The sequence below is a fragment of the Pigmentiphaga litoralis genome, assembly GCF_013408655.1.
Classification (GTDB): domain Bacteria; phylum Pseudomonadota; class Gammaproteobacteria; order Burkholderiales; family Burkholderiaceae_B; genus Pigmentiphaga; species Pigmentiphaga litoralis_A.
In genome coordinates this window covers 3928368-3986038 of sequence record NZ_JACCBP010000001.1, presented here as the reverse complement: position 1 = coordinate 3986038, position 57671 = coordinate 3928368, and the positions used below count along the sequence as shown (strand labels likewise).

Genomic DNA, 57671 nt, shown 5'->3' with positions numbered 1-57671 from the left:
GAACTTCTCGGTCAGGTAGCGCGTGTCGCCCTGGCGGGCATGCGCCAGCATCTTCTGGGCGACCACGCGCAGGTCGTCGACTTTCGTGCCCGAGCGGCCTTCTTCCTGGTTCAGACCCTTGACGATCTGCTCACGCTCCGAACGATGGATGTGGTCCATCGTGGTCGTCTTGGTCTCGGCATGCACGGTGTAGACACCGTAGGCTTCGGGCACGACGACGTTGCTGCCGGCGCGCAGCAGGCGGCTCCACAGTTCCAGGTCCATGCAGTACTGCTTCTTCTCGTCGATGAAGCCGTACTTTTCCATCAGGTCCCGGCGCCACAGGGCGGCCTGGTTCGGAATCGATGCCTTGACCACGGCCAGCGACTTGCGCGTCATGGGCGTGTAGCGCACTTCGCGGTAGATCTGGTTTTCGTGGTTGGCCACATACAGGTTGCCGCTGACGATCGGTGCGCCGGTGCGCATGGCCGCTTCGGCCAGGGCCATCAGCGCGCCGGGGTAGAACAGGTCGTCGGAATTCTGCCAGCCGACGTAATCGCCCGTGGCGCGGCGAAAGCCCTTGTTCAATGCGTCGGACTGGCCGCGGTCCTTCTCGCTGACCCAGTAGGCCAGGCGGTCTTCATATTTGCGGATGATGTCGACGCTGCCGTCGGTCGAACCGCCGTCGATGACGATCAGTTCCAGGTACGGGTAGTTCTGGTTCAGGATCGACAGCAGCGTGCGTTCCAGGAACTTGGCCTGGTTGTACGACGGCGTGATGATGCTGATCTTGGGCAGCAAAGACGGGAAGGCCGGACGCGCGACGGGCTCGTGCAGACGGCTGACGAAGGCGCGCAGGGTCCGGGTCGTCTCATCGTGTCTGTGGGCAATGTAGGCTTCAAGCATAGCGACTCATCCAGCGGTTGCAGGCCGGGACGCAACAATGCTCCCGTGCAGGTATCGAAGAACCAGCCACACTCCACCGAGCGTGACTGCCGAATAAAGAATGCGGGCCCAGGCCGCGGCGCTTTCGCCGAGCGGACCCACGAGCAGCCAGAGCGCAAGCAGCGACACCAGGCCCGCGCCGCCGTTGAGCAGTGCGACAGCCTTGCTGTTGCCCAGGCCCAGCAGCGAAAAATGCGATGCGACGTTCAGCGACAGCAACCCCGACGCCACCACCAGCAGCTGGAACAGCGGCAGGTGGGCTTCGGCCAGATCCGCGCTCAGCATCAGGCGCAGGATCAGGTGGCTGAACACCATCACGACGGCGGTCATGACCGCCGACAGCATCAGGTTGGTGACCAGCAGCTTGCGGATGGTCTGCGCCGCGGCCCGCATGTCGCCCTTGGCGGCTGTGGTCATGCGGCTCACCATCGGCATCGCTTTCTGGAACAGCGCCACCGTCACGGTGTGGATGATCTGGCCCACTTGCGCGCCAACGGTATAGATCGCCAGGATGGTCGGGCCCAGGAAGGCACCCACCAGCACCCGGTCGACGGAACCGTAGGCCAACGCACTCAGGCTGTTGAACCAGGACCATCCACCGAACCGGAACGCGCTGGACATTTCCTTGCGATCCGACTTCGGCCATACGATCTGCCGGCCACTGGTGCGGGCAAACAGATTCATTTTCAACATCGCGGTCAGCAACAGACCCAGCGCCTGCGCCGTACTGGCCCAGGCCGCGGAATGTGTCAGCGCCGCGGTAGCGCACGCGGCGGCAAGCGTGGCGGTCTTGCCCAACGTCTCGCAGATCGCCGTCGTCTGGAAATCTTCCCGGCCTTTCAAACAACCGGTGAACAGTTGATCCAGCTGCTGGCACAGGTACATGGCCAGCGCGGGAACGGCCAGCGTCGACACCTTGATCCCGCCGAACGTGAGCGAATCGCCCATGGCCAGCGTGATGCCGATGCCGATCACTGCAACCACCGTCACGAAGGCCAGTGCGATCGCAATCAGCGCCGCACTGATGGCGGCGCCACGATAGGCGCCGTCTTCTTCATGACGTTTTTCCGAAACGAGCTTGGTGGCCGTGACGGCCGCGCCGATATTCGCGGCGTTGCCGAAACCGGCCAGCGCCATGACCATGGCGTACTGGCCGAAGCCCACCGAACCGAGCTGCCGGAACAGCAATGGGGTCGAGACGACGGCAAGCAGCGGACCGATGCCGTATTCGAGAAGACCCCATATCGAGGCGTTGTTCCTGAAACGCGCGGTCGCGCGCTGCCACCTGCCGCCCTTGGGCGGCAGTCCGGCTTGCTCTGGTCGCATCGTCAGGCCGCTTCGGTTTCTGGAGAGGTCGACCGCGACAGGAAGTGCTGGTAGGTCATGGCAATGCCTTCCCGCAATTCCACTTCGGGGCGCCATCCCAGGCCGTTCATGCGATGGGAATCCATCAGCTTGCGCGGCGTGCCATCCGGCTTGGACGGGTCATAGATGAGCCGGCCGTTGAAGCCCACGACTTCGGCGACGAGCATGGCGAGATCGCTGATCGCGATGTCGGTGCCCGAACCGATGTTGTAGAGACCGTCGGCGGATTCATGGTTCATCAGCTTGACGCATGCGCGTGCCAGGTCGTCCACATACAGGAACTCGCGGCGCGGCGTGCCCGAACCCCAGATCGGCACGACGCGGTCGTGACGGATCTTGGCCTCGTGCAGGCGGCGGATCAGCGCCGGCAGCACGTGGCTGTTCTGGAGGTCGTAATTGTCATTCTGACCGTACAGGTTGGTCGGCATGGCGCTGAAGAACTTCACGCCATGCTGCTTCGCGTACGACTCGCACATCTTGATGCCGGCGATTTTCGCGACGGCATACGCTTCGTTGGTGGGCTCCAGCGGCCCGGTCAGCAGGGCCTCCTCGCGGATGGGCTGGGGCGCCATCTTCGGATAGACGCACGACGAACCAAGGAACAACAGCCGGTCCACTTCAGCCAGGTAGGCCGAGTGGATCAGGTTGCTCTGGATCATCAGGTTCTGATACAGGAAGTCGGCAGGATAGGTGTTGTTCGCGTGAATGCCGCCGACTTTCGCCGCCGCCACATACACCTCGTCGAACTTCTGTTCGGCGAAGAACGAACGCACCTGTTCCTGGTTGGTCAGGTCCAGCTGTGACCGGCTGCGCGTGACGACGTGCTCATACCCCTGCTTGTGCAGTTCACGCACAATCGCCGACCCGACCATCCCACGATGGCCGGCGACAAAGACGCGCTTGTTTGAAGACGTCATGGCGGCTTATTCCTTGTAGGCGAAGGTTTCGTAGCCGTGTTCTTCGACCAGCGCATCGCGCTTGGCATCGCTCAGGTCCGACGCGACCATTTCCGCAACCAGTTCCTGGAACGTCGTGCGCGGTTCCCAGCCCAGCTTGGCCTTGGCCTTGGACGGGTCGCCCAGCAGCGTTTCCACTTCGGTCGGGCGGAAGTAGCGTGGGTCGACTTTAACGATGACCTGGCCTGGCTGCAGCTTGCTGTGCACGGGGCTCAGTTCGACAACCGCTTCTTCCGTGACGCCCTCACCGCGCCAGCGGAGCATGATGCCCAGTTCGCGAGCGGCGGTGTTGATGAAGTCACGCACGCTGTACTGGATGCCGGTGGCGATGACGAAGTCTTCTGCCTTGTCCTGCTGCAGCATCAGCCATTGCATTTCGACGTAGTCGCGGGCATGGCCCCAGTCACGCAGTGCCGACAGGTTACCCATGTACAGGCAATCTTCCAGGCCCAGGGCGATACGTGCCAGGCCGCGGGTGATCTTGCGGGTCACGAACGTTTCGCCGCGACGGGGCGATTCGTGGTTGAACAGGATGCCGTTGCAGGCATACATGCCGTAGGCTTCGCGATAGTTCACGCAGATCCAGTAGGCGTACATCTTGGCGGCGGCGTACGGGCTGCGCGGGTAGAACGGGGTGGTTTCGCGCTGGGGCGTTTCCTGCACCAGACCGTACAGTTCCGAGGTCGAAGCCTGGTAGAAGCGGGTCTTGTCGGCCAGGCCCAGAATGCGCATGGCTTCGAGCACACGCAGCGTGCCGAGTGCGTCGGTGTTGGCGGTGTATTCAGGTTGTTCGAACGACACGCCCACGTGGCTCTGTGCGGCCAGGTTGTAGATTTCGTCGGGTTGAACGGCCTGGATGACGCGCGTCAGGCTGCTCGAGTCGGTCAGGTCGCCGTGATGCAGCACAAAGTTGCGCGGCTCGGCGTTCGGGTCCTGGTACAGGTGGTCGACGCGGGCCGTATTGAACATCGAGGCACGCCGTTTGATACCGTGGACTTCGTATCCCTTTGCCAAAAGCAGTTCGGCAAGGTAGGCGCCGTCCTGGCCAGTAATTCCGGTAATCAAAGCCTTCTTCGGCATGGTGCGATCCTTCGAGCAAGTCGTGTTGGTGTGGTAGGCGCCACGCTTAGGAAGACAAAGCGCCGTGGTCCCGCGAGTGGGGTGCGGTGAAGACTGAAGATTAGTTTTTCGTGGGGTCCAACCGATATCGGCCAGAGCGATTACAGAAACTCATCCTTCAGACGTAATGCGGCAACGCATCATGCGTTGCTGAAAGCGTCGACAGGCCCGGCCAGCGCGGGTTTGGCGCGTTGGAGAGGCGAGTGGGGGTCGGCGGAGGGGATGGATCCACCGTCATTCATCCGATGGGCGCCTGAAGGCAGGATCAGGTCGCTTGCGTCGGCGCTGGTGATCGCGTCGCGTGTCGCGTAAACGACAGTGCCACGTGTGTCACCCGAATGTGTGTTGGCCGGATCGTCCTGGTCGGCGCCTTGCGTCGGCGGCGTTCCGCCGTCGATCTGCCAGGCCACGTCCAGCGGAACGATCGCCGCAATGCGCGAGCGCGGAAGCATCATCGATTCGATGGTTCCGGTCGGACTTTGCGAAAAATTCATGAGTTCAAGCTTGAACACCAGCTCGGCATCGCTGCCGTGTTCGACGGCCCGGCGCGCGCAGTCCAGGACTTCCGGCGCATGGCGGCTGAGCTCCGCAATCCAGACGGACGCCTTGGCAATCAGCACGCCGCTGTGCCACAGATCGATCTCGTCGTCATTGGGCGCGCGTTCGATCCCGGCGGCGTCGATATACCGCAGCATCGGCAGGAAGGCCGACGGCGGGGTGGTCTCGTCGGTTTCGCGCGGCACCCGGAAACTGGGGCGCCGCGGCGTCGGCTGGCTGCGGGTCATGCCGAACGCAACCATGCGGCCCGCAGTGGCCGCGCGATGCGCCGTGGCAAGCCCGGCAATCAATGCCGGATCGGCATCGATGCCCAGTTCGGCCGGACACAGCAGCATGACCGGATCCGTACCCTTGCGTACCGCCATCAGGGCCGCGCAGGCCACGGCGGCTGCCGTGCCCCGTCCGCAGGGCTCGAGCAGCAGGTGCGCATTGAAGATCCCCATCTCCTCGAGCTGGTCGCTGGCCACGAAGCGGTAGGCTTCGCCGCAGACCAGCGTGGCCCGGTTCAGCGCCCCGATCGCCCGCAAGGTCATCAGCGTCTGCTGGAGCAGGCTGCTGCCGTCTTCACCGGTCGTGAAGGGCTGCGGCAGCTGCTCGCGCGACAGGGGCCAGAGCCGCGAGCCGCTGTCACCGCACAGCACCACGCTATGGAAGTCGGGAGAAGGGGCTTGGGTCACGGGTTCTCCAGGAAATAGGACTTCGTGTATCGATGCACATCGTCGCGGGCGAGGATGGCGTCGCGTTCAAGCCAGGTGTATTGCGAGTGCTGCGACACCGGCAGCTCCAGACCCGTATCCGGCAGGGTCATGGCGTACGCCAGCACGACGTAGTGGGTCGATGCCGTCATATCGCCGGAAAAGTCGGTGTCGTAGAAATGTTCGTAGGTGCCGCGCGGCGTGGCGGGCGGATGATCGTGGGGCAGGCCCAGTTCTTCTTCCACCAGGCGCCTGAGCGCCTCGCCGATCAATTCGTTCTTGCGGATCCGACCGCCCGGCACGAACCAGGAGTTCTGCGCCGGCTGATTGGTGCGCAGTCCCAACAGGTATCGATCGCCGCAGCGAACCACGAGATCGATCGATACCAGTGGTACGGAACCTACAGCAGCTTTGAAACGAGGTGTGTCCAGACGATCGAGCGTCGGCTGGCGGTCGCGGTGGAGCGGCACATTCTCAATAGGCATTCTTGCCCACCCAGCCGGCCACGGCAGTGCGAAGAATGATCTTCAGGTCCATCCAGAACGTCCAGTTCTCGATGTAGAAAAGGTCATATTCGACACGTGCGCTCATTTTGCCGACCGTATCGGTCGCGCCGCGCAGGCCATTGATCTGGGCCCAGCCGGTAATGCCGGGCTTCACACGGTGACGCATCATGTAGCAGTCCACGATGTTCTTGTAGATCTCGTTGTGTTCCATGGCGTGCGGGCGCGGGCCCACGACCGACATCTCGCCTTTGAGCACGTTCAGGAATTGCGGCAGTTCATCCAGGCTGGTCTTGCGCAGGAACGCGCCGACCTTGGTGGTGCGCGGATCCTTGCGGGTGGCCTGCTTGACGACGCCGCCTTCCTTGTGCGGACGCATCGACCTGAACTTGTAGAGATGGAAGGCCTTGCCATCGATGCCCAGGCGCTGCTGACGGAACAGGACCGGACCGGGCGACGACACCTTGACCGCAATCGCGATGGCCAGAAGGACCGGGCTCAATGCAATCAGGACGGCTGCGGCGAACACGCGATCGAAGGCTGCCTTGACCAGGCCACGCACGCCGTCATCCGGAAAGCTGTTCAGATCGACGGTGGGGTGACCAAAGAAGCGGCCGACACGATGCCGCGACAGGTGATCGGGCTGCACGTCGGGAATCCAGCGCAGGTCCACCAGTTCGTTGCGCAGATGCAGAACGACGTCTTGCACGCTGGCGCCCGGCTGCATGGCCTTGGTCAGCCAGATTTCCTTGATACCTTTATTGCGAACCAGCTGGCGCAGGCCATCGAGCGACGCAACACGTTCGACCGATCCCGGCAATTCCTTGGCGGTCTGGTCATAGATACCAACGACTTCATAACGGCGGTCGACGGCCTGCAGCGCGCGGCGATACAGCTCGCTGCCCAGGTCGCCATATCCGAAGATGACGATGCGGGTGGGCGAATTGTCTTTCTGGCGCGCGGCGCGGCGGGTGTAGTGCAAGGCCAGGCGCATGCCGATCATGCCGGTCGCGGCCGACACGAGCCAGGTACCGGCCCACAACGACGACACCGGACGGCTGGCATCGATCATCGTGGCCAGCACGACGCCCAGGCTCAATACCAGCAGCCAGGCCGACGCGCAGCGCAGGATATCGGATGCGCAGCGGCGGCGGCTGGAACCATATAGTGCGAACAACGGAAACAGGGCCAGCACGCCCATGCTGCAAAGACACAACACAAATAGATGCACAACCGGGATTTGTCCCGGCTGGTTGGCAAGCAATGCTGCGCTTAGCCAACCCGTTGCGGCGACCAACATGAAATCAGCCAATCGTCGAAGGCCATGGAAACCGGTGGGCGCCGACGCTGCGTCGACCACCAGTTCGCGATCCTGCGCCATGGGGGTGCTCCTGAAGCGTTATTAGTAGATAGAGGGGAAGAAGGCGAGCGCCGGCAATAGGGGGGCGCGTCGCTCCGCCGTGGGCGGTTAATGGATAGTAGTGACCCGGGGGTTGCCCGTTAACAAGGCAAACGATCTAGTCAGTTGGCTGACCCTATGGATTAGGCCATCCGCCCAACTGTTAGGCCCTTCTGAAAAAGCGTGCAATCGCATCTCGCCAAATTGCAGGACTAAGCCGTCGCTTTCTCCGCCTACGCACCTATATCACCGGGACACCATGAACACTTCGCTCAAATCTGCGGGTCGTATCGCTACGACGATCGCCCTTGTCACGCTGCTGGGGGCGTGTGCATATGCGCCAGGCATGCGCTTCGAACGCGACGCCCAATCGCAACCAGGGGATGCTACTTCCGTTCCCCAGGTCACGCCTATCACCCCTTCGTATGTGCTGGAGCAGAAAGCGATACGTGAACAGGTGGCCGACGACACGGTCCGTACCCTGTTCGGTACGCCGGAACCCTATCGCATCGGACCTGGGGACATTCTGTCGGTCGTGGTCTGGGACCACCCCGAGCTGGTCCTGCCGTCGGCAACGTACGCCATTCTGGGCGGCACGACCGGTATCAGCATCGGTGATTCCGCTGCCGGTATCCCGGGTTACCTGGTTTCTGCAGATGGTTATGTGCAGTTTCCCTATATTGGTATGGTGCGCGTCGCCGGCATGACGGAAGTCGAAGCCCGCGACCTGCTGCTGCGCGGCGCCCGCGACCACATCGAGAATCCGCAGATCACCCTGCGTATCCTCGGCTTCCGCAGCAAGCGGATCTATGTGGAAGGCGAAGTCAAGACGCCAGGCTCGGTCGCCATCAACGACGTGCCCATGACGCTGATGGAAGCCCTGAACCGGACCGGCGGCGTGTTGCCGACGGCCGATCGCAGCCAGATCAATGTGACACGCGGTGGACAGACCATTCGTGTCAGCCTGCCTGATTTGTTGCGCCGCGGTCTCAACCCGTCGTCGATCGCGTTGCAGTCCGGCGACATCGTCCGCGTTGTGCCACGTGAAGAAAGCAAAGTTTTCGTGCTGGGCGAAGTCACCCGGCCCACGACGCTGGTGCTGCGTGACGGCCGTCTGAGCCTGAACGAAGCGCTGGGCGAAGCCGGTGGCCCCAACCAGGCAACGGCAGACAGCAGCCAGATTTTCGTTGTGCGAAGCAATGCACAAGCCCGTCCTGAGGTCTATCACCTCGATGCCCGATCGGCGAGCGCCCTTGCTGTGGCGGAGAATTTCGAACTGAAGCCCAAGGACGTCATTTTCGTCGATGCCGGCGACCTGGTCCGCTGGAACCGCTTCATTACGCTGCTCTTCCCCAGCGCGCAGACCGTCCAGACCATCCGCACGATCAATTGATCGTCGCGGACAGCACAGGCGCATGGGAGTCGTAACTTGACCACATCCTTCATCCAAACACCCACCACTTATCCTACTGATACCGAGAGGTCGCAATGAGCTTGCCTATCCAGCCAGCCGGGGGCGTAGTTCCGCGTGACGCCGAGACCCCGCTCGCTTCGTATATCGACGTTCTGGTCTCCCAGCGTTGGGTCATCCTTTCCGTCATCGTCTTGTGCACGCTCATCGGTGCGGCGTATGCGTTGTTTCGCACACCCGTGTACCAGGCGGACATCGCGGTGCAGGTAGAAGAAGAAAGCCCGACCGCCACCAAGAGCTATCTTGGCGACGTGTCGTCGATCTTCGACATCAAGCCGGCAGCGTCCGGCGAAATGGAAGTGCTGCGTTCGCGTTCGGTGATTTCGACCGCCGTCGACACGTATGCCCTCTATATCCATGCCCGTCCCCGCTATCTGCCGCTCGCCGGTGAATGGCTGGCGCGCCGCAAGAGCCCGCCTGCCATCGCTGGCAAGACCGAGCTCGGCGGCTACGTCTGGGGCAAGCAGGAAATCTCCGTCAGCCGCCTGGACGTTCCTCAGGACCTGATCGGCGAAAACCTGCGTATCGAAGCCGCAGGCGACAACAAGTATGTCCTGACCGATCCGGCCTCCGAGAAGCGCTTCCAGGGCACGGTCGGCTCCGCCGTCCGGTTCGCGACGCCGTCGGGCCCGATCGACATCCAGGTCGACGCACTGACCGGTGACGCAGGTTCGACCTTCGTGGTCCGCCGCAATTCGAAGCTGCAAGCCACCGAAGCCCTGCAGGCCCAGATGGCCATCTTCGAACGCGGCAAGCAGTCGGGTGTGATCGGCGCGACCCTGAAGGGCAGCGACCCGGTGCTGATCGCCAGCGTGCTGAACGAAATTGGCCGCAGCTATGTGAAGCAGAACGCCGACCGCAAGGCCGCACAGGCTCGCAGCTCGCTCGCATTCATCGAAGGCCAGTTGCCTGACCTGAAGCGTCAGCTGGAAGCCGCTGAACAACGCTACAACTCGCTGCGTAACCGCCGCGGTACGGTTGACCTGGGCGAAGAAGCCAAGCTCGTCCTGACCCAGTCGGTCGAAACGCAGACCAAGATCTTCGACCTGAAGGCCAAGCGTCAGGAACTGATCGGCCGCTTTACGCCGACCAGCCCGACCATCGTCGCCATCGACCGCCAGATCGCGTCGCTGTCGTCGGACGTGAACAACCTGGGTGGCCGTATCCGCAACCTGCCCGACCTGGAACAGGACGTGGTCCGTCTGCAGCGTGACGTCAGCGTGAACACCGCGCTGTACACCACTCTGCTGAACAATACGCAGCAACTGAAGCTGGTCAGCGCCGGCAAGGTGGGCAATGTCCGCCTGATCGACGAAGCCGCGATTCCTGAAGAACCGCTGGCACCGAAGAGCTCGACGATCGTTGCGATCGCCCTGCTGGTCGGCGCGATGCTGGGTGTGCTGGTTGCCCTGATGCGCAATGCCATGTTCGGTGGTCTGTCGAACCCGACTGAAGTCGAACGTTTCACCGGTCTGCCCGTGCTGTCGGCCATCCCGTACAGCCCGTTCCAGGACAAGCGCTGGCGCAAGCAGACGGCCAAGGCAGGCAATACCGCTGCTGCGCCGATCACTCCGCCGCAAATGCAGCAGGACGCCGTGATTGCCACGTTGCGTACCTTCCGCACCGCGCTGGGCGTGCAACTGCGTGACCGTCCGAGCAACGTCGTCGCCATCACCGGTCCGGTGGCTGGCGTGGGCAAGTCCTTCCTGTCGGCCAACTTTGCGATGGTGCAGGCTGCCGTTGGCAAGCGCGTGCTGCTGATCGACGCCGACTTCCGCCGTGGCCGTCTGAACCGCTACTTTGGCGTGGACGAAAAGAACGGTCTGGCCGAGTACCTGACGGGCAAGCTGCCGTTTGAACAGATGATCCGCAAGAACCTGCAAGGCGGCGTGGATCTGGTGGTGGCGGGCCGTTCGTCGGAAGACACGTCCGAACTGCTGTCGTTGCCGGCCTTTGGCCAGTTCCTGCAGCGCGTCTCGAAAGACTACGACATGGTCATTATCGATACGCCGCCAGTGCTGTTCTCGGGTGAAGCCTCGATGGCTGCCTCGTACGCTGCGGCAACGCTGATCGTCGTGCGCTCCGGTGTGAATACCGTGGGCGAAGTCGAAGAAACCGCGAAGCGTCTGGCCCAGGCCGGCGCCCGTGTGGAAGGCGTGCTGTTCAACGGCTTCAAGCTGATGCCGGAACGTTACGGCTATCGTCCCAAGTACGGCCAGTATCAATATGCCCGTTCGGCCTATTATCTGGCTGACCACTGATCGATGCGTAAATGGCGCGCCCGGTAAGCCGGGCGCGCCGGCAAGAATAAAAAATCGATCCGAATGGCCCGACCGTTTTCACGGTCCGGCCCACCGAATATCCCGCCGTTCAGCGCGGGGGCTTTCGGTAACCGTTTTCCTTGAATCGTCAAAGAAACCACGGTTTATGTAGAGCGCCCCGAATGAAGGCGATATTATCGGCCGACGTTCCTCCCTTACGAGCAGAGATTCCGGCGTCATGACCAAGGTCGTCCTCATCGAAAGACATCCTATCCTGCTGCGCGGTTTGCACCAGGTATTGGCTGGCATCGATCCCGCGTGGGACGTAGTGGGTGTCGATATTCTTGAACTGACCGATCCGCAGATTTACAGCGGCTCGCAATTGGTCATTCTGTCTTTGCCGAACGACGCGCAGGCTGCGCAGGCATGCCTGAGTATTGTTCAGCGCGTGATCCGGCCGACTCGCATATTGATCCTGTGCGACGTGGTGGACGGCATATACCCCGAGATTCCGCCGCACGACAATATCGTCGGATATATCAGCAAGGCTGCGCCCATTGATTTGCTGGAATCGGCGATCCGGATGGTGCAGGCGGGGGGGCAGTGTTTTCCGGCGCGGCAGGTGCGTGACCTGCTGCCGCCCGGCGCCGAGCTGGCGGAACCGGTGCTGTCGCTCGATGACGGCGAAGTGGATACGGCCGATGCCGATCTGTTGAGCATCACGCCGCGGCAATATGAAGTGCTGGTGTTGCTGGCGCGCGGCTATCCGATCAAGACGGTCAGCCGCATGCTGAATATTTCAGTGGCGACCGCCAAGACGCACGCCTATACGCTGTACCGCCGTCTCAATGTGAAGAACAAGAGCGAAGCGGTCTACGAAGCATTGCGGCGGGGGGCCACGCTGGACTGGATGCCGCCGACGCCGCCGGCCGCACAGCCCAAGACGCCTTTGCGGCGGGCATCGGACCGGGAGGTCGTCATCCCGACACACGACGTGGACGGCCGACAGAACGCTTTGTTCTGACGGCCGTTTTTTTTAGGCAGGCTGGATCGCGGGCGATCAGATCGCCAGCTGGTTATAGGCCTTGTCGCCCGGGGTCAGCGACCAATCCTTCATCCACTGGTACGTGAAGTCGAAGCGGCTTTCGTCAAATTCCCGGCTGACAGCGTAATGCACGAAGTGGTTGTGCAGCTCTTCCGGCGCCAGCTGGCCCTGCACTTGCGCGGTCAGGTGATGTTTGTACTTGGCAAAGTCGGTTTTCAGGATGCGGGCCGCTTCGTTCAGGGCGGCGCGATAGCCGTTGCGCACGTCTTCGGGTACGTCGGGCGAGATCACTTCGGCGCCGCGGTAGAACACGACGCTGATGATGTGCGCCCCTTCTTTCAACGCCAGGCTGATGAACGGTTCCATGACGGCGGCGGCGCGCAGCTTGCCGGTCTTGAGCTGTTCATACCGTTCGAACGGCGATCCGAAATGCTGCACGACCACGTCTTCACGGGCCAGCGATCCGCCCAGGATCTGCAGGGACGTGTAGTGCGAGCCGGTGCGTTCGTTGATGCCGACCGGCACGCCGGCCAGGTCGCGCACTTCCTGGATGTCGTCATCGAACGAGACGATCGCTTGCGCGGCCACGGCCGGGCGCAGGGCGTGCACGCGGCTGCCGCGGCCGCTGTGTTCCGAGCGGTCCAGGCCGGCCCATTCGCACAGGTTGTAGGCGTCGGCCGTGCCCTGTTCGTACAGCGATTCCTTTTTGCGTTCGAACGGGTCGTACGATGCGTGGCTTTCCTTGGCGTCGTACTTTTCGACCAGCTCGACCCGCAGGCCGTGCTTTTCGAAAAGGCCGAGTTCCTGGGCGACGTAGATCGGCAGGTCGAATACGGGGCCGTTCGGCGCGAGTTTGATCAGGGGAAGCGTGGTGGTGGTGGTCGTCATGGTTGCCTCGGTCGCCCGTCAAGGGCGCAGTGTTGTCATGGCGTCCATGCTAAGGATCGCGACTCCCCAGGGCAAAGAAGCAATCCACGCTTGGATATGTGAAAAGTGTTGGACGAAAAAAACCGGCCCCGGCGTGACAGTCACGCGCGGGGCCGGCGGGCGGTGAAACGGAACGGGCCGTTTATTCCGCCGTGATGTTGCGTTCCTTGATGACCTTGGCCCAGGTGGCCGTTTCGACGCGGATGGCCTGGCTGAAGTCATTCAGGCGCAGCGGCGACACGGTCAGGGCCTGCGCCGTCAGGGTGTCCAGCGTGGCCGGCTCGTTCATGATCGCGGTCACGTCACGCGCCAGTTGAGCGGCGATGGCCGGCGGCGTCGCCTTTGGCGCAAACAGGCCATACCAGGACGTCACTTCCACACCCTTGATGCCGGTTTCGCCCAGGGTAGGCAGGTCGGGCATCAACGGGGTGCGGGTGGCATCGGTCACGGCCAGCGCGCGCAGCTTGCCGGACTTGATGTGCGGCATCAGGGTCGGCAGATTCGCAAAGATGACCTGGATCTGGCCGCCCAGCACATCGTTCAGCGCCTGGGTCGTGCCCTTGTACGGCACGTGCAGGATGTCGGCGCCGCTGGCCTGCTTGAACAGTTCGCCAGCCAGGTGCAGGCCGCTGCCCACGCCGGGCGATCCATACGACACGGTGCCCTTGTTGGCCTTGCTGTACGACACCAGATCGGCAATCGACTTGACCGGCACCGACGGGTTCACCGCGATCACGTTCGGGGCCTTGGCGATCATGCCGATCGGCAGGAAGTCGGCTTCGACGTTGTAGGGCAGGTCCTTGAGCAGGGTGGGGTTGATCGTCATGTTGCCGGCTGGCACGACCAGCAGCGTGTGGCCGTCACCGGCCGCGCGCTTGACGATGTCGATACCGATATTGCCCGCGGCGCCCGGCTTGTTTTCCACCACGGCGCTCTGGCCGTACTTGTTCTGCAGGCCGGTCGCGAAGATGCGCGCCAGCACGTCGATCGGGCCGCCGGGCGGGAAGGGCGCGACGACACGGAACGGCGCCGACTTGAGGGCGGTCACGGCGGCGGCGTCATCGGCCTGCTGGGCGTGAACGGCGGTGGTGGTCAGGGCCGCGACAACGGCGGCGGCAAAAAGGCGGCGGGTAAGCATGGGTGACAGACTCCGGTCAGGCAAAAAATCAGATGGCGACGGCGTGGGCCAGGTTGCCGATGGCGCGGACGACGCTGTACACCGTCAGCGCCGACGTCTTCGGGTTGGCGGCCAGCGGGCGGCCGCGCATGGTCAGCTCGAAGCTGCCGAATGCGCCGCTGGCCTGCACGTGGTGCACGTTTTCCTTGCTGGTGGGGTCGGCGATCAGGCGCACCTGCGTCTTGTCCAGGCCGACACCGGCCAGCGACAGGGTCGCGGCCACATTGGCGTTCTTGGGATACAGGCGGGCGGCTTCACCGGCCGATCCTTCAAAGATCACGGTGGGTTCGGTCAGGGCATCCAGATCGAACGCGCCGTCGGCCGGGGTGTCTTTCCAGGCATTGGCCGGCTTGCGGCCCGTGTACACCACCGAATCCAGTCCGCCAATGCGGGCCGCGGCCAGCGCGTCGATGCCGCCGATGGCGCCCGACAGCAATTGCACCTGCGTCTTGCCTTCGCGTGCGGCGGCTTCCAGCTTCGCGGCAATGTCGGTGTCCGACAGCGCGCCGATCGACACGACCACGCACGGAATGCCCTGCTGCAGGGCCGGAATGACATGCTCGGCCAGCGCGCTGTGGCCGGCGCACTCCACCAGCAGATCCGGCCGTTCGCCGGCTTCGGCCAGAGTGGTCACGACCTTGGCCTGCGGCGCCACGCGGGCCAGCGTGTCCTGCGCGGCGGCGCGGAAGGCCTCGCCCACGATCACACACGAGACCGAGATATCGGCGTCATTCTTCAGGATTTCGAGGACGCTCGTGCAGATGGCACCGCATCCGATCATCGCGACTTTCAACATGGTCAGGGCTCCTGGACAGCGTGGGCTGTCCGCTTCTAGGGGGTAAGGCGAATTCAGTGGGGCGAATAATCGAGCAGCCGCGACAGGTCGTCGGCCGTGCCGCGCACTTTCTGGATCAGTTCGGCCAGGCGGCCCTGTTCGACCCGCGCGGAGGGCAGCGCGGCGCCCATGGCGGCAATGATCTGCCCGCTATGGTTGCGCACCGGCGCGCCGATACTGGTAATGCTGGGCTCGTAAAAGCCCGATCCCATCGCATAGCCCTGGCGGCGGTCCTGCTGCAGCAGGTCGTACAGCGCCGACACGGTGGTGGGCGTGCTGGGCGAAAACTGCTCCAGTTCTTCGGAACGGTACAGGTCGCGCAGTTCGGCCAGCGTCAGGTCCCACAGCGCCACGCGGCCCAGCACCGTGGCGTGGGCGGGCAGGCGGGTACCCAGGCTGACCGCGCTGGGAAACAGGGTCGGCGCCGACACCTTGGCCACATACACGATGGACCGCGCGTCGCGCACCACCAGGTTGCAGGAATAGCCGATGTCATCGCGCAGGCGTTGCAGCAGCGGCGTGCCCAGTTCGGTCAGTTCCAGCGACGCCAGGTATTCGAAGCCCAGGCTCAGCACCGCCATGCCCAGGCGATAGCTGCGGCCACCTTCGGCACGTTCGACAAAGCCAAGGCTTTCCAGGGTCGTCAGCAGCCTGAAGATGGTGGAGCGGGGCAGGCCAAGCCGGCGGGCAAACTCGGGCGCCGACAGCGTCTTTTCCTGGCGGCTGAACTGGCACAGCAGGCGCAGGCCGCGTTCCAGGCCCGGAACGATATAGCGGTCGGCAGGGCTGGTGTCGTCGGCAGCGCCTTCTTCGGTGGCGTCGTCTTCCACCTGCAAGGATTGTTCGGTCATGCTGACGCCCGCAGGTCGGCAAAGGCCTGGCCCAGAATCGCGGCGACGGCTTCCGGCCGTTCGATATGGCAGGCATGGCCCGACCGGGCGATGCCCGCATAGGGCGCGCCAAACTGGTCGGCAATCGCGCGGCAGCCGGCGGGCGGCGTCACGGTGTCGTCGTCCCCCGAATGCACCTGCACCGGCAGCCCGGCGGGCAGGGCGGTGTAGCGGCCGATGTCGTCGCCGCACAGCAGTTCGACGGCCTGGCGGTAGCCGGCCAGGTTCAGCCGTTCCATGTTCCAGCGCACCCAGGCCAGCGCCTCGGGTTCCTGCGCGGGGGACAGCATCTTGTTGGCGCGTTTCAGCGCCATCTGTTCGATGCCGAGTTCATCCAGTGCGCGCAGCCGTTCGCTGCGCACCACCGGCTGGCGCTCGGCCATGGCCGGGTTGCCGTAGCCCCGCGCGGGGCTCAGCAACACCAGGCTTTTCACACTGTCCTTGCCCAGGCCGTGGGCGTAACAACTGGCCATGATGGCGCCAAGCGAATGGCCCGCCAGAATGCAGCGGTCCACCTTCAGCGCCTGCAGCAGCGCGTGCACCTGCGCGGCATAATCGGCCGCGCCGGGGGCGGCGGGCGACAGCGGTGTCGATGCGCCATACCCTGGCGCATCCCACGCGATCACCCGGGTCGTGTCCGACAGCGCGACCGCGGCGCGCAGCCACGATCCGGCGCCGGAACCGATGCCATGCAACAGCACGATCGCCGTGCCGTCCGCGCTCAGCGTGCCCGCCTCTCTATAACAGAGCCTGCCGCCGGCGGTGTCGACGGAACGTTCCGGGAACCGGCTGGCAAGCAGGTCCAGGGTCGCGTCCGACGGCAAGCCGGGTTCGGGGGGATGACCGGCGTTTCCCGGTTTCTGGGCGTCATTCTGGGCGGCGTTCGACACAGCGTTTTCCTGATGAGGGTTCGCGCGGGAAAGACGGCTGCCGGTCATTTGCCAAGGGCAAGGGACCGGCAGCACGCAACGGGCAGTGGATTACTTGCCCAGGTTGCGCTTGATGGCCGCAAGCGGGTGCTCGGGCGGGTAGGTCGGGGTGACCGGCTTCTTGGCGCCGAGCATCACGCACATCAGGGCATCTTCGTCGCCGATGTTGATTTCTTCGCGATACACGCCTGGCGGCACGGACACGAGGTCACGGTCGGTCAGGATGGTTTCGAAACGCTCGCCGTCTTTTTCCAGCACGACCTTCAGCTTGCCGCGGATCACGAAAAAGATTTCTTCGACGTCGGTATGGATATGCGACGGGCCTTCGTGGCCGGCCGGGATCACCATGGTCGAAAACGTGAAGTGTTCCGACGGGACGGTGTTGGCGTCGGCGGCCACGCCGGTGCCGCCCGTACCCACGTAGCGCATTTGCGCGCGGCGGTACTTGGGGTCGAAATCGGCCTGGAACTTGAGCGCGTCCCAGTCATACTTGCGCGTCGAGAACCGCGCGACGCGCGAGTTCATCCAGGATGCGAAATCCGTGCCTTCCGGCTGGGTCAGCGTGCTGGCGACCTGGCCTTGTTCCGACATGTCCGTCATGGTGTTCTCCAAGGGGTGTGAGTACTGTGAGGTGCAGCGGCTAACCCGCGCCACGTGTTTTATATATAAAACACGGATTTAATAGTGAAACAACAGGATTGAATATACTGCCGTCCCCTGTCCAAGTCACTAGGGTAAACACTTAAAAAGCGTTCCCAGGTACAATGACACCAACGGCATGCGGCTCCAATCCGCATACGAGCTTCCAGTTTCGCCACAGCTGTGGTCACCCCGGCGGTCACCTTCCCCGCGGTCCAGTCCACACAGTCGGCGCCTCCACTGGCTCACCTCCCTATTCCCCTTCCGGCTGCCTCGATTGGAGTCGCTTGCATCGTCAAGCGACCGGCTGTCGCTGGAGTTGCTTTGAACACAACAGACATCATGTTTGCCGATCTCGGATTGGCCGACTCGCTGCTGCGCGCGATTACCGAAGCGGGCTATACCAGCCCGACCCCGATCCAGGCCCAGGCCATCCCCCAGGTGCTGCAAGGCGGCGACCTGCTGGCTGCCGCCCAGACCGGCACCGGCAAGACGGCTGGCTTCACGCTGCCCATCCTGCACCTGCTGTCCACCCGCAAGCCCGCCAACGTCAAGGCAGGCCGTCCGCGCTGCCTGATCCTGACGCCGACGCGTGAACTGACCGCCCAGGTCGAAGAATCGGTCAAGACCTACGGCAAGTACCTGCCCCTGACCTCGATGGTCATGTTCGGCGGCGTCAACATCAACCCGCAGATCTCGGCGCTGCGCAAGCCGCTCGACATCCTGGTGGCCACGCCCGGCCGTCTGCTCGATCACGTCGGCCAGCGCACGCTGGACCTGTCGGGCGTCGAAATCCTGGTGCTGGACGAAGCCGACCGCATGCTGGACATGGGCTTCATCCGCGACATCCGCAAGATCCTGCAATACCTGCCCAAGCAGCGCCAGACGCTGCTGTTCTCGGCCACGTTCTCCGACGAGATCCGCACCCTGGCCAAGGGCGTGCTGCACAACGCCGGCGAAGTGTCGGTGGCCCGCCGCAACACCACCACCGAACTGGTCGAACAGAGCGTGTTGATGGTGCCTAAGGAACAGAAGCGCGACCTGCTCAGCCACCTGATCCGCACCCACAAGTGGGAACAGGTGCTGGTGTTCACGCGCACCAAGCACGGCGCGAACCGCCTGGCCGAAAAGCTGGCGAAAGACGGCATTACCGCCGCCGCCATCCACGGCAACAAGAGCCAGTCGGCGCGCACCAAGGCGCTGGCCGGTTTCAAGGAAGGCAATCTGACGGTGCTGGTCGCGACCGACATCGCCGCCCGCGGCCTGGACATCGACCAGCTGCCCCAGGTGGTCAACTTCGAACTGCCCAACGTGCCGGAAGACTACGTGCACCGTATCGGCCGCACCGGCCGCGCGGGTTCGTCGGGCGCCGCCGTGTCGCTGGTGGATAACGGTGAAGAAGGCAAGTTCCTGGCTGACATCGAACGCCTGATCAAGCGCAAGATCGATCGCATGGCCCTGCCGGAATTCGTGGTCGGCGCCCCCGACAACGACGAGCGTCCGCCCCGTCCGCAAGGCCAGCGTCATGGCCGTCCTTCGGGTGGCTCGTCGCGCAGCGGCGCGCCGGGTGGCCGTTCGGGCGCCCCCGGCGGCGGCTCGCGGTCGGGCGCGCCCGGCGGCGCACCGCGCAACGCGTCGGGTGCGGCTCCGCGTGGCGGCAATGGCGTTGCGCCGTCGCGCAGCCCGTCGGCCCAGCCGGCCCGTGCCCCGCAAGGCCAGGCCCCCCGCAATGCCAACGGCAATGCCGCGGCCGCCCGCCGCCCGGCGCTGTTCAGCAAGACGCCATCGCGTTGATGCGGTAGATGACGGCAGCGCGCCAGCGGTGTCCGTCATAGGGTAGAAACAGACAGGCCGCGATTGCGGCCTGTTTGTTTTTTCGGCGGGCGAAAGGCGGGGGCTGCACCCCCGCACCCCCGCACCCCCGCGCGCCCTTTCGCCGCGGCGCCGCCTGCAATCGGCTATCGTGCTGCGGATCGCCCCTTCCGACATGCACTCCAGGACCGCCCATGCCCCGCTTCGCCGCCAACCTGTCCATGATGTATGCCGAGCACGCCTTTCCGGATCGTTTCGCTGCAGCGGCGCGGGACGGATTTCAGGCGGTCGAATTCATGTTTCCGTACGACTGGCAAAAAGACGCCTTGGCCACGCGTCTGCAAGACGCCGGCCTGTTGAACGTGTTGATGAACGCGCCCCCGGGCGACTGGCTGGCCGGCGAACGGGGCCTGGCCGCATTGCCGGGCCGGCAGGATGCGTTTCGCAGCAGCATCGACGCGGCGCTGTCCTACGCCGACGCGTTTGCCTGTCCACGCATCCACGTCATGGCGGGCGTGGCGCCGGAAGGCGTCGACCGGGCATTGTGTCTCGACACCTATAAAGAGAACCTGTCCTGGGCCGCCGACCAGGCGCGCACCGCCGGCCGCACCCTGTTGATCGAACCGATCAACACCCGCGACATGCCCGGCTATCTGCTGAATCGCCAGGCCGACGCGCACGCCATCGTGTCCGACATCGACTCGCCGCACCTGCGGGTCCAGATGGATCTGTACCACTGCCAGATCATGGAAGGCGACCTGACGACAAAGCTGCGCGCGCTGCTGCCCACCGGGCGCGTGGGCCACCTGCAGATCGCCGGGGTGCCCGATCGGCACGAACCCGATCAGGGCGAAGTGAACTACGCGCACCTGTTCGACGTGATCGACACGGTGTCGGCGCAATGTGGATGGGACGGCTGGATCGGCGCCGAATACCGCCCGCGGTATGGCGCGGAAACGGGGGGGACAACGCGGGGTCTGGGATGGGTGCAGCCGTGGTTGAAGCGCGGGAGCTGATCACACCGATGCGGCCAACGCGAGCCGATTCCCGTTGCCTTCATCCCCGGGCAGGGTGACCCTGACCCATCTCTGTTTACACCGGTGTGATCGCCGACTTTGAATACCAGCCGCTCATCTTGCTGCCGTCCCACACAAACGCAATGTGCTGGGACTGCCGGCAGTTCGCCAGCGCCTTGGGCCGGAACACGGCCACGCACTGGCCTTCGGGCCGCCGCACGCTGTCGTACACGATGCCCCAGCTGTTGTCGGTGCGCAGGGTGCGTGCAAAACGCTGCGCCACCGAATAGTCCACCGGGTCATACAGGCCAGGCAATTCCGCCTGCTTGCCGCGCACATCGTGCAAGGACGCCGACAGGTTGGCCAGGTAATGCCGCATGTCGATTTCCATGGCGGGTTCACTGGTCGCGGCCAGGAAGCGGGCGCGGTGATACATGGTTTCGGCAATCGCCGTTTCCAGCGATTCGCCGGCGTAGTACACCCCCCAGGATCCATCCGTAAAGCGGCTGCCCGCCGGGTTCAGGTGCGTAAACGCCGCCATGATCGGCGTCGTGCCTTCGCCGCTCACGCGGTCGGCGGCCGGCACCAGTTGCAGCGCGCCCACTTCGTCGCGCACGCGCGGATTGGTCAGGTTTTCAATGGCAAAAATGATGTCCAGGTCGGCCGGGTCGGCCACGCGGTCGTACAGGCTGGTGGGGGGAAAACGGCTGGGAACGAGGCGATGGCAGGTCCATCGGATACGCGTGGTCTTGACGGTCATGTCCAGCCTCCGCGTTGCGCGTCCAGATAGGCGCGGACCACGTACAGATCACTGGTCATGCCGCTTAGCAGGCGGTCCAGCGCCGGACTGCCGCTGAACAGCGGCGCGGTGTTGGGCCGCCGCAGCCAGGCGTCGGCCCGTTCGGGTTCGGGCAGCAGCACCTGCAGCGCCTTGTAGATCCCGAAAATCAAGGACAGGCGTTCCAGGGTGTCGCGCGGCAGGGGAGCCGGCGGGCCGTCTTTCTTCCATCGGTACAGCGTCGAGCGCGGCACGCCCAGCAGCGTGGCGGACGCGTCCGGGTCCAGCTGCCAGGCGTCGGCAATACGCAAGAAGGTACGCAGCGCCGCGGCCGAGGCGGGCAGGGTATCAAGAGCGGCGGGCTTGGGGGCGATGGCAGGCATGGCGATCACTAAAGGTGAGCCGGGGATCAATCGGCCGATTCATGAACGCCTTCAGCATATTCCTGTTCAAGACGAGTTTCAACTAATAATCTCAAATGAGATTAGTGCTGATCGAGTCATCGCAGTGCCTGCCCCCGTGGCAAGGCGCTTTCCCCGGTCCGTTCGGACGAGGGGTCCGCAGGCAGGGTAAAATGGATCCCAAATGAGCCTCTCCAATGAAGTCGCCCGGCGACGCACCTTCGCCATCATTTCCCACCCCGACGCGGGCAAGACCACGCTGACCGAAAAGCTGTTGCTGTTCGCTGGCGCGATCCAGATCGCCGGTAGCGTCAAGGCGCGCAAGGCGTCCCGCCACGCGTCGTCCGACTGGATGGAAATCGAAAAGCAACGCGGCATTTCGGTCGCGTCATCCGTCATGCAGGTCGAATATCGCGACACCGTGATCAACCTGCTCGACACCCCGGGTCACCAGGACTTTTCCGAAGATACCTATCGGGTGCTGACGGCCGTCGACGCGGCCCTGATGGTGATCGACGCCGCCAACGGTATCGAACCGCAAACCATTCGCCTGCTGCAGGTCTGCCGCGCGCGCAACACGCCCATCATCACGTTCGTGAACAAGATGGACCGTGAAGTGCGTGAACCGCTCGACCTGCTGGCCGAAATCGAATCGCACATCGGCATGGACGCCGTGCCTTTCTCGTGGCCGGTCGGCATGGGCAAGTCCTTCGGCGGCGTGTTCGACATCCGCCGCGACCGCATGCGGGTGTTTCGCCCCGGCAGCGACCGGATTGCGCAAAAAGATGAAGACGTCATCGACGGCATCGACAATCCGGAAATCGCCCAGCGCTTCAACACTGCCTGGTCGCAGGCCAAAGACGAAATCGAACTGATCTCGTCGGCCTCCCAGCCGTTCGACAAGGCGGCGTTCCTGGATGCGCGCCAGACCCCGGTGTTCTTCGGGTCGGCCATCAACAACTTCGGCGTGCACGAAATCCTGGACGCACTGGTCGACCTGGCGCCCTCGCCCGGTCCCCGCCATGCGCTCGAACGCGAAGTGATTCCCGATGAAGCCAAGTTCAGCGGCGTGGTGTTCAAGGTCCAGGCCAATATGGACCCGGCCCACCGCGACCGTGTCGCCTTCGTGCGCGTGTGTTCCGGCCGTTTCGAGCGCGGCATGCGCCTGAAGGTCAGCCGCACCGGCAAGGAAACGCGTCCGAACAACGTAGTGTCCTTCCTGTCGCAGCGGCGGGAACTGCTTGAAGAGGCCTTTGCGGGCGACATTATCGGCATCCCGAACCACGGCGTCCTCCATTTGGGGGATGTCCTGACCGAAGGCGAGACCCTGACCTTCACCGGATTGCCCTTCTTTGCGCCGGAGTTGTTTCAGGCCGTAGAAGTGGCCGACCCGCTCCGGACCAAACAATTGCGTATCGGTTTGACGCAGTTGGGCGAAGAAGGCGCGATCCAGGTTTTCAAACCTGTCGCGGGCGGCGCTTTGTTGCTGGGTGCTGTCGGGCAGTTGCAATTTGAAGTGGTCGCGCATCGCTTGAAAAGCGAATATGGCGTGGCTGCACGGATGATGTCGACCCGATATTCGCTGGCGCGGTGGATCACGGCGGATGACCCCAAGGATTTGAAGAAATTCATGGATGCCAACGCCCAGAACATCGCGTACGACGTGGTCGATGCGCCCGCATTCCTGTCCGGATCGTCGGCACAGTTGCGGGTGGCGCAAGAGCTCTATCCCAAGGTGCAGTTCCATGCGCTGCGCGAGCACGGCGGCCAGGTATTCAAGACCCGGGTGGGCGATTCCGCGTTCGCCTGAGAGGCCGACTAGAAGGATGGCGTGACGACGGCAGGCTTGCCCGTCGCGCGTCATCGAAAGAGGTGAACGACATGCAACGCAAGCACATCTACATGGCGCTCGGCGGTCTGGGCGCAGTGGTGCTGGCCGGCTTCCTGTTGGGACTATGGTTATCGTGGCACGCACCGGCCGACATCGTCACCGCTGCCGGCGCACCGATTCCCGAAAACCGGCCCGGCTCCGCCGAAGCGCCGATCGCACAGATCGACGCCAGCCGTTTCGTTCCGGAACCGCCCCAGCCCCGCCTGGACGGCACCCGCGGCGTTCCCCGCCGCCCCGTTCAGCCGGCCGCGCCGATTCCCATGGTGTCCGCCCTCAGCACGCCGCCGCCCGACACCGTGCTGTCGACGCAGGCGCCGGACCTGCACAAGCTGCAGGAACAGTACGAAGAAGGCAAGACCAGCATCGCCCCGCCCGTGGTGGTGCAATCCGTGCCGCAGGCTCCCATGGCCCCGATCGCCACGGTGGACGCGACCGACATGTCGCCGCCCGTGGCCCAGGGCCCGATCACCCCGCCCACGCCCATGCCGGCATCGGCGGCTGCCGCATCGTCCGCCGGTTCGGGTGGCGAAGGCTGGATGGTGGCGCTGCGCACCGATCTGCAACGCTGTTCCGAACAGGGCTTTGTCAGCCGCGCCATCTGTGTCGAACAGGCCAAATGGCGGCACTGCGGCCCGAATGATGGCTGGGGCAAAATCGCCGAATGCCCGCGCACCGGGAATAACTGATCCCGCCATCACTGACCCTGCCATCACTGACCCTGCCATACCTGACCCTGCTTTTCGGGCGTAAAAAAAGGCCGTGTGCACCTGGTGCAACGCGGCCTTGGTCTTTCTGGCGGCTGCGGGTAACCGCGCCACCATTCACGCAACAGGCAATCAGTCGCCCTGTTCGTCCATCTGCGATTGCAGGTAGTTCTGGATGCCGACCTGATCGATCAGGCCGATCTGCGTTTCCAGATAGTCGATGTGCTCTTCCGTGTCGTCCAGGATTTTCTGGAACAGGTCGCGCGACACGTAGTCGCGAACGCTTTCACAGTAGGCCATGGCTTCCTTGACCGTGGCTTGCGACAGCGTTTCCAGCTGCAGATCGCAATCCAGGATTTCCGGCACGTTTTCGCCGATCAGCAGCTTGTGCAGATCTTGCAGGTTGGGCAGGCCATCCAGCATGAAAATACGCTTGATCAGCAGGTCAGCGTGCTTCATTTCGCCGATCGACTCGTCGTATTCGTGCTTGCCCAGGCGGCCAAAACCCCAGTGATTCAACATGCGGGCATGCAGGAAGTACTGGTTGATCGCCGTCAGCTCGTTGGTGAGCTGCTTGTTCAGATGTTGGATAACGGTCTTGTCGCCTTTCATGATGCACCCCGCAGTATTCGTGAAGAACGAGAGGTTAGCACCGAAGACGCAGAAACCCGGCGACCGTACGTCACCGGGTGATTCGCACCGCGACTAACAAGCGAAATGGATATGAGACGAGGTCTCAACTGCCCTGGCAGGAATACCGGGGCAGCGGGTGGGTCCGGGTGCCGTTTTCAGGCTGCCGCTGCGGCGGTGTCAGGCGGCTGTTGCAGGCGGCCGTTGTAAGGCAGCCGTGTCAGGCAGCCTTCGCGATACGGTGCACCGGGAAGCGGCGGGTCGTGGCGCTGGACCGGGTTGGCGCGGCGGCAGCCGGTGCCACTTCGGGCGCCGGGCGGTTCGCAACGACCATGTCGGCTTCGAAGGCCGCATTGCAGGCGCCCGCGCCAGCCGGCAGGTATTGCCGCGCCGTATCGGCACAGCAACCGCAACACGTGGCCACGCCCAGGTCGAACTGCAGATCGGACAGGGTGTTCGCGCCGGCAGCTACGCTGTCGCGCACTTGACGTTCTGTAATGGCATTGCAGACACAGACGTACATAGGGCGTTACCGTTGCGGGGCTGGCAGGACCAGCCTCGATATCGATGTGAATGAGAGTAATTATTAATAAGTTTTCGAGTGAATGCAAGTGGCCTTACATCGTAGATGCAACGGTGGAGGCGGGCGCGAGCCGCGTCACTGCTGGGTTTGCCGAGGGTGACGGCTCACTTTCCCAGGAAAACCCGGGTGCGGACTCCGGGAAATCGCCTAGCGGCCGGCCACCGCCAGATCGTTGCGCCAACCCCCACCCAGGGCCTTGAACAGGTCCAGCGCGGACGTCAGGCGGGCCAGCCGCAGCTGCACCAGACTGTCCTGGGCCGAAAACAGCGTGCGCTGCGCATCCAGCAGGATGGTGATGTCGTCGGCGCCCTGGCGATAGCGCAATTCCGACAGCCGCACCGTGCGGGCCGCTTCTTCTCGGATTTCCAGTTGGGCGATCTCCGAATTGCGGTTGCGGTCGATGTTCGACAGCGCGTCTACCACTTCCTTCAAGGAGCCCAGCACCGCGTTCCGGTAGGTTTCGACCAGGGCGCGGCGCTGCGACTCGGTCAGGGCGACCTGATTGCGCAGCCGGCCCCCGTCGAACAGCGTCTGCGCCAGGCTGCCGGTCAGGCCCATGCTGTACGCCGGGTTGGCCAGGGAGAGCAGGGCGGCGCTGGCCAGACCTGTGGATCCTGACAGGGACAGGCTGGGCAGCAGCGCGGCCCGCGCCACCGCCACGTTGGCGTCCCCGGCGGCCAGCTGCGCTTCACTGCTGGCCAGGTCGGGGCGCCGCACCAGCAGGTCCGACGGCAAGCCGGCGCCCACTTCGGGAATGGCGATCCCGTCAAAACTGGCGCTTTGCACCGTAAAGCCTTGCGGCGCGCGTCCAAGCAGGATCGCCAGGGCGCTTTCCGCCTGCCGGCCCTGGACTTCCAGCGGCTGGATCGCGGCCCGTTGGGCCAGCACCGTCGTGCGCTGCCGCGACACGTCCAGGTCCGACACCGCGCCATTGCGCTGCCGGATCTCCACGATGTTGAACACCCGTTCGGCAATCGCCAGGTTGTCACGGGCGATCTGCAGCCGCACGCGCGCCGCGATCACCTGGAAATAGGCATTGGCCACTCCCGTCGTCAATGCGAGCCGGGCCGTTTCGTAGTCGTAGCGGTTGGCCGCCAGATTGGCGCGTGTGCCCTGCAGGGTCGCTGCCAGCCGGCCCCACAGGTCGACTTCGTAGCTGATCCCCAGGGTCAGTCCGGTGGATTGCGTATTGCTCCACGCGGCGTTGGACGTGCCCGGATTGTTGCGCCGGTCGGCCGTGGTGCCGTTCAGGCTCAACGCCGGGAACAAGGTTGCGCCGGCCGACCGCACGGTGATCTCCGCCTGCACGACCCGTTCGGCGGCGATGGTCAGCGTGGGGCTGGCGGCCAGGGCGGTGTCCACCAGCGACACCAGCTCGCCTGATTCGAAACGTCGCCACCATTCCAGGTCCAGTTGCCGGTCCGAGGGTGACGGCTCGGCGAAGGCGACCGGCAGGTCCAGTTGGGGGGGCACGCTGTCGATGCGGGTGGCGCAACCGGTGATCGCCAGGAACATGGCGAGGGACACGGCCAAGGCAGCGTTGCGACGAGACGGCGGGGTGCAGGAACGAGGCGGGCGGCGGCAGGACATGTGAAAACGAGCCATACGAAAGGGTGAAAACGTCATGATCACTCCGCCGACAAGGCGACCACGGGGTCGAGCTTGGCGGCTTTCTTGGCTGGCAGGTAGCCGAACACCAGACCGGTCGCAAAGGCGCAGCCAAAGGCCAGCAGCACGGGCGCAATCGAATACTGAATGGGTGTGCCAAAGGCGCCGACCACCGCCGCCACGCCCAGGCCGCCCAGCACGCCGATCGCGCCGCCCAGCGCCGACACCACCACGGCTTCGATCAGGAACTGCTGCATGATGTTGCCCTCGCGCGCGCCGGTCGCCATGCGGATGCCGATCTCGCGCGTGCGCTCCGTGACCGACACCAGCATGATGTTCATCACGCCTATGCCCCCCACCAACAATGAGATGGCGGCAATCGACCCCAGCAGGATCGTCATGGTGTTCTGCGTCTGCTCGGTGGTCTCGATGATCGACGCCATGTTGCGGATCTGGAAATCGACCACGCCATGGCGCTCGAGCAGCACGGTTTCGACCGCGGCCTGCGTGTCGTCGATCTGCTTCAGGTCGTCCACGGCCACCGTCACATTGCGCAGAAAGCGCTGCCCCGACAGGCGCAGGCTGCTGGTCGCGTAGGGCACGAACACAATGTCATCCTGGTCCGAGCCCATGGGCGATGCGCCCCGGTCGCTCATCACGCCGATCACCTGAAAGATCAGGTTGTTGACCAGAATGAATTTGCCGACCGGATCGCTGCCGTCCGTAAATAGCGCCTTGGCCACTGTGGATCCGAGCACGGCCACGGTCGCATAGTCGGCCTCGTCCTGCTCCGAAAAGAAGGTGCCGCGTGCCACCGGCCACTGCCGGGCGATCGGAAACTTGGCCGACGTGCCGTTGATGCTGGTGCTGTAGTCGGCATTGCCCTGGCGCACCGTGGCCGAACTGTTCTGCTCGGGCACCGCAGCCAGCACATTGGGCACCTTGTCGATCGCGTACACGTCATTGAGCACCAGCGTGGCCGTACTGTTGAAGCCGCGCTGGTTCGGCGCGCCGGGCCGCACCAGCAACAGGTTCGACCCCATGGCGCTGATGCGGTCGATCACGGCCTGCTTGGCGCCATCACCGATTGCCAGCATGGTGATTACCGACCCCACGCCGATCACGATGCCCAGCAGCGTCAGCACCGCGCGGAACACGTTGGCGCGCAAGGACCGCAGCGCCATCCGGGCGGCTTCGACCATGTCGCTGAGGCTTGAGCCTGTCTGCCGGTGCACGGGTGGCACGAAGGCGTTGGTTTGGCGGGGTGGGGCGTCTGATGCGGCATCCGACGCGGCGCCTGATGCGGCGTCTGCTGCGGCATCCGATGTTGCATCCGATGCGGCGCCGCGTACCGGCTTGGACGGTCCGGCGTCGCTCACGATGTTGCCGTCCTTGATCTCGATCAGCCGGTCCGCATGATCCGCCACTTCGCGGGCGTGCGTGATCAGGATGACGGTATGGCCGCGTGCCGACAGGTCGGCCAGCAGCTTCATCACATCGGCGCCGCTCTTGCTGTCCAGCGCGCCGGTCGGCTCGTCGGCCAGGATGATGCGTCCGCCATTCATCAGTGCACGTGCAATCGACACCCGCTGCTGCTGTCCACCCGACAACTGGTTCGGACGATGATGACCGCGCTCGCCCAGGCCAAGCTCGTCCAGCAGCGAGGCGGCCCGCGCACGGCGTTCGTCGGGATCCATATGGGAATACATGGCCGGCACTTCGACGTTTTCAATCGCGCTGGCGGTGGCGATCAGGTTGTAGCTCTGGAAGACAAAACCGAAGTCCTCGCGCCGCAGCCGCGCCAGTTCGTCGCGCGACAGGCCCGACACGTCCTGGCCCATGAAGCGGTAGCTGCCGGTTGTGGGGCGATCCAGGCAGCCCAGGATGTTCATCAGCGTCGACTTGCCCGAGCCCGATGCGCCCATCAAGGCCACGAACTCGCCTTCCCGAATCGTCAGGTCCACACCGTGCAGCACCTCAACGGCCAGGTCGCCATTGCGGTAGGTCTTGGTGACGCCCGTCAGTTCGATCAGCGGCGGGGCGTCGTCGGTGGGCATGGAGGCTGGCCCGTGGCCAATGTCATGTCCGATGCCAGGGCCCGTGGCGGGGCTCGTGTCTTGTGTCTTAGGAATGCCGGATGTCATGCGTCGCGCCTCATCGCCCACGCGGGGCGCCGGCGGGCATGCCCGGAGGCATCGCGCCCGGTGGCATGGCGTTGCCCGATGCCCCGCGTGCCGGCGTCGCCTGCTGACGCACTCCGGCAATCACCTGCTCGCCTTCTTCCAGGCCGGACAGCACCTGGATCTGCACCCGGTTGCTCACGCCCACTTCGATCTGCCGTTCCTCGATCTTGCCGTCGGCCGTCAGCACCTGGATCGTGGCGCGGCGCGGACCGCGGGAAGGGCGGCGCGTTGGTGCGTCGGCGTTGGCGGAAGGTTGGCCCGTCGATTCGGCAGCCGTGGCGCCCGCAGTCGCGGCGCCAGCAGTCGCGGCGGCGCTGGGTCGCGCGTTCGCGCCGTCGCGCGAGCCCGGCACCGAGCCTGCCGACGCGCGGTCCGCGCCTGCCCCGCGACCCGTACCCGGTCCCTGCTGCATCCCCTCACGCCCGGCCCGCGGGCCACGATTGCCTTGCTGGACCGCCGCCACCGGCAGCAGCAGCGTGTCCTTGACCGACGTGGCAACGAAGAACACCTGCGCCGTCATCGACGTCATCAACGCGCGGTTGGCGTTCGGTACGTCGAACAGGGCGTTGTACAGCACCACGTTGTTGGTCACGGTCGGCGTCGGCTCGATCTTGCGCAGCGTGCCCCACCACCGCTGGCCGCTGCTGCCCAACGTCGTGAAGTACACATCCATCCCCTGACGCAGCTTGTTCACGTCCGCTTCGGACACCTGGGTCTGCACGGTCATGGTCGACAAATCGGCGATCCGCAAGATGATCGGCGCCGACTGGTTGCTGTTCAGCGTCTGTCCCTGCCGCGCCGTGATCGACACCACCGTGCCGCTCATGGGCGCGTAAATCTTCGCGTAATTCAGGTTGGCTTCGTCGGCCCGCAGCGTCGATTCGGTCTGCTCGATCTGCGCCTGCAGCGCCGCGATCTGCGCGCGCGACGACTTCAACGCGGCCTCGGCCTGCTGGTAGGCGTCGGCACTGGTCGCGCCTTCGGCCCGCAATGCTTCCTGGCGTTTGAACTGCAATTCGGCCAGCACCAGTTGCGCCTCGCGATCCAGCTTGGTCGCCTTCTGATTGCGCAGACCCGCGCGCCGGGCATCCACGTTGGCCAGGAACACGGTCGGGTCGATCTCGGCAAGCAGATCGCGCTCGGTCACGACAGACCCCACTTCCACGTGGATCTTCTTCAACTGCCCCGACACCTGCGCGCCCACATCCACGTATTCGCGCGGCTGCAAGGTGCCGGTGGCGGACACCAGGTCTTCCAGGTCGCCCCGCGTCACCGGCACGATCTGGTACAGCTCGCGCGGGCTCTTGGCCGCGAACATCTGCTTCCACGCGATGTAGCCGCCCGCCCCAAGGACGGCAAGGATCACTGCGGCGATCACGGCGCGGCGCATCGACAAGCCACGCGGCCGAGCACCTGGCTGGGCGTGTGGTGGCGCGCCGTGGCGGGCAGAAGACGAAGGGGAAGCAGGTACTGGCATGGGCATCAACGCAGCAGTCGATTCATAAACGACGCAACGCCGACCACGGCGCCGCGCAAGGATGAGCGGCGCCAGTGTGCGCAATGGCCAGACGTAACGCAATGCTTCAGGGCATCGCGAAATTCATTGAAATAGATTTCAGATAAAAAGGGCGGCGAGGCGTCCTGGCGCCCCGCCATGCCCTGGGCTCAATACGGGCTGGCGGTCGGGCGCACGATGATCTCGCTGACGTCCACGTCGGCCGGCTGGTTGATCGCGTATTCCATCGCGCGCGCAATGGCATCGGCGGGGATGGCGACGCGGCGGAAGGTGCGCATTTCTTCGCGGCCGCCTTCATCGGAAATGCTTTCGGCCAATTCCGATTCTGTCACCCCCGGAGAAATGACAGTGACGCGCAGGTCCGCACCCGCTTCCTGCCGCAGTCCTTCCGACAACGCGGCCACGGCGAACTTGGTTGCGCAATACACCGCCGCGGTCGGGCTCACGGCATGGCCGCCGATCGACGACACATTGATCACATGTCCTGACCGCTGCGCCTGCATGATGGGCAATACGGCCGCAATGCCATGCAGCACACCGCGAATGTTGACGTCGATCATGCGATTCCATTCATCGATCTTCAACGCGTCGATCCGCGACAGCGGCATCACGCCCGCATTGTTGACGATCACATCGATCCGGCCAAAGCGGTGCTGCGCTTCGGTCGCGAAGGCCTGCACGCTGTCCAGCTGCGTCACGTCCAGCGCCTGGACGTGCACCGTGGCGCCGGTTGCGCGCAGGTCGTCGGCCAAGACGTGCAGGCGGTCGACCCGGCGCGCGCCGAGCATCAGCGTGTGGCCGGCCTGCGCCAGGCGGCGGGCTGTCGCTTCACCGATGCCGCTGCTGGCGCCGGTGATCAGGATGACTTTGCGGTCGGTCGTCGAAAGTGTCTGAACAGGGGGAGTGGTCGTCGTCATGGTTCATGTCCTTGAAAGAGAAGCGGAACAGCGGGCGGGGCGAACAACGCCTGCCGTTCGACAAGGCCTCCATCCTAGGATCCCCATGGACCGGTGCGAATGGCCAGGGCTATCCGAGTCTTGCCTATTCCTATGCCGCTTCATTGCCACGTGGCGTATACCGACCGATTCATGGCACATTTCCATGTCGGCAACACGGCGGCGCCACGCCCTGCAGTCACGACATCACAACGTTGTCCCACCACGCCACCTACCCTGGCAGATCCACCATGACCTTGATGTCCGATCTCCCGAAGCACGTCCCCGCGAACCGCGCCGACCCCACATCGCAGCACACCCAGCAGCAGCGCATGATCGACCTGCTGAAGGAACTCGCGCCGTCCGAGGGATACACCCAATCGCCGCTCGACAGCGTGCGCTACATGCGCGCGAACGGGCCGCTGGGGCGCACCCCGGTGCTGTACGAACCCAGCATCGTCATCGTCTGCCAGGGCCGCAAACGCGGCTTTTTTGGCGACCAGGTCTACGTGTACGACGCGCAGCATTACCTGGTGCTGTCCGTGCCGCTGCCGTTTTCAACCGAGACCGAAGCGTCCGCCGACGAACCCATGCTGGGCGTGGCGCTGCGCATCGACCTGGCCATGCTGTCCGATCTGCTGATGACGCTGGACCATGCCGATGCCGCGATCGCCGACGCGCCGCGGGGCATGGTCGCCACCCGGCTCGACGACCGGCTGGCCGCGGCGGCGGTCAGGTTGCTCGAGGCCTTGCGCTCGCGGGTCGAAACGCAAGTCCTTGGCCCCGCCATCGTGCGCGAGATCGCATACCTGGTGCTGATGGGCGAGCAGGGCGGCGCCTTGCGGGCTGCGCTCACCAGCCAGGGGCAGTTCGGCAAGGTCGCGAAGGCGTTGCGGCGGATTCATGCCGACTACGCGTCGTCGCTGGATGTTGGCCAATTGGCGCGTGAGGCGGGCATGAGCGGACCGGCCTTCCACGCGCACTTCAAGGCCGTGACGCACACGTCGCCCATCCAATATCTGAAGTCGACGCGGTTGCATCAGGCGCGGCTGCTGATGATCCGGCAGGGGCTGACGGCCGCGGCGGCGTCGGCGCGGGTGGGGTATGAAAGCCCCTCGCAGTTCAGCCGCGAGTTCAAACGCTTCTTTGGCCGCAGCCCGGTGGAAGAGGCCGGCTACATGAAGACGTTGTTTGCGCTGACACCGGCTCGATCAGAAGGCGGGCGGTACGTGACCGCACACTGATGGCTGTCGCTGTCGCTGTCGCTGTCGCTGTCGCTGTCGCTGTCGCTGTCGCTGCCGCTGCCGCTGCGGCGCGGCGCGCCCCTGCATCGTCGCCATTCTGATCTGCGGGGCCGACTATCCGTGCCGCCCTGACAGGACGCCCCCCCCGCTGCCATTACGTTTGGACAGACCCCCGCATCGCCCTTTGCGGCACAATCTCACTCAACTCATGAGGTGCCAAACAGCGTGCTGGATTTTCTTCTTGACCGGGCCCGGGTGCCTGTCCCATCGACTTCCCTTGAACTGCGCATCGCCGGCCGCGCCTGCGGCTGGGTCGCGGCCGACGTTCCCGCACTGCTGACCGACCTGTCCGCCGACTTTGCGCTGGACCCCACCACGCTGCACTTTCTGCCCTCGCAGGCGCAACTGGTGGGCGCCTTGGGCTGGCCCACCGCAACCGTCAGTGCACTGATGGAACGCGTGGCCAAGACCCTGTATGCGGCCGGCCGCCTGACCGGCTGGCGCAACGAACTGCTCGATGTGGTGGACGACAAGGGGGAGGTGCGTGGCGTGATCGAACGGGCCGCCGTGCGTCCATTGGGCATCGCGACGCATGCCGTGCACCTGGACGCCTGGACGCCCGACGGCGACCTGTGGATCGCGCAGCGCGCGCTGACCAAGAACACCGACCCCGGCATGTGGGACACCCTGGTGGGCGGACTGATCAGTGCGGGGGAAACGCCGGAATTTGCGCTGGAACGCGAGAGCTGGGAAGAAGCCGGACTGCATGCGTCGGCCCTCGCCAACAGCCACCGCGTAGGCCAGTTCCGGGTTGAACGCGTCTTGCCCGAGGGCTACCAGGTCGAGATCGTGACGGTGGTCGATTGTGTGCTCGACAAGGACGCGCAGCCAGAAAACCAGGACGGCGAAGTCATCGCGATCCGGGCTGCGCCAGTCAAGGAAGTGCTGGGCCTGCTGGCCGACGGCGCCTTCACGCTTGAAGCGTCCCTGTCCTTGCTGTTGAGCCTGGACGCGCGTGGGATCCAGACCGGCGTCGAACGCGATGCATTGCGGCGCCTGGCCTTGCCGCGCTGACTGTGGAGTCCATGCCGCCTGATCGCCGATCACATGCCCCGCAAATTGGCGATCGCATCATGGCGGTATGACTACGGCGACGGCATGGATCGCGGGGCACCAGTCTGCCCGTTGATCCTTCCTACTGCTGTGCCTGCTGTTGCGCCTGCCGCGTCCGGTGCTCGAACCAGACGGCCAGCGCGCGCTGCGCCGTTTTCGGCAAGGTTTCCAGGTCGATCTCGCGCTGATGCGCCATGATCATCTGCGCATACGGCGTCGCCAGTGCGTTGGCTTCGGCGCACAGGCGCTGCTCTTCGCCCGTCGACGGATGACGTTGCCGCCAGAAGTTGATGGCTTGTTCGATGTCGTTCAAGGTCATGTGCATGCCCCTATTCTGAGCCCTCTACGCGGCACCCGCGCAACAGCCCGTCACATTTCGACATGCTCGAAACACAAACCTGCTGAGCTTGTGCACGCCGGAAACAGCCTTGGAACAGGCTTGGATGTACCTTACGTGAATCTTACGTGTGGAGCCTCATCATGTCCCCATTCAAACGCATTGGCGCCCCATTTCCAGTGATCAGGCGCGAGCGCGGCGCCGCGTCGCTGCATCCGCTGATCGCTGCGGCAGCCGTGTGTCTCATCATCATGTCAGGCGTAGCCGTCGCCGTCATGACAGGCGTCCTGCCCTCTCCGATGGCCAAGTCCGGACCGGAAAGCCAACTCAGCGCCGATGCGCGCGAGCTGGAAGCCGACACGGTTGCCAGCCGTTTTGGCAAGGGCCCCACGACGACCGCCATGGCGCCGGTGCGCAGCGCCGAGCCTGTTGAACGTGCAGTCGAACGCGCACCGGTCGAGCGCGCCCCAGAGCCCGCGCCACAACGGCTTGCCGCCGTGAATCGCTGCTCGGATTGCGGTGTCGTCACCAGCGTACGTGCCGTCAAGGTCGAAGGCCAGGGCAGTGGTGTGGGGGCAGTTGGCGGCGGTGTCGTCGGCGGCCTGGTCGGCAATCAGTTCGGCGGCGGCAATGGCCGGACGGCACTGACGTTGCTGGGCGCGGCCGGTGGCGCGCTGGCGGGTCATGAAGTCGAAAAGCACGTGCGCAGCACGACCAGCTATCAGATGACGGTCCGCATGGACAACGGCACCACGCGCACCTTCCGCAGCGCCTCGCCCTACAACTGGCGCGAAGGCGATCCGGTGCGTGTGATCAATGGCCGCGTCAGCTCGCGCAACGTCGAGTCCGGCATGCAGTCGGTCCGGGTGAACGACGCCGGTTAAGGCGTGTGGCGGGGAAGCTTGTCAGTGCACTGAATGGATAGTCAGTGCACCTGCAATATCCGTCAGTGCACTGATGTGATCGTCAGTGCACGTTGATTATCCCGCAGTGCACTGACCTCATCCGTCAGTGCACTGATGTCATTTTCGTTTGCGCGCCTTGGGTGCCAGCATCGTGCCGCGGCAGTGCGCCGATCCGCACAGGCACTTGTACTCGTCCTTGAGCTTCTGCGTATAGCGCGCGTCGATCACCAGGCCGTAGTCGTAGAACAGTTCTTCGCCACGCGGAATCGGCTGCAAGGACACCACGAAAATGCGGCCGTCATCGGTCTCTTCCGTCTCGCAATTGGGCTCGCACGAATGATTGATCCAGCGGGCGTCATTGCCGCCCTGGCTGCCATCGATCACCTTGCCGTTGCCCAGCGCAAAAAAGAAGGTATGGAAAGGATCGTCCGGATTCACCGGATGACGGCGGTCCGCCTCGGCGCTGCTGATCAGCTCGCCGATGTATTCCATGATCCGCACGCCTGCCGGGATCTTGCGTTTGGCATAGATGCCATTGCCGTGGATGCGGGAACGCTTGACCACATGCCAGGGCTTGGGCGGAATCCCCATCGCGTCGAAGGTATCGTTGGCGTCAGGGGTGTCGTCATCCGGCATCTCGGCGGACGGCTGGCGGGAAGAAGGAGCGGGCTGGCTTGTCATTGACGCATCAAGATAAAAAGCGCTGAAGGACGAAAGGGTGCAAACCCCGGCCGCACGATGATCGATCGGTGCGGCGGGTCCGCGGATTGTCGCATGGCAGGCTGCCTGCGCAGTCAGCGGGGTTACAGTAAACAGGGATCAGGCAACGCTGCCAAGGCCGCGCGGTTAGTGCAGCGCGCCCAGGGCCACGCGATCAGTGCAGCACTCCCCACCGTTCCACGGCCGGTTCGGCGGCGGCCCACTGCCACGCGCCGCTGGAATGTTGGCAGACTTGCGTCGTGAACCACTGCCACGTGATCGCATCCTTCTTGCCGCCTTCCACCGACACGGCCACTTCCTTGCACGGCGCCAGGGCATTGTCGATATTGCGCAAGACCGTGACCTCGCCCCGTGCGTCGTTGTAGGACAGACGGTGATGCACCGACCACAGCCGGCTTTCGCCCACGGCCATCTGGCCGGCCGCCTGCGCCACCTGGTCCTGTTCGGCGCGCTGCATGTCGCGGAATACCTTGGCCACGCCGGCATCGGTCGCGGACCGCACGGCCACGCCAACGCCGATACCGATGGCCGGGTTGCCCGTCGCCGCGCCGGTCATGATGCCCGCTGCCGCGCCGGTAAAGCCGCCGATCGATCCGCAGCCGCTCATCACCGCCGCCACGGTCGACATCGATGCGGTCATGACCGCAACCCGCAACCAGCGGCGGTGGGGTGCCTGTCCGATGCGCGATACGGCGGGGATCACTGCAGGGCTCCCCAACGCTGCGTCGCCGGTTCCGCCGACGCCCATTTCCACGCGTTCACGTCGCGGCAGATGGTCGCCACATAGAAGCCGCTGCGGGGCACTTCCTCTTTCACGTCATCCACGGAAAAGACGATTTCCTTGCACGTCAGCGCGCCCGATCCCATCTCGCGGTTGACGGTCACGCGGCCGCGCACGTTCGGCTCGATCTCCAGCTTGTGATAGCTCTCCCACTGCGCCACCTGGCCCACCGCCAGGTTGCCCGCGACTTGCGCGATGCGGTCCTGCTGATTGCGGTGATACCGTTTTTCGATGTGCTTCACGCCCGCTTCGGCCGCGGCCAGCACACCCAGGCCGATGCCCGATGCCACCGTGGCGTTGGTCGTGACCTGCGATGCAATCGCGGCGCCGCCGATACCGGCTGCCGTCGACGCGCCTTCATGGAACAGCGAACTGCAGGCGCTGGTCGACAGCGCGGCGATCAATGTCAGGGCAAGCAGCGGGACCGATGGAAGGCGGCGGGCGTCGGCAGTGCGATTCGCCAGCCGGGCGGTGATGGGGGGTGCATTGAACGACATGCTGACCTCGTGGGTGACGGAAAGAGACGCGGGGTGAACACCCGCGCAGGACGGCGCGCGGGTACATCGTGCGGCGGAACAATCGGGGTGGAACGATGCTGCAGGCAACGGGCGCGCAAGAGCGCATTGAGTCTACCCCGGGCATTCAGCTTGGACTGTGGTGCGCAGCCGCGCAAGACGCGTCTGGGTTGTAAGGAGAGCAGGGGGATGTGTTGCTGATGGTTAGAGCGCTTAGCGTCGTGCTCTGCAATAGCCGCGATCCTGCTCTGCATTACGGTTGGCCGCGTGAACGAAGCCGCAGGGTCCTGTGCGCGATTGCACGGGACGCGTCGCGCCATATCCAGCGGCTGATCAAGAAAAAAGCCCATGCATTTGCATGGGCTTTCGACATCTGCCGGATGAGGATCGAGGTCCGGGACGGCGACCGCCTCGGACCTGCAGCCCTTCGGGCCTGCATCCAGTCGGACCTGCATTCCCTTATGCAGCAGCCTTCTTTACCGCCGCTTTCTTGGCCGCGGCCTTTTTCGCGGGCGCCTTCTTGGCAGCGGCCTTTTTGACGGCAGTCTTCTTCACTGCCGTCTTCTTGGTTGCTGCCTTCTTTGCAGGAGCCTTCTTGGCGGGTGCCCGGCCCGTGCCGGCCTCGGCGGCCTCACCATTCGCCGTCTTGGCCGGGGCCTTGCCCGGCTTGGCCGGACGCGGCTCGAACTCGAAGCCCACCTTGCCGTCCGGACCGCGCGTCAGGAACGCCTTGAACTTGCGGTTGGTGCGGCTGGACACGAAATTCTGCAGCAGATCCGTACGGCCTTCGTTCAGCAACTTGCCCATCTGTTCGGTCGAAATGTCTTGCTGCAGGATCACCTTGCCCGACTTGAAGTCGCAGCTGCGTTCCGGCCCCACCGACTTTTCGCACAGGTAGCTCATGCCCCATTCGAACACCCGGTTCGAGCACTTCGGGCACGGGCCGACCGGCGTGTGGCCGGAAAAGTCGATGGCTTCTGCCGCTTCGTCATCGGCCTGGCCAAAGTCGAATTCCAGCTTGAACTCGTCGGTGATGCGCAAGATGGCCGAGAAGGGCCGGCCCATCTTGCTGATGAATCCGTTGAGCGGGCCGATCTCTTTCTTGGCCAGCAATTCTTCCACTTCCGATTGCTCGAAAGTGCGGCCGCCGGGATGCTTGCCGATCGAAAAGTCGCACGCCGTGCACGCATAGCGGCGATAGTTTTCCTTCACCACCTTGCTGCATTTGGGGCAGGGCGTGGTCAGGGTCGCGTAGTCGCCGGGCACCGTATCGCGGTCGTATTCCTTCGCGCGCTTGACGATCACTTCCGTCATCCGCGCGATTTCCTGCATGAAGGCTTCGCGTGCGAGTGCACCCTGTTCGATCTGGCTGAGCTTGTGTTCCCACTCGCCCGTCAGTTCCGGCGACGTCAGTTCGTCCACGTCCAGGCCCGACAGCAGCGTCATCAGCTGGCGCGCCTTGGCGGTCGGCACCAGTTCGCGGCCTTCGCGGCGCAGGTACACCTCGTTGATCAGGCCTTCGATGATGCCCGCGCGCGTGGCCGGGGTGCCCAGCCCGCGTGCCGACATGGCCTCGCGCAGTTCTTCGTCTTCCACCAGCTTGCCAGCGCCTTCCATGGCCGACAGCAGCGTCGCTTCGGTGTAGCGCGCGGGCGGCTTGGTCGCCAGGCCCACGGCCTCGACGCTTTGCGTCTTGACCTTCTCGTCGGGCGCCACGGCCGTCAGGGTCGCGTCTTCGCCGACCGTATCGCGGCCATACACGGCCATCCAGCCGGCATTCACCAGCACCTTGCCTTCGGTCTTGAAGCGATGCGTGTTCACTTCGGTGATGCGGGTGGTCAGCAGGAATTCGGCCGCCGGGAAGAACACGGCCAGGAAGCGCTTGACGACCATGTCGTACAGCTTGGCTTCGGCCTCGCTCAGTTCGCGGGGAGCCTGCAGGGTCGGGATGATCGCAAAGTGATCCGACACTTTCTTGTTGTCGAAAATGCGGCGATTGGGCCGGACCCACTGATTCTTGATGATCGTCGACGCATGCTGCGCGTAGGCGGGCTTGCCTTCGGTCAGCGTCTGCATGGTCTGCTGGACGGTCTGGATATAGTCTTCGGGCAGATAGCGCGAGTCGGTCCGCGGGTAGGTCAGCGCCTTGTGGCGTTCGTACAGCGTCTGCGCCAGCGACAGCGTGGTCTTGGCCGAGAAGCCGAAGCGCGAGTTGGCCTCGCGCTGCAGCGTGGTCAGGTCATACAGCAGGCCCGACAGCTGGCTCGACGGCTTGGATTCTTCCGTAACCGTGCCCACGCCATCGCGGCATGCCGCCACGATCTCGTCGGCGGCAGCCTGGGTCCAGACGCGCGAGTCGCGCTTTTCCGGGTCCAGCGGATCTTTGGTGTGCTTGGGATCGAACCAGCGGCCGTCATAGGTGCCCGCCGCCGCAGCAAACTGCGCACGGACTTCCCAGAAATCTCGCGATACGAACTTGCGGATGCGTTCTTCGCGTTCGGCCACGATGGCCAGCGTGGGCGTCTGCACCCGGCCGACCGGCGTCTTGAAGAAGCCGCCGTCCTTGCTGTTGAACGCAGTCATGGCCCGCGTGCCGTTGATGCCGACCAGCCAGTCGGCCTCGGCGCGCGACCGTGCCGCCGCTTCGAGCGGCTGCATGATGGCGTCGCTGCGCAGGTCGTTGAACGCGTCGCGGATTGCCTGTTGCGTCATGGACTGCAGCCACAGGCGCTGGATCGGCTTGTTCGTCTTGGCGTACTGGACGATGTAGCGAAAGATCAGTTCTCCCTCGCGTCCCGCGTCGCAGGCGTTGATAACGGCATCGACGTCCTTGCGTTTCAGCAGGCGCACCAGCAGGCGCAAGCGTTCTTCCGACCGCTTGTCGGCGGGACCCAGGCCGAATTCGGGCGGAATCACCGGCAGGTGCGTGAAGCTCCACTTGCCCTTGACCGGGTCGTTGGGTGCGACGAGCGTCAGCAGGTGGCCGACGCTCGAGGAAAGGACGTGTTCGTCGCTTTCGAAGTACTCGCCCTCGCGCTTGAAGCCGCCCAGGGCTCGCGAAATATCCAGCGCTACCGAGGGTTTCTCGGCGATGATCAGTGTCTTGCCCATTGAAATCCAGTTGAACAGAGCCGACGCCAAATAAAGTGCGTCGAAGCGCCGGATGATACGGGGGGATTTTTAAGCAGTGCAAGTCGGGGGTGCTCGGCATGGCCGGCCACGCACGACTGCGAGTGCGGAAAATCAGTGGATTTGGCGCGCGCTGCCGTCTTCGAGCAGCTCTTCCAGGATCAGGTTGTCGATCTCGGTTTCCTGGCTCCACAGTACCATCAGCACAATAATTTTGAGTTTTTCGATGGGTACGGGGGATTCGACGAGCGCAGTTGCCCGGTCGATGATGATCTCGCGCAGGGGGGCCGACAGGACGCCGGCAGACTCGAGAAAACTCACAAAGCCAATCGCCTCGGAACCCAGCGCACGGTATTCCACATCGGCGTAGATGCGGGTGCTGTGGCTGGGAACAAGGGCAAGATCGACGCAACGATGCGTGGTTTCTGCGAGGCCGGACAGCCACGACAGAGCATCGTCGATTTCGTCGTCTTCGAATCCGGCAGCGGCGAGTTTTCGCGCCAGCGTATCCGGGTCCGGACAGGCTTCCGGCGTGAAGTAGTTCTCGAAGAGGTAGACGAGAATATCGAACATATATCACAGTAAAGGCTCGCTTTACTCTACGCTGAAACGCCGGCCTAGGCAAATATGCACCAAAGCGTTGCGTGGTGAGCACGGCCGGCGTCGGGGTTTTGGCATCAGCCATGGCGAACCCCTTAATCGCCATCCGCGCCATCCGCGCCATCCGCGCCATCCGCGCCCTCGGGGGCCACGGCCTGCGCTTCCCGCGCCAGCTGTTCCGCCAGTGCCTTGGCGGTTCGCCCGGTGACCTGGTAGCTGCCTCCATTCAGCCGATCTACCAGGCCCCGCAATTCCAGCGGCAGCAATCGCGCCAGCACGTCCTGGATGGGAACGCCCAGCCGATACGAGACCATGTCGGGGCTGATGGCGCGAAATCCCATCGCCCGCAGCAGCGCCAGGTCTTCGGGTGACATGGGCGGCAAGGCAAAGGTCGCGTTGCTGGGGGTGGCGGGGTGGGCCCTGGGCGCTGTCGTGGTGTCAGGGAATGCGGTCAGCGGCAAGGATGCTTGCGCGGCCACCGGCTGGTCGGTCAGCTCATCCACAATGTCCTGCGAACATTCCACCAGCTTCGCACCTTGGCGCAGCAGAACGTGGCAGCCCCGGGATAAAGGCGAATGGATAGACCCCGGGATCGCGAACACGTCGCGCCCGATGTCGGCCGCGATCCGGGCGGTGATCAGCGAGCCGCTGTGCACGGCCGCCTCGACCACCAGCACGCCTTTCGACAGCCCCGCCACGAGCCGGTTGCGGCGCGGAAAGTGGTGCGCCAGGGCGCGGGTGCCCAGGGGCAGTTCGGACACGATCGCGCCCTGGTCGGCAATCCGGTGGGCCAGCAGACGGTTGCGTCGGGGGTAGACGACGTCCGCACCGGTGCCGACCACCGCCAGCGTGCCGCCCCCTTCGGCACCGGCTGCCAGGGCGCCTTCGTGTGCCGCGGCATCGATGCCCAGCGCAAGGCCGCTCACGATCGTGTAGCCCAGACTTGCCAGATGCTGGGCGAATTCGCGCGCATGGCCCAGGCCGTCCGGCGTGGCGTTGCGCGAGCCCACGATGGCCAGCCCGTGGCGCCCCAGCAGCGACGGCAGCCCTTTTACATACAGCAGCGTCGGGGGATCATGGGTGACGAGCAGCGCGGGCGGATAGTGCCGGTCGTTCAGCGTCATCAGGTAGTTGCCAGGCTGGTCGGCCCAGGCCAGCGCCTCGTCAATGCGACGGCGTGTTGCGTCATCGGCCCGGGCCGCAAGCTGCCTGGCCAGGGGCAAGGGCAGCTTGGCGGACAGGGTGTCGAAGTCCTGGGCGTACAGCTGGTCGGGCGGCCCGAATTCCTGCAGCAGGTGATAGGCGGTAACGGGGCCAACGCCCGGTTCCAGAGACAGCCGCAGCCACGCGGCCACGGAGTCTGAAGCGGAAACAGAAGCAGAGACCGAAACGGAAGCAGAAGCGGAAAGAGAAGACATGGCAGGACGGACGCCGGAAAGTCGTGAAAGGTCGCGGATGACCGTGTCCCTCACTAGACCATGCCACCCCTGCCGGGCGGGGCGGTTCCGGACAGAACTGTCCAAGGCCAAATGTACGCATGGACATAAACCGCCCAACGCCGCGGACGCCACGGTCGAAGTGGCTATACTTTTTCTGTCTGGCCACGGTGTGCGTGCGCTGGCGACACGACACAAGGACTGGGGGACAGCATGGGCCACATGGCCGCCGGGATCCGGACCTACACGATGCAGGAACGGGCGCAGCACCTGGATTTCGACATCCGGCGCGAGAACGCCCGCGATCCGCTGGCCGCGCCGCATCGTCATGCCTATTTCCAGATCCAGATCAACCTGGCGGGCGATACGCAGCAGCACATCGGCGCCACCGTGCGGCCGTTCCGGCCGGGCATGCTTTCGTTCGTGCTGCCCTACCGCATGCATTGCGTGCCGCATCCGCCCGGATCGCTGTATTACATCCTCAGCTTCGGTCAGCGCTTCCTGCGCAGCGATCTCGATGTGGATCCGCTGGACCTGGAAGACGTTCCGCTGGCCCGGGCGCCCGAACTGGCGCCTTTCCTGGCGCAGGAATCCATGGACTTCGAGCTTGACGGCGCGGACCGGGCCGAGATGCTGCAGCTGTGCGAGCAGATGTACGCCGACAACGCGCAGCGCGGCTTCTATACGCTGGAAACACTGCGCGCCCGCCTGCTGCTGCTGATCGGCCTGGTCTGCCGCAAATATGCCGGCCAGATCGAGCAGGCAGCGGGCGCGGGCACGTCGCATCACGGCCGGCGGGAGGCCATGGCGCGCGTGATCCGGCATATTCGCGAGCATCTGGCCGAACGGCTGACCCTGGACAGCGCGGCCGCCGCGGCCTGCCTGTCGCCCAACTATCTGGCCCATCTCATCAAGAAAGAGACCGGCCGTACGTTTGTGGATCTGGTCACGGAACGGCGGATCGAACAGTCCAGGGAACTGCTCATGCAGACGTCCTTGCGGGTGTCCGATATTGCCCGGCAGGTGGGGTTTGCCGACGAGGCCTACTTTTCCCGCCGGTTCCGGCAGGTGTGCGGCGCCAGCCCGGTTGCGTTTCGCGCCGCCGCCCGCCAGGCCGTCGAGCCCCCGGTTTTGTCCAAGCGAATCACACATGCGTCCCTGTCGCTGTCCCCCGAAGACCGATAAGCTGGCACCCACATTCAACGACCGGGCGGCGAACTGCCCGGCAGTCCTACAGGAAATGTCATGAATTTCGTCATCCCCCAGCCGTCCATCGCCGCGATTCCCGTGGAAGGGACCGACGCCGTGTTTCCGGTCCGGCGGATCTGGTGCGTCGGCCGCAACTTCGCGGATCACGCACGCGAAATGGGCCACGACCCCGATCGTGAACCGCCATTCTTCTTTTCCAAGCCGTCCGACGCCGTGGTGCCGAACGGCGGCGACCTGCCGTTCCCGGTGCAGACGCAAGACCTTCACCACGAAGTCGAGCTGGTCGTGGCGCTGGGCAAGGGCGGCACCGACATCAACGAGGCTGACGCCCTGTCGCACGTGTTCGGCTACGGCGTGGGCATCGACATGACCCGCCGCGACATCCAGTCGGTCGCCAAGAAAATGCAGCGCCCCTGGGAGCTGGCCAAGGGCTTCGACCAATCGTGCCCCGTGTCTGCCCTGAAGCCGGCCAGCGAAATCGGCCACCCCGACGCCGGCCCGATCTGGCTCAAGATCAATGGCGAAATCCGCCAGGAAGGCGACCTGAACCAGCAGATCTGGCGGGTCGAAGAAACCATCGCCTACCTGTCGCGTTTCGTGACCCTGGAAGCCGGCGACATCATCCTGAACGGCACGCCTGCCGGCGTTGGCCCGTGCGTGGCGGGTGACACCCTGCACGCACATATCGACGGCGTGGGCGACCTGACGGTGCATTACGTAGCCCGCTAAGCGTGCACGCGTAGCCCGCTAAGCCTGCACGGCGGCGGCTGAAGCAGGCGCTCCGCCCTACGGAGCCGCCAGGCCTCTCGGACCGCATGCCCCGGATCTGCCCAAGGCGTCCGGGGCGCTGGCGCACGCCCGCGCGGACGCTTGTGGTATCTTGGGCTTGCATTTATGGGGTTCGCCCCCCATTTTCCTTGTATCAAAGATCCCCAAGAATTCGTTGTTGTTGCCATGGCCCTGCTTCCTATCCTGACCTATCCCGACCCGCGCCTGCACAAGAAAGCCAAGCCGGTGGCCGTCGTGGACGACCGTGTCCGGCGCATCGTGCGCGACATGGCCGAGACCATGTACGACGCGCCTGGCGTCGGCCTGGCAGCGACCCAGGTCGACGTGCATGAGCGGATCGTCGTGATCGACGTGTCCGAAGACAAGAGCGACCTGCTTGTCCTCATCAATCCGGAAATCACCTGGAAGAGCGACGACACCAAGGTGTACGAAGAAGGTTGCCTGTCGGTACCCGGCATCTATGATGAAGTGGCGCGTTCGTCCCAGATCACCGTCCGGGCGCTGAACGAGAAGGGCGAACACTACGAATTCGATGCCGAGGGCCTGCTTGCCGTCTGCGTCCAGCATGAACTCGACCACCTCGAAGGCAAGGTGTTCGTGGAATACCTGTCCAACCTGAAGCAGACGCGCATCAAGACGAAAATGCGCAAACTCGAGCGCCAGCCCGCTTAATTTCTTTCGGATTCAGGATTCAGATGCGCCTGGTTTTTGCCGGTACGCCGGAGTTTGCCAGGGTGGCGTTGCGGGCCCTGATCGACGCCGGTCATGACGTCGCCCTGGTGTTGACCCAGCCCGACCGTCCGTCCGGTCGCGGGCTCAAGCTCACCCCTTCCCCTGTCAAAGCGGCCGCACTCGAGGCGGGCATTCCCGTGGCCCAGCCGCGCAGCCTGCGCCTGGATGGCAAGTATCCCGACGAGGCGCGCGCCGCGCACGACACCCTGCTTGACGTCAATGCCGACGCGATGATCGTGGCAGCTTACGGGCTGATTCTGCCGCAATCGGTGCTGGATCTGCCCCGCCTGGGCTGCCTGAATATCCACGCCAGCCTGCTGCCGCGCTGGCGCGGGGCGGCGCCGATCCAGCGCGCGATCGAAGCGGGCGACACCGAAACCGGCATCACCATCATGCAGATGGACGCCGGCCTGGATACCGGCGACATGCTGCTGGTCGCCGCAACGCCCATCTTGCCAACGCAATCAGCCGGGGACCTGCACGATGTGCTGGCCACCCTGGGCGGCACGGCGATCGTGGATGCCCTGGCGCGGCGCGAGGCGGGCGAGTTGCCTGCCACCCCGCAGCCGGCCGATGGCGTGACCTACGCCGCCAAGCTGGACAAGGCCGAAGCGCCGCTGGACTGCACGCAGCCTGCGGCCGTCCTGGCACGGCGTATCCGCGCCTTTGATCCGGTGCCGGGCGCGACCCTGCGGCTTCCGATGCTGCCCGACCCCGTCAAGGTATGGAAGGCGACGGCGCTGCCTGGCAGCGGATCGCCTGCCGCTGACACCCCCACCCCGGGCGCCCTTGTGCGGATGGCAAGCGATGGCATCGACATCGCTACGGCCGACGGCACACTGCGCCTGCTCGAACTGCAAAAAGCCGGCGGAAAACGCCAGCCCGTCGACGTCTTCGTCCGTGGCCTTGGCGGAGGAACCCCCTGATGTCGTCCACACCCCCCCGGCCTGGCCCGGCCACCCCCGGTCAATCCGCACCGCTGTCCGATATCCTGCTGGGCGCCGCCAAGGCGCTGCAGGCCGTGCTGGCCGGCACGTCGTTGACCGACGCCATTGCCAAGACGCCGGCCGCCAACCGGCCCGCGGTCCAGGCGGTGTCCTTTCATGTGATGCGGCAGCTGGGCCGCGCGCGCGCCGTCAAGCAGGCGCTGATCCCTCGCAATCCTACTGACCCCCTGCTCGACGCGCTGCTGCTGGTGGCCTTTGCGCTGGTGGTGCCGGGTGACGGCCTGGAGCAGGCCGCCGGGTCAGCGGGTGCTCACTACGCACCGCACACGGTGGTGGACCAGGCGGTGCGCGCCGCGTCCGGCCAACCGTCGCTGGCGTCCTACAAGGGACTCGTCAACGGCAGCCTGCGCCGCTTCCTGCGGGAACGCGACGCGATCATGGATGGGCTCGCCAACAATGGCGAAGCCACCTGGAATCACCCGTCGTGGTGGGTGCGCCGCTTGCGTATCGACTACCCCGACAGCTGGCAGGACCTGCTGCGCACGGCCAACCGCCAGGCGCCGCTGACCCTGCGCGCCAACCGCCGCAAGATGTCCCGCGATGCGCTGCTGGCGGCGTTCCAGGACCAAGGCATTGCCGTCACGCCTGCTGGCGACGACGGCCTGGTCGTGCTGCAGCCCCGTCCGGTCCAGCAATTGCCCGGCTTTGCCGAGGGCTGGTGGTCGGTGCAGGATGCCGGCGCGCAACTGGCCGCGCCCCTGCTGCAGGTCAAGGACGGCATGCGGGTGCTGGATGCCTGCGCCGCGCCGGGCGGCAAGACGGCCCACCTGCTGGAACAGGCGGATATCGACCTGCTGGCGATTGACGTGGACGCCATGCGCCTGCGCCGCGTGGATGAAAACCTGGCCCGGCTGGGCCTGACGGCACGTACGATGGCGGCCGACATTGCCGACGTCGACGCCTGGTGGGACGGCACGCCTTTCGACGCAGTGCTAGCCGACGTGCCCTGCAGTGCGTCCGGCATCGTGCGCCGCCATCCGGACATCCGCTGGCTGCGCCGCGAAGAAGACGTGACCCGCACGGCCGTGCTGCAGGCCAGGCTGGCCGATGCGCTGTGGCGGGTGGTCGCCCCCGGTGGTAAATTGCTCTACGTGACGTGCTCGATATTTCCCGCCGAGGGCGCGCGTCAGGCCGAAGCTTTCCTGACCCGTCATCCCGATGCGACCCGATTGCCCGCGCCCGGTCAATTGCTGCCCAGCCCCGTATCCGCACCGCCTGGCGAGCAGCACGACGGTTTCTTCTACGCGTTGTTCACCAAGGTGTGAGACTGCTACGCATCGTTCGCTTCCTGCTGGTGGCCGCTGCCGTCATGCTGCTTCTGGGTGGCAGGGTCGGCGCCGCCGATGCACCCATGGTCCAGGCAGTCTCGCTGGCCGAACGCGGCCGCGATCTGGTCCTGAACGCCGACGTCTCGCTCAACCTCAATAATCAGCTTGAAGATGCCGCCGAACGGGGGCTGCCGCTGTTCTTCACGGTCGAAGTCGAAATCAACCGGCCCCGCTGGTACTGGTTCGACGAAACCGTGCTGACTGCGACCCAGACCTGGCGCATCGCCCATAATCCCCTGACCCACCAATGGCGCGTCAGCAGCGGCAGCCTGGCCTTGCCGGTCAGTTCGCTGTCGGAAGCCCTGTCGGTGGTGCGGCACGTCCGCAATTGGCGGATCGCCGACAAGGACGCCTTCAAGCCTGGGTCCAACCACGAAGGCCGCATGCGGGTGCGGTTTGACGTCTCACAATTGTCCAAGGCCTTCCAGGTCAATGCGCTGAACAGCAGCGACTGGTCGCTGGCCACCCCGTGGACGGAATTTTCCACCCAGGTTGTGCGCGAAACGCTGCCGCCCGTGCCGGTCGCACCCGCGCCCACCGCGCCGGCGCCGGTCCCCGACCGCCCGACCGACAAGGCGACGGAAAAGCCCGCCGAAAGACCCGCCGACAAGCCCGCAGACCGCCCCAACGGCGCCAACCCGCCCACGTCGCCCAGCATGAACCAGACCCCGGGCGGGTCGCTGGGTGCGCCGTCCTTGTCCAACGGGTCGTCCAGCCTGGGGCTGACCTTGCCGGACGGCACCCGCGGCACCGCCAGCGGCAGCACGGTGCTGCCGAATGCAGGCAGTCCCAATGCAGGCAGTCCCAACGCCGGCAGTTCCAACGGCAACGCCAGCACCCCGCCGCCCGAGGCGCCATGAGCCGGCTCATGCGCATCCTGCTGGGCATCGCCGCGGTCAGCGCATTGGCGCTGCTGTTCCTGCTTGCCTGGTCCACCGGCAACTCCAGCCGCCTGGAACAGCAGTACAACGTGCTGCTGGGACTGAACGGCGTCGTCGCCCTCATCCTGTTCCTGTGGGTGGCGGCGCTGGCGCTGCGGCTCAAGGGCCAGTTGCGCAAGCGCCAGTTCGGCGCCCGGCTGACGGCCCGCTTTGCGCTGGCCTTTGCGCTGGTGGGCGTCGTCCCCGGCGTGCTCATCTATATGTTGTCAGTGCAGTTCCTGTCGCGCTCGATCGAATCGTGGTTCAACGTTCGCGTCGATGCCGCACTGGAATCCGGACTGAACCTGGGCCGCGCCGCGCTCGACTCGCAACTGCAGGACCTGAATGCCCGCGCGCGCACCATGTCACTGGAACTGGGCGACACGGCCGACGCCAGCATGTCCATCGCGCTGACACGCCTGCGTGAACAGGTGGGCGCGCAGGATGCCATGGTGTTCACCGCCAGCGGCCGCATCATCGCGTGGTCCACCAGCGTGTACGGCACCCTGGTGCCCGACAGCCCGCCGCCGCAGATCCTGCGCCAGTTGCGCATCTCGCGCGGCTACTCGGCGGCCGAAGCCAATAGCGTTCCCAGCACCCTGACCCTGGAAAGTGAGCAGGGCCCGATGGGCACGACGCGCGACGCGCAGAACAACGATGCCCTGCGGCTGCGCGTGATCATCCAGATCGCGCCGCAAAGTTCGCTGGACCTGCCGACCGTGTCGCCGGCCGAATCGCGTTACCTGCAGCTGCTGCAGCCCGTGCCCGAACAGATTGCGCTCAACGCCGAAGAAGTCCAGGCCGGCTATCGCGACTACCAGGAACTGTCCTTGTCGCGAACGGGCTTGCGCAAGCTCTACGGCATCACGCTCACCCTGGCGCTGCTGCTGGCCGTGTTCTCGGCGATCGGCGCGGCGTTTGCGCTGTCGTCCCGCCTGGTGCGCCCGCTGCTGCGCCTGGCTGAAGGCACGCAGGCGGTCGGCGTGGGCGACTTCCGGCCCATTCCCGAACCCCCGTCCAAGGATGAAGTCGGTCAGCTGACCCGGTCGTTCAACGCCATGACGCGCCAGCTGGACGACGCGCGCCACATGGTCGAAACCAACCGCCGTCAGCTCGAACGCACCAACGTCTACCTGGAAAGCATCCTGTCCAACCTGTCGTCGGGCGTGCTGGTGTTCGACGAAGCCTTCCGCGTCGCGACCGTCAATCACGGCGCGCAGCGCATTCTGCGGGTGGACCTGCGGGCGGTGGCGGGCCGGCCCCTGGAAACGGTGGATGGCCTGACCACCTTCGCGAATGTGATCCGTACCGCCTTTGCCGAACACGCGGCGGCAGATACGGGCCGCACGCACTGGCAGCAGCAGTTTGAAATCGTGCGCGCGCCCACGGGCGACACCCCGTCCGGCGGGGCGGGCGAAGGTAACATGTCGTCCTCCCGACCCGACGACAATACGATTACTCTGCTGGCTCGAGGATCGCATCTGCCGGTCAACGGCGGAAGTGGGGGCTATGTGGTGGTGTTCGACGACATTACCGAAGTGATTTCCGCCAACCGGGCAGTGGCGTGGGGGGAAGTGGCGCGGCGGCTGGCGCATGAAATCAAGAACCCGCTGACACCGATCCAGCTCTCGGCCGAGCGCATTGCGATGAAGCTGGCCGACAAGCTGGAGGCGACCGACGCGCAAATGCTGCGCCGATCGACCACGACGATCATCAACCAGGTCAGTTCGATGCAGCGGATGGTGGACGACTTCCGCGAATATGCGCGGACGCCACCGGCGCAGATGCAGCAACTCGACCTGAATGAACTGGTGGCCGAAGTCCTGACGCTCTACGGTTGGGACAGCACCGACGGCATGCTGCGCGACGGCGCGCGCCCGACCCTGCTGTCTGTCGACCTGGCGCCGGGGCTGCCGAAGATCGAAGGCGATGCGACCCAGCTGCGGCAGGTGATACATAATCTGATTGCCAATGCCAAGGACGCCATAGAAGATAGGGCAAAGGACATTGCCAAGGCTGAGGAGGCGGGGCAGCCAAAGCAGGTCCTGGAAGAGCGGGTGGGCGTCAGCACACGGCTGATCCATAGGCGGCTGCCGGATGGACGGGAGCACGCAACGGTACGGCTGATGGTGACGGACACGGGCGCGGGATTCGCGCCACGCATACTTCAGCGGGCCTTCGAGCCCTATGTGACGACCAAGGCACGGGGGACGGGACTTGGCCTGGCCATCGTGAAAAAAATTGTCGAAGAGCACGGCGGTCGCATCGATCTGGCCAATCGGCCAGAAGGTGGAGCGATGGTCTCTATACTTCTTACCAAGCTGGTGGATGACGCAGTGGCGCCGGGGTCTGCCCGGTTGTCCGTAGCAGCAGGGTCGCAATCCGCGTAACAGAGGTTTCTAAAAATATGGCCAGAATTCTAGTGGTCGACGACGAAGTCGGCATTCGCGAGCTCCTGTCGGAGATCCTCTACGACGAGGGTCACACGGTGGATCTCGCAGAAAACGCCGCCGCTGCGCGCGCGCTGCGCAACCAGCATCGGCCTGACGTGGTATTGCTCGATATCTGGATGCCTGATACCGACGGCGTGACCCTGCTCAAAGAGTGGGCGTCACAGGGCCTGCTCGACATGCCGGTCATCATGATGAGCGGCCACGCGACCATCGATACCGCCGTCGAAGCCACCCGTATCGGCGCGACCGATTTTCTTGAAAAGCCGATCACCATGACGCGGCTGCTCAAGACCATTGCGTCGGCGCTCGACCGCGGCCGCGCGGGCCCCAAGCCCGTCGCGCAGCCGGTCACCGCGATCCGCAGCAGCAGCCCGCCGCCGTCGTACGTGCAGCCGCCCATCCTGACCACTGGGTCGGACTACGGCCGTGCGCCGATCGGGGCGTCCAGCGCCGCCGAATCGCTGGCCGAAATGGGTCAGGTCGGGGGCGACAGCCGTCCGCGCCAGCCGCTGCATGAGCTGTCCCTGGACCTGCCGCTGCGCGAAGCGCGCGATGCCTTCGAACGCGTGTACTTCGAGCATCACCTGGCGCGCGAAGGCGGCAGCATGACCCGCGTCGCCGACAAGACCGGCCTGGAACGCACCCACCTGTATCGCAAGCTCAAGCAACTGGGCATCGAGCTGTCCCGCAAACGCAGTCTATGAAGATCCTGATCCTCGGCGCGGGCCGGGTGGGAACGAGCGTCGCCGAAAACCTGGTGTCCGAACATAACGACATCACGGTCATCGATACCGACGGTCCTCGCCTGGCCCTGCTGCAGGAACGGTTCGACCTGCGGGTCGTGGTGGGCAGCGGCATTCACATGTCCACCCTGGAGCAGGCCGGCGCGCGTGACGCCGACATGCTCATATCGTGCGCCACGGCCGACGAAACCAACCTGGTGGCCTGCAAGATCGCCAAGCAGGTCTTCAATGTCCCGCGCCGCATCGCGCGGGTCCGCTCCCCCGAATTCCTGGACAACGCCACGCTGATGGGCGACGACGGCTTTTGCGTCGACAACCTGATCTGCCCGGAACGCAGCGTCACGAGCTACCTGACCAACCTGATCGCGATTCCCGAAGCCCTGCAGGTGGTGGAATTTGCCGAAGGCCGGGTCAGCGCCGTGACCGTCCGCGCGCACGCGGGCAGCCCGCTGTGCCAGCACCCGATCGAAAGCCTGCGCGAACACATGCCGGGCGCCGACATCCGGATCATTTCCATCTTCCGGCAGGGCGAACTGATCACGCCCGAAGGCCGCACCGTCATCCAGCCCGGGGACGAAGTCGTCTGCCTGGCCGCGACCCACGAAGTGCGGCGGCTGGTGCGCGAACTGCGCGAGCGCGACAAGCCCGTGCGGCGGCTGATGATTGCCGGCGGCGGCAATATCGGGCTGCGGCTGGCGCGCGAAATCGGCCACCTGTACGAGGTCAAGCTGATCGAGCAAAACCGCCGCCGCTGTGAATACCTGGCCGCCCAGGTGCCCAGCAAGACGCTGGTGCTCAACGGTGACGCCACCGACGAAGACCTGCTGGAAGACGAAAACGTCGGCGACATGGACCTGTTCCTGGCGCTGACCAGCGACGACGAAGACAACATCATGTCGTCGCTGCTGGCCAAACGGATGGGCGCGCGCCGCGTGATCGCCCTGATCGGCCGCAAAAGCTACGCGGAACTGATGGAAGGCGGGCGGATCGACATCGCCATTTCGCCGTCCGAAGCCACCATCGGCGAACTGCTGCGCCACGTGCGCCGCGGCGACGTGGTGGCCGTGCACCGGCTGCGCCACGGCGTGACCGAGGCCATCGAAGCCATCGCCCACGGTGACGCCAAGTCATCCAAGGTGGTCGGCAGGCGCATCGAGCAGATCAAGCTGCCCGAAGGCGCGATCATTGGCGCCATCGCGCGGTCCGACGCCGTCCTGATGGCGCACCACGACACCGTCGTCCAGTCCGGTGACCATGTCATCGTGTTCGTCACGCATCAGCGCCTGGTGTCCCAGGTCGAAAAGCTGTTCCAGGTGTCGGTCTCCTTTTTCTGAGCGGCTTTGCCCGTCCCATGCGCCAACTTTTCCCGGTCCTGAATGTGCTCGGCGTGGTCATCGCGCTGTTTTCGCTGACCTTCGCCATCCCGATCGGAACGTCGCTCTACACGTCCGACGCCGCCTTGATGGCCTTCTTGCATGCCTTTGCGGTGTCGTTCGGTTTTGGCGCGCTGCTGTATGCCGGCACCCGCCGCCAGCGCCGCGAACTGGCGCCGCGCGATGGCTTTCTGTTGGTGTCCCTGGTGTGGAGCGTGCTGCCTGTGGTGGCGGCGGTCCCGCTGGTGCTGTATTTCCGCGGCGTGGGCGTGGATCTGAGCCTGACCGACGCCTACTTCGAAGCCATGTCGGGCCTCACGACCACGGGCGCGACCGTCCTGACCGGCCTGGACACCCTCCCGTATTCGATCAACGTCTGGCGTTGCACGCTGATCTGGATCGGCGGCATGGGCATCCTGGTGCTCGCCGTGGCCATTCTGCCGATGCTGGGCGTGGGGGGCAGCCAGGTATTCCGCGCCGAGACGGCCGGTCCCATGAAAGACGAAAAGCTGACGCCGCGCATCACGGGTACGGCCAAGGGGCTGTATGCCATCTACATGGTGGTGTCCTTGTTGTGCGCGATCGCCTACCGCCTGACCGGCATGAGCTGGTATGACGCCTATTGCCATATGGCGGCCACGATCGGGCTGGGCGGCTTTTCGAATCGCGACGCGGGCTTCCTGGCCTTCGATTCGATTTCGACCGAATTCGTCGCCATCGTCTTCATGACGATTGCCGGCATCAACTTCGCCACGCACTTCCGGGCCTACCGCGCCAAAAGCATGCGCACGTACTGGAACTGCTTTGAAGCGAAGTACTACCTGACCGTGATGTTCGGATCAGGCATCGTCATCGGCTTTCTGCTCTACGGGGAACAGGTCTACCCGACCCTGGCCGAATCCATGCGCCATGCCGTATTCAACACGGTATCGGTTGCCACCACGACCGGGTTTGCAAGCACTGACTACGCCAAATGGCCCCTGTTCGCGCCGGTACTGATGCTGGCACTGTCTTCTTTCGTGACGTCGGCTGGCTCAACCGGTGGCGGCATGAAAATGATCCGCATGGTGATCCTGGTCAAACAGGCGCGGCGCGAATTCACCCGGCTGCTGCATCCGCGCGCGATCAACCCGGTGCGGATCGGCGGCCAGATGATCGCCAATCACGTGGTGTTCTCGGTGCTGGCCTTCGTGCTCCTTTATGGGGCGTCGCTGGTCATTCTTACCATGGTGATGCTGTCGACCGGGTTGGAGCCGCTTACCGCATTCACTGCCGTGCTGGCGACGTTGAACAACACCGGGCCGGGGCTGGGCGACGTGGTCGGCCCCATGGGCAGCTACAAGGGCCTGACGGATGTCCAGACGTGGATCTGCTCGTTCGCCATGCTCATCGGTCGGCTGGAGCTCTTTACGGTGCTGGTGTTGTTTACACGCGCCTTCTGGCGCAAATGAATACAAAGACACCCGTTGTAGTGATGGTAGGCTGTTATCTCAGGCAGGGCCGAAGCGTGGCGCTCGACGCCGCGGCACGGTCCTTGCAAGAAGAGCAGGGCAAGCAGGCTGTGATAGTCGAAGGGGGGCCGGGAACATTGACGGCTCCACCGGGCGTCGAACTCGTCCAGTTGGCGCCAGGTTGTGTGTGCTGTGTCGGGCAGCTGCCGTTGCGGGTGACGGTGGCAAGGATGCTCAGGCTGGTGAAACCCGCCAGGCTTTGGATAGAAATATCCCAGGCCGAGCATCTCCCGGAGTTGCTGAGGCAACTGGACGGCCCAGGCTTCGCGGGGGCAATCGATCTGCAAGACGCGCCATTGAACGAATGACACCGTTTATTTAATGCGCGTTATAGATTGCCTCTTGATTTCCGGATGTGGGCACCACATTTACAGATCAGGCGGTCTTACGACCCCTGTGACTTCAGGAGCCAGGCCATGGAAATGATTTACAACAGCTCGAACTACGTCGTTGTCGAATTTGCCGAAATCGAAGGCGCGACCGCCTATGGTGGCGGGTTCGAGATCGTGGACAAGCAGTCGCGGCGCGAACTGTACATCGCGGGCGAATCGGCTGACCAGTTCCGGAATCAGGTCCAGGAGTTGATCGCTTCCGAACCGTCGATGGAAGACGTCGATGAATTCCTCAGCCAGTTCGACGACTACATGAACCACCCGGTCACGCTCCACTGATCGTTTGGTCGTCCAGCCCCCGGTCGCCCTGACCGGGGCGCCGCACCGCCTCCCTCACCCTTTTCCCGAAAGCCCGCTTGCCCTGATGCAGCGGGCTTTCGTGCGTCTGGCCGCCTAATACAGCGGTTCGGCAGGTCGGCAAAACCCTCAGCAGGGGATTAGGCCTTTCCCCATGCGGGTTCCTAGGGGAAAACCTGAACTGTCATCTATTTCTGGCAATCTGCTTGGAACTTGTGGCTAAACTGCGGCATTCGTAAAGTATGTACTAGCCCGCCAGGCCTCACCCCCAAGGAGACCTCGATGGAATCCATCGCCTTCACCCCATCGGCTGCGCATACCCTGGGTATCGAACTCGAATTGCAGATTGTTGATGCGCACTCGTTCGACCTGCGGGGTTCCGCAGAAGACCTGCTGGCCCAATTGGCCAACCACTCCATCGCCGATCGCGTCAAACCCGAGATCACGCGCGCGATGATCGAATTGAATTCCTCCGTCCACACGGATCCCACCGCGCTGCTGGAAGAGATGCGCCACATGCGCGACGTGCTGGGCGAAGCCGCCGACACCGTGGGTGTCCGTATTGCCGGCGGCGGCACGCACCCATTCATGCGCTGGCAAGACCGGACCATCTTCGATTCGCCCCGCTTCCAGTACCTGTCCGAGATGTATGGCTACCTGGCGCGCCAGTTCACCGTGTTCGGCCAGCACATCCACCTGGGCGTGGCGTCGGGGGACGACGCGATCGCCATGACGCACCGGCTGTCGCCCTACGTGCCGCATTTTATTGCGCTGTCGGCCTCGTCGCCGTATTTCGAGGGCGTCGACACGCTGTTTTCGTGCAGCCGCCTGAACGCGCTCAATGCCTTCCCCATGGCGGGCCACATGCCGCCGTCGGTCACCGACTGGTATGGCTTCGAAGCCTATCTGAACCAGCTGCAAAGCTCCGGTCTGGTGGACAGCATCAAGGACCTGTACTGGGACGTGCGCCCCAAGCCCGAATTCGGCACGGTCGAAATCCGGGTGTGCGATACGCCGCTCACGGTCGAAAAGGCCTGCCAGCTGGCGGCGTTCGCCCAGGCCCTGGGCGTGGCGCTGAGCCGCCGCGCGCTGCCCGCGCCCGAGGCCTGGCTGGCCTACAACACCAATCGCTTCCAGGCCTGCCGCTTCGGTCTGCAGGGCAATTATGTCGATCCGGTCCACGGGCGGATGCGCCTGATGGACCACTTGCGGATGACGCTGGAACAGCTGGCGCCGATCGCCGCCGAACTCGGCACGACGGACATGCTGCAATCCCTGGCCGACGGCGCCCTGAAGCAAGGGTGCGACGCGCGATGGCTGCGCACGCAATTCCATCGCAGCCGCGAGCTGCCGGCGGTGGTGCAGGCATCGGTGGCGGCGTGGCGCGGACATGTGCCGCAATGCATCGACATGCCGCCGCTGACCGTGATTCCACGGCGGCGCGTGCGTGCCGGCGCCGAGGCCATCATGCCGGTGGACGGGCTGGCCCTGCCGCAACCCGGCCAGGCGCCCGAAGCCCTGCACTAGGCCGGACAAGACGGCGAACCGCCGCGCTGCAGCAAGGGAAAGCCGGTTTGTTGGTAACATAGCCGATTCCCTTTTGCAGATTGCGCCGGTGGGTTTTGCCCGGTTGCCCGCCCATGTCCTTCCCTACGCTGCCCTATCCGCCCGAGTCTTACACCCGGGGCGCCGAATTCGCTCGTTTGCTGACGCAGCGCATCCTGATCCTGGATGGCGCCATGGGAACCATGATCCAGCAGGTCAAACTGGGCGAGGCCGACTATCGCGGCGCGCGGTTCGCCGCGCATGGCAAGGACGTCAAGGGCAACAACGAACTGCTCAGCCTGACGCGGCCCGACGTGATCAAGACGATCCACGAAGACTACCTGCGTGCAGGCGCCGACGTGATCGAGACCAATACTTTCGGCGCGACCAGCATCGCCCAGGGCGATTACGACCTGCCCGAACTGGCCTACGAGCTGAACGTGGAATCGGCGCGGCTGGCGCGCGCGGCCTGTGATCTGTTTTCCACGCCCGAGCGTCCGCGCTTCGTGGCGGGGGCCTTGGGCCCGCAGCCCAAGACGGCGTCCATTTCCCCCGACGTGAACGACCCGGCGGCGCGCAACGTCACCTTCGACGAACTGCACGACGCCTACGTCGAGCAACTGAACGGCCTGATCGACGGCGGCATCGACCTCGTGCTGATCGAGACCGTGTTCGACACCCTGAATGCCAAGGCCGCCGTGTTTGCGGTCGAAGACGTGTTCGAGCAACGCGGCATCCGCCTGCCCGTCATGATCTCGGGCACGGTCACCGATGCATCCGGCCGGATCCTGTCGGGCCAGACGGTCGAAGCCTTCTGGAATTCGATGCGCCACGCCCGGCCC

The 57671-nt window shown here is 64.7% G+C and carries 52 protein-coding genes (2 of these 52 cut by a window edge); 24 read left to right on the top strand and 28 right to left on the bottom strand.

Features of this window, described 5'->3' with window-relative positions:
• The 7 genes from HD883_RS18165 to HD883_RS18135 form a co-directional block, all read right to left on the bottom strand.
• Positions 1 to 885, bottom strand: the 5' portion of a protein-coding gene (locus HD883_RS18165) for a glycosyltransferase family 2 protein (RefSeq protein ID WP_179582912.1). Its footprint begins 48 nt before the window's first position; only the first 885 of its 933 coding nucleotides appear in the window; it begins with the start codon at positions 883 to 885; its stop codon lies off the left edge, out of view.
• Positions 886 to 891: 6 nt separating this feature from the next.
• Positions 892 to 2250 carry an oligosaccharide flippase family protein gene (locus HD883_RS18160; RefSeq protein WP_179582923.1) on the bottom strand — a complete coding sequence of 453 codons (1359 nt, stop codon included), beginning with the start codon at positions 2248 to 2250 and terminating at the stop codon, positions 892 to 894.
• Between the two features lie 2 nt (positions 2251 to 2252).
• Entirely contained in the window at positions 2253 to 3206 is a 954-nt protein-coding gene (fcl, locus tag HD883_RS18155) for a GDP-L-fucose synthase (protein WP_179582928.1), read from the bottom strand.
• Between the two features lie 6 nt (positions 3207 to 3212).
• Positions 3213 to 4325, bottom strand: a complete 1113-nt coding sequence (gene gmd, locus HD883_RS18150) for a GDP-mannose 4,6-dehydratase (protein WP_179582938.1) — start codon at positions 4323 to 4325, stop codon at positions 3213 to 3215.
• Between the two features lie 179 nt (positions 4326 to 4504).
• Positions 4505 to 5599 (bottom strand): sugar phosphate nucleotidyltransferase, encoded by a 1095-nt coding sequence (locus HD883_RS18145; RefSeq protein WP_179582940.1) that lies wholly within the window; start codon positions 5597 to 5599, stop codon positions 4505 to 4507.
• Positions 5596 to 6102, bottom strand: a complete 507-nt coding sequence (locus HD883_RS18140; RefSeq protein WP_179582942.1) for a GDP-mannose mannosyl hydrolase — start codon at positions 6100 to 6102, stop codon at positions 5596 to 5598. Before HD883_RS18140 ends, HD883_RS18145 begins: the two co-directional genes overlap by 4 nt.
• Positions 6092 to 7501: an undecaprenyl-phosphate glucose phosphotransferase gene (locus HD883_RS18135; RefSeq protein WP_306455862.1), complete on the bottom strand. Its 1410-nt coding sequence runs from the start codon at positions 7499 to 7501 to the stop codon at positions 6092 to 6094. The genes HD883_RS18140 and HD883_RS18135 overlap by 11 nt, the downstream gene beginning before the upstream one ends.
• 277 nt (positions 7502 to 7778) lie before the next feature.
• Between HD883_RS18135 and HD883_RS18130 the strand changes: the two genes are divergently transcribed.
• The 3 genes from HD883_RS18130 to HD883_RS18120 all read left to right on the top strand — a co-directional run bounded on the left by HD883_RS18130 (position 7779) and on the right by HD883_RS18120 (position 12275).
• A complete protein-coding gene (locus HD883_RS18130; RefSeq protein WP_179582944.1) occupies positions 7779 to 8912 on the top strand; it encodes a polysaccharide biosynthesis/export family protein in 1134 nt (377 codons plus the stop codon).
• A gap of 95 nt (positions 8913 to 9007) precedes the next feature.
• Positions 9008 to 11251: a polysaccharide biosynthesis tyrosine autokinase gene (locus HD883_RS18125; protein WP_179582946.1), complete on the top strand. Its 2244-nt coding sequence runs from the start codon at positions 9008 to 9010 to the stop codon at positions 11249 to 11251.
• A gap of 238 nt (positions 11252 to 11489) precedes the next feature.
• Positions 11490 to 12275 carry a response regulator transcription factor gene (locus tag HD883_RS18120; RefSeq protein WP_179582948.1) on the top strand — a complete coding sequence of 262 codons (786 nt, stop codon included), beginning with the start codon at positions 11490 to 11492 and terminating at the stop codon, positions 12273 to 12275.
• Positions 12276 to 12311: 36 nt separating this feature from the next.
• Here the strand turns inward: HD883_RS18120 and HD883_RS18115 are convergent, their stop codons facing one another.
• From HD883_RS18115 to HD883_RS18090, 6 genes are all read right to left on the bottom strand, one after another.
• Positions 12312 to 13184: an ABC transporter substrate-binding protein gene (locus HD883_RS18115; protein ID WP_179582950.1), complete on the bottom strand. Its 873-nt coding sequence runs from the start codon at positions 13182 to 13184 to the stop codon at positions 12312 to 12314.
• Between the two features lie 181 nt (positions 13185 to 13365).
• Positions 13366 to 14361, bottom strand: coding sequence for a Bug family tripartite tricarboxylate transporter substrate binding protein (locus tag HD883_RS18110; RefSeq protein ID WP_179582952.1), 996 nt, complete (start codon positions 14359 to 14361; stop codon positions 13366 to 13368).
• Between the two features lie 28 nt (positions 14362 to 14389).
• Positions 14390 to 15196: an aspartate dehydrogenase gene (locus HD883_RS18105; RefSeq protein WP_179582954.1), complete on the bottom strand. Its 807-nt coding sequence runs from the start codon at positions 15194 to 15196 to the stop codon at positions 14390 to 14392.
• A gap of 53 nt (positions 15197 to 15249) precedes the next feature.
• Complete coding sequence (locus HD883_RS18100) at positions 15250 to 16086, bottom strand: IclR family transcriptional regulator (RefSeq protein WP_179582956.1); 837 nt, start codon at positions 16084 to 16086, stop codon at positions 15250 to 15252.
• Positions 16083 to 17015: an alpha/beta fold hydrolase gene (locus HD883_RS18095; RefSeq protein WP_373563400.1), complete on the bottom strand. Its 933-nt coding sequence runs from the start codon at positions 17013 to 17015 to the stop codon at positions 16083 to 16085. Before HD883_RS18095 ends, HD883_RS18100 begins: the two co-directional genes overlap by 4 nt.
• A 90-nt stretch (positions 17016 to 17105) precedes the next feature.
• The gene (locus HD883_RS18090; RefSeq protein ID WP_179582960.1) at positions 17106 to 17654 is read right to left on the bottom strand and encodes a cupin domain-containing protein; all 549 of its coding nucleotides are present in this window, start codon (positions 17652 to 17654) and stop codon (positions 17106 to 17108) included.
• A gap of 381 nt (positions 17655 to 18035) precedes the next feature.
• Here HD883_RS18090 and HD883_RS18085 point away from each other — a divergent pair, with 381 nt between their 5' ends.
• Together HD883_RS18085 and otnI are read left to right on the top strand one after the other, a co-directional pair.
• Positions 18036 to 19487, top strand: a complete 1452-nt coding sequence (locus tag HD883_RS18085; RefSeq protein ID WP_179588473.1) for a DEAD/DEAH box helicase — start codon at positions 18036 to 18038, stop codon at positions 19485 to 19487.
• 212 nt (positions 19488 to 19699) lie between these two features.
• Entirely contained in the window at positions 19700 to 20521 is an 822-nt protein-coding gene (gene otnI / locus HD883_RS18080) for a 2-oxo-tetronate isomerase (RefSeq protein ID WP_179582962.1), read from the top strand.
• Between the two features lie 76 nt (positions 20522 to 20597).
• Here the strand turns inward: otnI and HD883_RS18075 are convergent, their stop codons facing one another.
• Together HD883_RS18075 and HD883_RS18070 are read right to left on the bottom strand one after the other, a co-directional pair.
• Positions 20598 to 21281: an RES family NAD+ phosphorylase gene (locus HD883_RS18075; RefSeq protein WP_179582964.1), complete on the bottom strand. Its 684-nt coding sequence runs from the start codon at positions 21279 to 21281 to the stop codon at positions 20598 to 20600.
• Positions 21278 to 21688 (bottom strand): MbcA/ParS/Xre antitoxin family protein, encoded by a 411-nt coding sequence (locus tag HD883_RS18070; RefSeq protein ID WP_373303048.1) that lies wholly within the window; start codon positions 21686 to 21688, stop codon positions 21278 to 21280. The genes HD883_RS18075 and HD883_RS18070 overlap by 4 nt, the downstream gene beginning before the upstream one ends.
• 196 nt (positions 21689 to 21884) lie before the next feature.
• On the opposite strand from HD883_RS18070, the gene HD883_RS18065 reads away from it, so the two are divergent.
• Complete coding sequence (locus HD883_RS18065) at positions 21885 to 23510, top strand: peptide chain release factor 3 (RefSeq protein WP_179582968.1); 1626 nt, start codon at positions 21885 to 21887, stop codon at positions 23508 to 23510.
• Between the two features lie 71 nt (positions 23511 to 23581).
• The gene (locus tag HD883_RS18060; protein ID WP_179582970.1) at positions 23582 to 24277 is read left to right on the top strand and encodes a hypothetical protein; all 696 of its coding nucleotides are present in this window, start codon (positions 23582 to 23584) and stop codon (positions 24275 to 24277) included.
• A gap of 150 nt (positions 24278 to 24427) precedes the next feature.
• Here HD883_RS18060 and bfr read toward each other — a convergent pair whose 3' ends face one another.
• The 6 genes from bfr to HD883_RS18030 all read right to left on the bottom strand — a co-directional run bounded on the left by bfr (position 24428) and on the right by HD883_RS18030 (position 31732).
• Entirely contained in the window at positions 24428 to 24907 is a 480-nt protein-coding gene (gene bfr, locus HD883_RS18055) for a bacterioferritin (protein WP_179582979.1), read from the bottom strand.
• Positions 24908 to 25145: 238 nt separating this feature from the next.
• Positions 25146 to 25448, bottom strand: a complete 303-nt coding sequence (locus HD883_RS18050) for a (2Fe-2S)-binding protein (protein WP_179582986.1) — start codon at positions 25446 to 25448, stop codon at positions 25146 to 25148.
• Positions 25449 to 25655: 207 nt separating this feature from the next.
• Positions 25656 to 27035, bottom strand: coding sequence for an efflux transporter outer membrane subunit (locus HD883_RS18045; protein ID WP_373563438.1), 1380 nt, complete (start codon positions 27033 to 27035; stop codon positions 25656 to 25658).
• A gap of 101 nt (positions 27036 to 27136) precedes the next feature.
• Entirely contained in the window at positions 27137 to 29173 is a 2037-nt protein-coding gene (locus HD883_RS18040) for a MacB family efflux pump subunit (RefSeq protein WP_179582988.1), read from the bottom strand.
• Between the two features lie 97 nt (positions 29174 to 29270).
• A complete protein-coding gene (locus HD883_RS18035) occupies positions 29271 to 30689 on the bottom strand; it encodes an efflux RND transporter periplasmic adaptor subunit (protein ID WP_179582990.1) in 1419 nt (472 codons plus the stop codon).
• Between the two features lie 275 nt (positions 30690 to 30964).
• Complete coding sequence (locus HD883_RS18030) at positions 30965 to 31732, bottom strand: SDR family oxidoreductase (RefSeq protein WP_179582992.1); 768 nt, start codon at positions 31730 to 31732, stop codon at positions 30965 to 30967.
• 350 nt (positions 31733 to 32082) lie between these two features.
• Here HD883_RS18030 and HD883_RS18025 point away from each other — a divergent pair, with 350 nt between their 5' ends.
• A complete protein-coding gene (locus HD883_RS18025; RefSeq protein ID WP_179588475.1) occupies positions 32083 to 32994 on the top strand; it encodes an AraC family transcriptional regulator in 912 nt (303 codons plus the stop codon).
• A 225-nt stretch (positions 32995 to 33219) separates the two neighbouring features.
• Positions 33220 to 34068, top strand: coding sequence for an NUDIX hydrolase (locus HD883_RS18020; protein ID WP_373563399.1), 849 nt, complete (start codon positions 33220 to 33222; stop codon positions 34066 to 34068).
• A 121-nt stretch (positions 34069 to 34189) separates the two neighbouring features.
• Here HD883_RS18020 and HD883_RS18015 read toward each other — a convergent pair whose 3' ends face one another.
• Entirely contained in the window at positions 34190 to 34432 is a 243-nt protein-coding gene (locus tag HD883_RS18015) for a DUF3717 domain-containing protein (RefSeq protein ID WP_179582996.1), read from the bottom strand.
• A gap of 155 nt (positions 34433 to 34587) precedes the next feature.
• Here HD883_RS18015 and HD883_RS18010 point away from each other — a divergent pair, with 155 nt between their 5' ends.
• Positions 34588 to 35328 (top strand): glycine zipper 2TM domain-containing protein, encoded by a 741-nt coding sequence (locus HD883_RS18010; protein ID WP_179582998.1) that lies wholly within the window; start codon positions 34588 to 34590, stop codon positions 35326 to 35328.
• Between the two features lie 138 nt (positions 35329 to 35466).
• Here HD883_RS18010 and HD883_RS18005 read toward each other — a convergent pair whose 3' ends face one another.
• The 6 genes from HD883_RS18005 to dprA all read right to left on the bottom strand — a co-directional run bounded on the left by HD883_RS18005 (position 35467) and on the right by dprA (position 42512).
• Complete coding sequence (locus tag HD883_RS18005; RefSeq protein WP_179588476.1) at positions 35467 to 35940, bottom strand: SET domain-containing protein; 474 nt, start codon at positions 35938 to 35940, stop codon at positions 35467 to 35469.
• A gap of 283 nt (positions 35941 to 36223) precedes the next feature.
• Complete coding sequence (locus tag HD883_RS18000) at positions 36224 to 36772, bottom strand: hypothetical protein (protein ID WP_373563398.1); 549 nt, start codon at positions 36770 to 36772, stop codon at positions 36224 to 36226.
• The gene (locus HD883_RS17995; protein WP_179583000.1) at positions 36769 to 37347 is read right to left on the bottom strand and encodes a hypothetical protein; all 579 of its coding nucleotides are present in this window, start codon (positions 37345 to 37347) and stop codon (positions 36769 to 36771) included. The genes HD883_RS18000 and HD883_RS17995 overlap by 4 nt, the downstream gene beginning before the upstream one ends.
• A gap of 477 nt (positions 37348 to 37824) precedes the next feature.
• Positions 37825 to 40476 carry a DNA topoisomerase III gene (locus HD883_RS17990; RefSeq protein WP_179583002.1) on the bottom strand — a complete coding sequence of 884 codons (2652 nt, stop codon included), beginning with the start codon at positions 40474 to 40476 and terminating at the stop codon, positions 37825 to 37827.
• 132 nt (positions 40477 to 40608) lie between these two features.
• Positions 40609 to 41067 (bottom strand): DUF494 family protein, encoded by a 459-nt coding sequence (locus HD883_RS17985; protein WP_179583004.1) that lies wholly within the window; start codon positions 41065 to 41067, stop codon positions 40609 to 40611.
• Between the two features lie 122 nt (positions 41068 to 41189).
• A complete protein-coding gene (gene dprA / locus HD883_RS17980) occupies positions 41190 to 42512 on the bottom strand; it encodes a DNA-processing protein DprA (protein ID WP_179583014.1) in 1323 nt (440 codons plus the stop codon).
• 240 nt (positions 42513 to 42752) lie between these two features.
• On the opposite strand from dprA, the gene HD883_RS17975 reads away from it, so the two are divergent.
• The 14 genes from HD883_RS17975 to metH form a co-directional block, all read left to right on the top strand.
• Positions 42753 to 43715 (top strand): helix-turn-helix transcriptional regulator, encoded by a 963-nt coding sequence (locus HD883_RS17975; protein WP_179583016.1) that lies wholly within the window; start codon positions 42753 to 42755, stop codon positions 43713 to 43715.
• 60 nt (positions 43716 to 43775) lie between these two features.
• Complete coding sequence (locus HD883_RS17970; RefSeq protein ID WP_179583018.1) at positions 43776 to 44468, top strand: fumarylacetoacetate hydrolase family protein; 693 nt, start codon at positions 43776 to 43778, stop codon at positions 44466 to 44468.
• A 225-nt stretch (positions 44469 to 44693) separates the two neighbouring features.
• Positions 44694 to 45200 carry a peptide deformylase gene (def, locus tag HD883_RS17965; RefSeq protein ID WP_179583020.1) on the top strand — a complete coding sequence of 169 codons (507 nt, stop codon included), beginning with the start codon at positions 44694 to 44696 and terminating at the stop codon, positions 45198 to 45200.
• Between the two features lie 23 nt (positions 45201 to 45223).
• Positions 45224 to 46186: a methionyl-tRNA formyltransferase gene (fmt, locus tag HD883_RS17960; RefSeq protein WP_179583022.1), complete on the top strand. Its 963-nt coding sequence runs from the start codon at positions 45224 to 45226 to the stop codon at positions 46184 to 46186.
• On the top strand, positions 46186 to 47532 hold the full coding sequence (gene rsmB, locus HD883_RS17955) for a 16S rRNA (cytosine(967)-C(5))-methyltransferase RsmB (RefSeq protein ID WP_179583024.1): 1347 nt from the start codon (positions 46186 to 46188) through the stop codon (positions 47530 to 47532). The genes fmt and rsmB overlap by 1 nt, the downstream gene beginning before the upstream one ends.
• Complete coding sequence (locus tag HD883_RS17950; RefSeq protein ID WP_373563397.1) at positions 47529 to 48455, top strand: DUF4390 domain-containing protein; 927 nt, start codon at positions 47529 to 47531, stop codon at positions 48453 to 48455. The genes rsmB and HD883_RS17950 overlap by 4 nt, the downstream gene beginning before the upstream one ends.
• Positions 48452 to 50905: a sensor histidine kinase gene (locus tag HD883_RS17945; protein ID WP_179583026.1), complete on the top strand. Its 2454-nt coding sequence runs from the start codon at positions 48452 to 48454 to the stop codon at positions 50903 to 50905. The genes HD883_RS17950 and HD883_RS17945 overlap by 4 nt, the downstream gene beginning before the upstream one ends.
• A 17-nt stretch (positions 50906 to 50922) precedes the next feature.
• Positions 50923 to 51672, top strand: coding sequence for a response regulator (locus HD883_RS17940; protein ID WP_179583028.1), 750 nt, complete (start codon positions 50923 to 50925; stop codon positions 51670 to 51672).
• A complete protein-coding gene (gene trkA / locus HD883_RS17935) occupies positions 51669 to 53045 on the top strand; it encodes a Trk system potassium transporter TrkA (RefSeq protein WP_179583030.1) in 1377 nt (458 codons plus the stop codon). The genes HD883_RS17940 and trkA overlap by 4 nt, the downstream gene beginning before the upstream one ends.
• Before the next feature lie 17 nt (positions 53046 to 53062).
• Entirely contained in the window at positions 53063 to 54535 is a 1473-nt protein-coding gene (locus HD883_RS17930; protein WP_179583032.1) for a TrkH family potassium uptake protein, read from the top strand.
• A gap of 56 nt (positions 54536 to 54591) precedes the next feature.
• Entirely contained in the window at positions 54592 to 54903 is a 312-nt protein-coding gene (locus tag HD883_RS17925; protein ID WP_179583034.1) for a hypothetical protein, read from the top strand.
• Positions 54904 to 55011: 108 nt separating this feature from the next.
• On the top strand, positions 55012 to 55266 hold the full coding sequence (locus HD883_RS17920) for a BTH_I0359 family protein (RefSeq protein ID WP_179583036.1): 255 nt from the start codon (positions 55012 to 55014) through the stop codon (positions 55264 to 55266).
• A gap of 300 nt (positions 55267 to 55566) precedes the next feature.
• On the top strand, positions 55567 to 56811 hold the full coding sequence (locus HD883_RS17915; RefSeq protein ID WP_179583038.1) for a YbdK family carboxylate-amine ligase: 1245 nt from the start codon (positions 55567 to 55569) through the stop codon (positions 56809 to 56811).
• Positions 56812 to 56924: 113 nt separating this feature from the next.
• Positions 56925 to 57671, top strand: the 5' portion of a protein-coding gene (gene metH / locus HD883_RS17910) for a methionine synthase (RefSeq protein WP_179583047.1). 3027 nt of this gene lie beyond the right edge of the window; the window shows 747 of its 3774 coding nt (coding positions 1-747); its start codon is at positions 56925 to 56927; the stop codon falls past the right edge of the window.

Excerpts from the sequence above, each read along its gene's own strand:
- HD883_RS18130 (WP_179582944.1), top strand. The coding sequence starts at position 7,779 with ATGAACACTTCGCTCAAATCTGCGGGTCGTATCGCTACGACGATCGCC.
- dprA (WP_179583014.1), bottom strand. The coding sequence starts at position 42,512 with ATGTCTTCTCTTTCCGCTTCTGCTTCCGTTTCGGTCTCTGCTTCTGTT.
- HD883_RS18010 (WP_179582998.1), top strand. The coding sequence starts at position 34,588 with ATGTCCCCATTCAAACGCATTGGCGCCCCATTTCCAGTGATCAGGCGC.
- HD883_RS17915 (WP_179583038.1), top strand. The coding sequence starts at position 55,567 with ATGGAATCCATCGCCTTCACCCCATCGGCTGCGCATACCCTGGGTATC.
- HD883_RS18060 (WP_179582970.1), top strand. The coding sequence starts at position 23,582 with ATGCAACGCAAGCACATCTACATGGCGCTCGGCGGTCTGGGCGCAGTG.
- trkA (WP_179583030.1), top strand. The coding sequence starts at position 51,669 with ATGAAGATCCTGATCCTCGGCGCGGGCCGGGTGGGAACGAGCGTCGCC.
- HD883_RS18075 (WP_179582964.1), bottom strand. The coding sequence starts at position 21,281 with ATGACCGTCAAGACCACGCGTATCCGATGGACCTGCCATCGCCTCGTT.
- HD883_RS18115 (WP_179582950.1), bottom strand. The coding sequence starts at position 13,184 with ATGACGACCACCACCACCACGCTTCCCCTGATCAAACTCGCGCCGAAC.
- HD883_RS17920 (WP_179583036.1), top strand. The coding sequence starts at position 55,012 with ATGGAAATGATTTACAACAGCTCGAACTACGTCGTTGTCGAATTTGCC.
- HD883_RS18015 (WP_179582996.1), bottom strand. The coding sequence starts at position 34,432 with ATGCACATGACCTTGAACGACATCGAACAAGCCATCAACTTCTGGCGG.
- HD883_RS18160 (WP_179582923.1), bottom strand. The coding sequence starts at position 2,250 with ATGCGACCAGAGCAAGCCGGACTGCCGCCCAAGGGCGGCAGGTGGCAG.
- HD883_RS18140 (WP_179582942.1), bottom strand. The coding sequence starts at position 6,102 with ATGCCTATTGAGAATGTGCCGCTCCACCGCGACCGCCAGCCGACGCTC.
- HD883_RS18135 (WP_306455862.1), bottom strand. The coding sequence starts at position 7,501 with ATGGCGCAGGATCGCGAACTGGTGGTCGACGCAGCGTCGGCGCCCACC.
- HD883_RS17930 (WP_179583032.1), top strand. The coding sequence starts at position 53,063 with ATGCGCCAACTTTTCCCGGTCCTGAATGTGCTCGGCGTGGTCATCGCG.
- HD883_RS18065 (WP_179582968.1), top strand. The coding sequence starts at position 21,885 with ATGAGCCTCTCCAATGAAGTCGCCCGGCGACGCACCTTCGCCATCATT.
- HD883_RS18100 (WP_179582956.1), bottom strand. The coding sequence starts at position 16,086 with ATGACCGAACAATCCTTGCAGGTGGAAGACGACGCCACCGAAGAAGGC.
- HD883_RS18040 (WP_179582988.1), bottom strand. The coding sequence starts at position 29,173 with ATGCCCACCGACGACGCCCCGCCGCTGATCGAACTGACGGGCGTCACC.
- def (WP_179583020.1), top strand. The coding sequence starts at position 44,694 with ATGGCCCTGCTTCCTATCCTGACCTATCCCGACCCGCGCCTGCACAAG.
- HD883_RS17945 (WP_179583026.1), top strand. The coding sequence starts at position 48,452 with ATGAGCCGGCTCATGCGCATCCTGCTGGGCATCGCCGCGGTCAGCGCA.
- otnI (WP_179582962.1), top strand. The coding sequence starts at position 19,700 with ATGCCCCGCTTCGCCGCCAACCTGTCCATGATGTATGCCGAGCACGCC.
- HD883_RS18050 (WP_179582986.1), bottom strand. The coding sequence starts at position 25,448 with ATGTACGTCTGTGTCTGCAATGCCATTACAGAACGTCAAGTGCGCGAC.
- HD883_RS17985 (WP_179583004.1), bottom strand. The coding sequence starts at position 41,067 with ATGTTCGATATTCTCGTCTACCTCTTCGAGAACTACTTCACGCCGGAA.
- HD883_RS17975 (WP_179583016.1), top strand. The coding sequence starts at position 42,753 with ATGGCCGCCGGGATCCGGACCTACACGATGCAGGAACGGGCGCAGCAC.
- HD883_RS18035 (WP_179582990.1), bottom strand. The coding sequence starts at position 30,689 with ATGCGCCGCGCCGTGATCGCCGCAGTGATCCTTGCCGTCCTTGGGGCG.
- HD883_RS17940 (WP_179583028.1), top strand. The coding sequence starts at position 50,923 with ATGGCCAGAATTCTAGTGGTCGACGACGAAGTCGGCATTCGCGAGCTC.
- gmd (WP_179582938.1), bottom strand. The coding sequence starts at position 4,325 with ATGCCGAAGAAGGCTTTGATTACCGGAATTACTGGCCAGGACGGCGCC.
- HD883_RS17990 (WP_179583002.1), bottom strand. The coding sequence starts at position 40,476 with ATGGGCAAGACACTGATCATCGCCGAGAAACCCTCGGTAGCGCTGGAT.
- HD883_RS18090 (WP_179582960.1), bottom strand. The coding sequence starts at position 17,654 with ATGACGGACATGTCGGAACAAGGCCAGGTCGCCAGCACGCTGACCCAG.
- fmt (WP_179583022.1), top strand. The coding sequence starts at position 45,224 with ATGCGCCTGGTTTTTGCCGGTACGCCGGAGTTTGCCAGGGTGGCGTTG.
- HD883_RS18085 (WP_179588473.1), top strand. The coding sequence starts at position 18,036 with ATGTTTGCCGATCTCGGATTGGCCGACTCGCTGCTGCGCGCGATTACC.
- HD883_RS18025 (WP_179588475.1), top strand. The coding sequence starts at position 32,083 with ATGATCGACCTGCTGAAGGAACTCGCGCCGTCCGAGGGATACACCCAA.
- HD883_RS18105 (WP_179582954.1), bottom strand. The coding sequence starts at position 15,196 with ATGTTGAAAGTCGCGATGATCGGATGCGGTGCCATCTGCACGAGCGTC.
- bfr (WP_179582979.1), bottom strand. The coding sequence starts at position 24,907 with ATGAAAGGCGACAAGACCGTTATCCAACATCTGAACAAGCAGCTCACC.
- HD883_RS18030 (WP_179582992.1), bottom strand. The coding sequence starts at position 31,732 with ATGACGACGACCACTCCCCCTGTTCAGACACTTTCGACGACCGACCGC.
- HD883_RS17970 (WP_179583018.1), top strand. The coding sequence starts at position 43,776 with ATGAATTTCGTCATCCCCCAGCCGTCCATCGCCGCGATTCCCGTGGAA.
- rsmB (WP_179583024.1), top strand. The coding sequence starts at position 46,186 with ATGTCGTCCACACCCCCCCGGCCTGGCCCGGCCACCCCCGGTCAATCC.
- HD883_RS18110 (WP_179582952.1), bottom strand. The coding sequence starts at position 14,361 with ATGCTTACCCGCCGCCTTTTTGCCGCCGCCGTTGTCGCGGCCCTGACC.
- fcl (WP_179582928.1), bottom strand. The coding sequence starts at position 3,206 with ATGACGTCTTCAAACAAGCGCGTCTTTGTCGCCGGCCATCGTGGGATG.
- HD883_RS18120 (WP_179582948.1), top strand. The coding sequence starts at position 11,490 with ATGACCAAGGTCGTCCTCATCGAAAGACATCCTATCCTGCTGCGCGGT.
- HD883_RS18125 (WP_179582946.1), top strand. The coding sequence starts at position 9,008 with ATGAGCTTGCCTATCCAGCCAGCCGGGGGCGTAGTTCCGCGTGACGCC.
- HD883_RS17995 (WP_179583000.1), bottom strand. The coding sequence starts at position 37,347 with ATGTCGTTCAATGCACCCCCCATCACCGCCCGGCTGGCGAATCGCACT.
- HD883_RS18005 (WP_179588476.1), bottom strand. The coding sequence starts at position 35,940 with ATGGGGATTCCGCCCAAGCCCTGGCATGTGGTCAAGCGTTCCCGCATC.